Origin of the sequence: Polaromonas aquatica, from assembly GCF_042659145.1 — a bacterium.
Taxonomy (GTDB): domain Bacteria; phylum Pseudomonadota; class Gammaproteobacteria; order Burkholderiales; family Burkholderiaceae_C; genus Polaromonas; species Polaromonas aquatica.
In genome coordinates this window covers 108,889-166,051 of sequence record NZ_JBHSRS010000080.1, presented here as the reverse complement: position 1 = coordinate 166,051, position 57,163 = coordinate 108,889, and the positions used below count along the sequence as shown (strand labels likewise).

General features: G+C 59.6%; 52 protein-coding genes (2 of these 52 running past the window's edge). 31 read left to right on the top strand and 21 right to left on the bottom strand.

Going from position 1 to position 57,163, the window contains the following annotated elements; all coding sequences use genetic code 11:
• Positions 1-774 carry the 5' portion of a hypothetical protein gene (locus ACFQND_RS16760; RefSeq protein WP_371439167.1) on the bottom strand. Its footprint begins 168 nt before the window's first position, so only the first 774 of its 942 coding nucleotides appear in the window; the start codon lies at positions 772-774; its stop codon lies beyond the left edge, outside the window.
• 95 nt (positions 775-869) lie between these two features.
• Between ACFQND_RS16760 and ACFQND_RS16755 the strand changes: the two genes are divergently transcribed.
• From ACFQND_RS16755 to ACFQND_RS16735, 5 genes are all read left to right on the top strand, one after another.
• A complete protein-coding gene (locus tag ACFQND_RS16755) occupies positions 870-1,079 on the top strand; it encodes a DNA-binding protein (RefSeq protein ID WP_371439168.1) in 210 nt (69 codons plus the stop codon).
• A 239-nt stretch (positions 1,080-1,318) separates the two neighbouring features.
• Entirely contained in the window at positions 1,319-2,344 is a 1,026-nt protein-coding gene (locus ACFQND_RS16750; RefSeq protein ID WP_371439169.1) for a hypothetical protein, read from the top strand.
• Positions 2,341-4,644 carry a hypothetical protein gene (locus ACFQND_RS16745; protein ID WP_371439170.1) on the top strand — a complete coding sequence of 768 codons (2,304 nt, stop codon included), beginning with the start codon at positions 2,341-2,343 and terminating at the stop codon, positions 4,642-4,644. The genes ACFQND_RS16750 and ACFQND_RS16745 overlap by 4 nt, the downstream gene beginning before the upstream one ends.
• Complete coding sequence (locus tag ACFQND_RS16740; RefSeq protein WP_371439171.1) at positions 4,631-6,139, top strand: AAA family ATPase; 1,509 nt, start codon at positions 4,631-4,633, stop codon at positions 6,137-6,139. The genes ACFQND_RS16745 and ACFQND_RS16740 overlap by 14 nt, the downstream gene beginning before the upstream one ends.
• A 17-nt stretch (positions 6,140-6,156) precedes the next feature.
• Entirely contained in the window at positions 6,157-7,488 is a 1,332-nt protein-coding gene (locus ACFQND_RS16735) for a TniQ family protein (protein WP_371439172.1), read from the top strand.
• Between the two features lie 52 nt (positions 7,489-7,540).
• On the opposite strand, the gene ACFQND_RS16730 is transcribed toward ACFQND_RS16735, so the two are convergent.
• From ACFQND_RS16730 to ACFQND_RS16720, 3 genes are read right to left on the bottom strand one after another with little or no spacing between them, the layout of a single operon-like run.
• Complete coding sequence (locus ACFQND_RS16730; RefSeq protein WP_371439173.1) at positions 7,541-8,785, bottom strand: TniQ family protein; 1,245 nt, start codon at positions 8,783-8,785, stop codon at positions 7,541-7,543.
• A gap of 20 nt (positions 8,786-8,805) precedes the next feature.
• Entirely contained in the window at positions 8,806-9,513 is a 708-nt protein-coding gene (locus ACFQND_RS16725; RefSeq protein ID WP_371439174.1) for a hypothetical protein, read from the bottom strand.
• Positions 9,514-9,532: 19 nt separating this feature from the next.
• On the bottom strand, positions 9,533-9,946 hold the full coding sequence (locus tag ACFQND_RS16720) for a DUF2384 domain-containing protein (protein WP_371439175.1): 414 nt from the start codon (positions 9,944-9,946) through the stop codon (positions 9,533-9,535).
• Between the two features lie 583 nt (positions 9,947-10,529).
• Between ACFQND_RS16720 and ACFQND_RS16715 the strand changes: the two genes are divergently transcribed.
• Entirely contained in the window at positions 10,530-10,901 is a 372-nt protein-coding gene (locus ACFQND_RS16715; RefSeq protein WP_371439176.1) for a hypothetical protein, read from the top strand.
• Between the two features lie 170 nt (positions 10,902-11,071).
• On the opposite strand, the gene ACFQND_RS16710 is transcribed toward ACFQND_RS16715, so the two are convergent.
• From ACFQND_RS16710 to ACFQND_RS16675, 8 genes are all read right to left on the bottom strand, one after another.
• Positions 11,072-12,172: a hypothetical protein gene (locus ACFQND_RS16710; RefSeq protein WP_371439177.1), complete on the bottom strand. Its 1,101-nt coding sequence runs from the start codon at positions 12,170-12,172 to the stop codon at positions 11,072-11,074.
• A 323-nt stretch (positions 12,173-12,495) separates the two neighbouring features.
• Positions 12,496-13,278 (bottom strand): hypothetical protein, encoded by a 783-nt coding sequence (locus ACFQND_RS16705; RefSeq protein ID WP_371439178.1) that lies wholly within the window; start codon positions 13,276-13,278, stop codon positions 12,496-12,498.
• A 426-nt stretch (positions 13,279-13,704) separates the two neighbouring features.
• On the bottom strand, positions 13,705-14,679 hold the full coding sequence (locus ACFQND_RS16700; protein WP_371439179.1) for a Bug family tripartite tricarboxylate transporter substrate binding protein: 975 nt from the start codon (positions 14,677-14,679) through the stop codon (positions 13,705-13,707).
• Between the two features lie 24 nt (positions 14,680-14,703).
• Positions 14,704-15,792, bottom strand: a complete 1,089-nt coding sequence (locus ACFQND_RS16695) for a CobW family GTP-binding protein (protein ID WP_371439180.1) — start codon at positions 15,790-15,792, stop codon at positions 14,704-14,706.
• A 13-nt stretch (positions 15,793-15,805) separates the two neighbouring features.
• Positions 15,806-16,204, bottom strand: a complete 399-nt coding sequence (locus tag ACFQND_RS16690) for a hypothetical protein (protein WP_377414179.1) — start codon at positions 16,202-16,204, stop codon at positions 15,806-15,808.
• Entirely contained in the window at positions 16,201-17,988 is a 1,788-nt protein-coding gene (locus tag ACFQND_RS16685) for a hydantoinase B/oxoprolinase family protein (RefSeq protein ID WP_371439182.1), read from the bottom strand. Before ACFQND_RS16685 ends, ACFQND_RS16690 begins: the two co-directional genes overlap by 4 nt.
• Positions 17,985-20,078 (bottom strand): hydantoinase/oxoprolinase family protein, encoded by a 2,094-nt coding sequence (locus ACFQND_RS16680; RefSeq protein WP_371439183.1) that lies wholly within the window; start codon positions 20,076-20,078, stop codon positions 17,985-17,987. The genes ACFQND_RS16685 and ACFQND_RS16680 overlap by 4 nt, the downstream gene beginning before the upstream one ends.
• Positions 20,079-20,105: 27 nt before the next feature.
• On the bottom strand, positions 20,106-20,957 hold the full coding sequence (locus tag ACFQND_RS16675) for a fumarylacetoacetate hydrolase family protein (protein ID WP_371439184.1): 852 nt from the start codon (positions 20,955-20,957) through the stop codon (positions 20,106-20,108).
• A 138-nt stretch (positions 20,958-21,095) separates the two neighbouring features.
• On the opposite strand from ACFQND_RS16675, the gene ACFQND_RS16670 reads away from it, so the two are divergent.
• Positions 21,096-22,016, top strand: a complete 921-nt coding sequence (locus tag ACFQND_RS16670; RefSeq protein ID WP_371439185.1) for a LysR family transcriptional regulator — start codon at positions 21,096-21,098, stop codon at positions 22,014-22,016.
• Between the two features lie 96 nt (positions 22,017-22,112).
• Here the strand turns inward: ACFQND_RS16670 and rpe are convergent, their stop codons facing one another.
• Positions 22,113-22,805, bottom strand: a complete 693-nt coding sequence (gene rpe, locus ACFQND_RS16665; RefSeq protein ID WP_371439186.1) for a ribulose-phosphate 3-epimerase — start codon at positions 22,803-22,805, stop codon at positions 22,113-22,115.
• Positions 22,806-22,962: 157 nt separating this feature from the next.
• On the opposite strand from rpe, the gene apaG reads away from it, so the two are divergent.
• The 18 genes from apaG to ACFQND_RS16575 all read left to right on the top strand — a co-directional run bounded on the left by apaG (position 22,963) and on the right by ACFQND_RS16575 (position 41,689).
• The gene (gene apaG, locus ACFQND_RS16660) at positions 22,963-23,358 is read left to right on the top strand and encodes a Co2+/Mg2+ efflux protein ApaG (RefSeq protein WP_371439187.1); all 396 of its coding nucleotides are present in this window, start codon (positions 22,963-22,965) and stop codon (positions 23,356-23,358) included.
• Between the two features lie 19 nt (positions 23,359-23,377).
• Complete coding sequence (locus ACFQND_RS16655) at positions 23,378-25,333, top strand: site-specific recombinase (RefSeq protein WP_371439188.1); 1,956 nt, start codon at positions 23,378-23,380, stop codon at positions 25,331-25,333.
• 226 nt (positions 25,334-25,559) lie between these two features.
• Positions 25,560-26,843 (top strand): cation:proton antiporter, encoded by a 1,284-nt coding sequence (locus ACFQND_RS16650; protein WP_371439189.1) that lies wholly within the window; start codon positions 25,560-25,562, stop codon positions 26,841-26,843.
• A complete protein-coding gene (locus ACFQND_RS16645) occupies positions 26,833-27,972 on the top strand; it encodes a YbdK family carboxylate-amine ligase (protein WP_371439190.1) in 1,140 nt (379 codons plus the stop codon). The genes ACFQND_RS16650 and ACFQND_RS16645 overlap by 11 nt, the downstream gene beginning before the upstream one ends.
• Before the next feature lie 63 nt (positions 27,973-28,035).
• On the top strand, positions 28,036-29,022 hold the full coding sequence (gene thiL / locus ACFQND_RS16640) for a thiamine-phosphate kinase (protein ID WP_371439191.1): 987 nt from the start codon (positions 28,036-28,038) through the stop codon (positions 29,020-29,022).
• Between the two features lie 178 nt (positions 29,023-29,200).
• Positions 29,201-29,974: a ferredoxin--NADP reductase gene (locus ACFQND_RS16635; protein WP_371439192.1), complete on the top strand. Its 774-nt coding sequence runs from the start codon at positions 29,201-29,203 to the stop codon at positions 29,972-29,974.
• A gap of 257 nt (positions 29,975-30,231) precedes the next feature.
• Positions 30,232-31,020: a GntR family transcriptional regulator gene (locus ACFQND_RS16630; RefSeq protein WP_371439193.1), complete on the top strand. Its 789-nt coding sequence runs from the start codon at positions 30,232-30,234 to the stop codon at positions 31,018-31,020.
• Between the two features lie 15 nt (positions 31,021-31,035).
• The gene (locus ACFQND_RS16625) at positions 31,036-32,250 is read left to right on the top strand and encodes an ABC transporter substrate-binding protein (RefSeq protein ID WP_371439194.1); all 1,215 of its coding nucleotides are present in this window, start codon (positions 31,036-31,038) and stop codon (positions 32,248-32,250) included.
• A gap of 7 nt (positions 32,251-32,257) precedes the next feature.
• Complete coding sequence (locus ACFQND_RS16620; protein ID WP_371439195.1) at positions 32,258-33,130, top strand: branched-chain amino acid ABC transporter permease; 873 nt, start codon at positions 32,258-32,260, stop codon at positions 33,128-33,130.
• A 32-nt stretch (positions 33,131-33,162) separates the two neighbouring features.
• Complete coding sequence (locus ACFQND_RS16615; RefSeq protein WP_371439321.1) at positions 33,163-34,143, top strand: branched-chain amino acid ABC transporter permease; 981 nt, start codon at positions 33,163-33,165, stop codon at positions 34,141-34,143.
• A complete protein-coding gene (locus ACFQND_RS16610) occupies positions 34,136-34,900 on the top strand; it encodes an ABC transporter ATP-binding protein (RefSeq protein ID WP_371439196.1) in 765 nt (254 codons plus the stop codon). Before ACFQND_RS16615 ends, ACFQND_RS16610 begins: the two co-directional genes overlap by 8 nt.
• Positions 34,897-35,607, top strand: a complete 711-nt coding sequence (locus ACFQND_RS16605) for an ABC transporter ATP-binding protein (RefSeq protein ID WP_371439197.1) — start codon at positions 34,897-34,899, stop codon at positions 35,605-35,607. The genes ACFQND_RS16610 and ACFQND_RS16605 overlap by 4 nt, the downstream gene beginning before the upstream one ends.
• A gap of 2 nt (positions 35,608-35,609) precedes the next feature.
• On the top strand, positions 35,610-36,557 hold the full coding sequence (locus ACFQND_RS16600; protein ID WP_371439198.1) for a tripartite tricarboxylate transporter substrate binding protein: 948 nt from the start codon (positions 35,610-35,612) through the stop codon (positions 36,555-36,557).
• Between the two features lie 2 nt (positions 36,558-36,559).
• On the top strand, positions 36,560-37,831 hold the full coding sequence (locus ACFQND_RS16595; RefSeq protein WP_371439199.1) for a 3-isopropylmalate dehydratase large subunit: 1,272 nt from the start codon (positions 36,560-36,562) through the stop codon (positions 37,829-37,831).
• Between the two features lie 8 nt (positions 37,832-37,839).
• Positions 37,840-38,382, top strand: coding sequence for a LeuD/DmdB family oxidoreductase small subunit (locus tag ACFQND_RS16590; RefSeq protein ID WP_371439200.1), 543 nt, complete (start codon positions 37,840-37,842; stop codon positions 38,380-38,382).
• Positions 38,372-39,805 (top strand): MmgE/PrpD family protein, encoded by a 1,434-nt coding sequence (locus ACFQND_RS16585; protein ID WP_371439201.1) that lies wholly within the window; start codon positions 38,372-38,374, stop codon positions 39,803-39,805. The genes ACFQND_RS16590 and ACFQND_RS16585 overlap by 11 nt, the downstream gene beginning before the upstream one ends.
• Positions 39,802-40,770 (top strand): tripartite tricarboxylate transporter substrate binding protein, encoded by a 969-nt coding sequence (locus ACFQND_RS16580; protein ID WP_371439202.1) that lies wholly within the window; start codon positions 39,802-39,804, stop codon positions 40,768-40,770. The genes ACFQND_RS16585 and ACFQND_RS16580 overlap by 4 nt, the downstream gene beginning before the upstream one ends.
• 148 nt (positions 40,771-40,918) lie before the next feature.
• Positions 40,919-41,689, top strand: a complete 771-nt coding sequence (locus ACFQND_RS16575; protein WP_377414171.1) for a maleate cis-trans isomerase family protein — start codon at positions 40,919-40,921, stop codon at positions 41,687-41,689.
• Between the two features lie 5 nt (positions 41,690-41,694).
• Here the strand turns inward: ACFQND_RS16575 and ACFQND_RS16570 are convergent, their stop codons facing one another.
• Entirely contained in the window at positions 41,695-42,894 is a 1,200-nt protein-coding gene (locus ACFQND_RS16570; protein WP_371439204.1) for an FAD-dependent oxidoreductase, read from the bottom strand.
• On the opposite strand from ACFQND_RS16570, the gene ACFQND_RS16565 reads away from it, so the two are divergent.
• The 6 genes from ACFQND_RS16565 to ACFQND_RS16540 are packed head-to-tail and all read left to right on the top strand — an operon-like array spanning position 42,893 to position 50,581.
• Positions 42,893-43,882: a Bug family tripartite tricarboxylate transporter substrate binding protein gene (locus ACFQND_RS16565; protein ID WP_371439205.1), complete on the top strand. Its 990-nt coding sequence runs from the start codon at positions 42,893-42,895 to the stop codon at positions 43,880-43,882. The two genes, ACFQND_RS16570 and ACFQND_RS16565, sit on opposite strands and share 2 nt — an antisense overlap.
• A 22-nt stretch (positions 43,883-43,904) precedes the next feature.
• On the top strand, positions 43,905-45,599 hold the full coding sequence (locus ACFQND_RS16560; protein WP_371439206.1) for a hydantoinase B/oxoprolinase family protein: 1,695 nt from the start codon (positions 43,905-43,907) through the stop codon (positions 45,597-45,599).
• Positions 45,596-47,698: a hydantoinase/oxoprolinase family protein gene (locus ACFQND_RS16555; protein ID WP_371439207.1), complete on the top strand. Its 2,103-nt coding sequence runs from the start codon at positions 45,596-45,598 to the stop codon at positions 47,696-47,698. The genes ACFQND_RS16560 and ACFQND_RS16555 overlap by 4 nt, the downstream gene beginning before the upstream one ends.
• Positions 47,695-48,303 (top strand): cysteine hydrolase family protein, encoded by a 609-nt coding sequence (locus ACFQND_RS16550; RefSeq protein ID WP_371439208.1) that lies wholly within the window; start codon positions 47,695-47,697, stop codon positions 48,301-48,303. The genes ACFQND_RS16555 and ACFQND_RS16550 overlap by 4 nt, the downstream gene beginning before the upstream one ends.
• Positions 48,300-49,721, top strand: coding sequence for an FAD-dependent oxidoreductase (locus ACFQND_RS16545; protein WP_371439209.1), 1,422 nt, complete (start codon positions 48,300-48,302; stop codon positions 49,719-49,721). Before ACFQND_RS16550 ends, ACFQND_RS16545 begins: the two co-directional genes overlap by 4 nt.
• Positions 49,718-50,581 (top strand): isocitrate lyase/PEP mutase family protein, encoded by an 864-nt coding sequence (locus tag ACFQND_RS16540; RefSeq protein WP_371439210.1) that lies wholly within the window; start codon positions 49,718-49,720, stop codon positions 50,579-50,581. Before ACFQND_RS16545 ends, ACFQND_RS16540 begins: the two co-directional genes overlap by 4 nt.
• A gap of 29 nt (positions 50,582-50,610) precedes the next feature.
• On the opposite strand, the gene ACFQND_RS16535 is transcribed toward ACFQND_RS16540, so the two are convergent.
• The 7 genes in view from ACFQND_RS16535 to ACFQND_RS16505 are tightly spaced (at most 41 nt apart) and all read right to left on the bottom strand, a layout consistent with a single transcriptional unit that may run on beyond the window.
• The gene (locus ACFQND_RS16535) at positions 50,611-51,396 is read right to left on the bottom strand and encodes an enoyl-CoA hydratase/isomerase family protein (RefSeq protein ID WP_371439211.1); all 786 of its coding nucleotides are present in this window, start codon (positions 51,394-51,396) and stop codon (positions 50,611-50,613) included.
• 31 nt (positions 51,397-51,427) lie between these two features.
• Positions 51,428-52,030 carry a 2-hydroxychromene-2-carboxylate isomerase gene (locus ACFQND_RS16530; protein WP_371439212.1) on the bottom strand — a complete coding sequence of 201 codons (603 nt, stop codon included), beginning with the start codon at positions 52,028-52,030 and terminating at the stop codon, positions 51,428-51,430.
• Between the two features lie 17 nt (positions 52,031-52,047).
• On the bottom strand, positions 52,048-53,031 hold the full coding sequence (locus ACFQND_RS16525) for an NAD(P)H-dependent flavin oxidoreductase (protein ID WP_371439213.1): 984 nt from the start codon (positions 53,029-53,031) through the stop codon (positions 52,048-52,050).
• Positions 53,032-53,050: 19 nt separating this feature from the next.
• Positions 53,051-54,715: an AMP-binding protein gene (locus tag ACFQND_RS16520; RefSeq protein ID WP_371439214.1), complete on the bottom strand. Its 1,665-nt coding sequence runs from the start codon at positions 54,713-54,715 to the stop codon at positions 53,051-53,053.
• 41 nt (positions 54,716-54,756) lie between these two features.
• A complete protein-coding gene (locus ACFQND_RS16515; RefSeq protein ID WP_371439215.1) occupies positions 54,757-56,364 on the bottom strand; it encodes an acyl-CoA carboxylase subunit beta in 1,608 nt (535 codons plus the stop codon).
• Positions 56,361-56,852 carry an acetyl-CoA carboxylase biotin carboxyl carrier protein subunit gene (locus tag ACFQND_RS16510; protein WP_371439216.1) on the bottom strand — a complete coding sequence of 164 codons (492 nt, stop codon included), beginning with the start codon at positions 56,850-56,852 and terminating at the stop codon, positions 56,361-56,363. Before ACFQND_RS16510 ends, ACFQND_RS16515 begins: the two co-directional genes overlap by 4 nt.
• An 8-nt stretch (positions 56,853-56,860) precedes the next feature.
• Positions 56,861-57,163: the final stretch of an acetyl-CoA carboxylase biotin carboxylase subunit gene (locus tag ACFQND_RS16505; RefSeq protein ID WP_371439217.1), read on the bottom strand. 1,170 nt of this gene lie beyond the right edge of the window; 303 of the gene's 1,473 nt are visible here — the last part of the coding sequence; the start codon falls outside the window, past its right edge; it ends in the stop codon at positions 56,861-56,863.

Sequence of the window (57,163 nt, the reverse complement as noted above, 5' to 3'; positions counted from 1 at the left end):
AAGATCCAATAGGGTCAGATTCGAAGGGGTTCGCGGACTATCAATCACCAACTGGGATGCGAGATGCATGGGAGACAGCCGGTACGCATCGCGCGCCCATCCATTGCAGATGATCCAGGTCACCCACCGATCCAGGAATTGAGCGAAGGGTTTCTCCAAGAAATCCAGTTGCGTAAATGACAACCCGAACGGGCTTATGGGATTTTCGCCCGCAATCAGCTTGAGCCGCTGGATATCACCTATGAGGCAAGCCTCCTGCATCCATCCCAACACCAGGCAAAGCATGTCGGGAAAGAAGTGCGCACGGTGCGGCCCTTTCCGCACGGAGACCCATGCCTGGCGCAACGCCTTGATCTCATCAGCCGGCTTCTGATAGTTGCGCCTCATCGCAATGGCAGTTCCGGCAAAAAGTAGACCATCCAATTGGCAATCGGCCTCCACCATGCGCTCGTGAACGGCCGTGAGAGACGACAGAGCTTTCAACAGCTCTGCATAAGGATGAGCCAAGTAGCGATACGTCCCGGGCCAACAGGAATCGATCTGCAAGAAAGGATCGGTTTGCGCGGTATAGGTTTTCTGGATCTCAGATTGGCAAGCCAGGTAGCGCCAGAAGGCCGATGTCCCGCGGGATGATGCCGAATCATCCTTCGACGAGCCAAAGAAGGTGACATCGATGCGGTTTCGGCTCCACCCCGACTCTTTCAAAACCCGGCGAGCCCAGACACCTGGAACGACCTTCTCAGGCTGTGTGGTGGTCGGAATCCCGTTATTCATGGCTTTCCATTTAACGGGAAATCTTAACGCAGGACTTCCCAAGCCTGGCAAAGCGGTTTACGTTTCGAGGTTAGCCGCCGTAGGAAAAAATCCGCATGAACATGCTTTTGGAACGGGAAAACTCGCAGCGCCCCAAGGAGAGCGACGTCAAACGCGACGTGTTTTTTGTCGCCGGTATTTCCATGAAAAGCTGGGCTGAAGCACGAGGCTTCAACCCCGACCTGGTCTACCAGGTCCTCACCGGTCGCCGCAAATGCTTGCGGGGGCAAAGCCACGCCATCGCCAAGGAGCTAGGCATGAAATAAGCACCAAACACGGAAAGAAGTTGAGGCCACCTGCGGGTGGCAATTTGCGTGTGGCTACGGCCACAAAAAACAAAGGGTGGCGGACTGCCAGGTCCTCCACCCTTGGAACTGCCAGGATTGACCTGACGAGTTGAAACTAAGAACCCCAACTCTAGCTGACCATTTCTGGTCGGTCAATCCCTTGTTTGTCAGACATTGTTGTCCCTGCGCGAAAGGCGTGGGGAGGAAGGGATTTGTCCATGAAAACCAATCCGCACAAGCCGAGAAGTTCGATTCTCGATGAACCCCGGGTACTTTCTTCCACGCTCTACCCCTTGGAGGACTTCTGCGCCCGGCCCCACCGCGACCCCCCGCAGACCGGAAAGATGACCATGCAGAAGCTGCTGCGGCTTATCCGCGCCGGCTATGGCCAAGGCCATTTGCATAGATACAAGTCGTGGTTGCGGGTAACGAAGCACGATTACTCCCCGGTGTCCAACGTCGGACATATGCAGTCCAACATAAAGGGCCGCCTTCACCATGTCCGCGCTCTATCGGAGGCGCGTTCAGCAATCCTGCTTTATTGGCTGGGTGCATTGGATCTCCGGGACCAATACCCGGTCTGGCCTTGGCCGCACGATCACCTGTCCTGGGGACTGGATGGACAGCAGCGCCTGCCAAAGCTGCCTGGGCTCATGGAGATCGCGCGTGAGGCAAGTATTGACCACGGCGTCTACCTCGGAACCACATTGCCTTATGTAGCAACTTTGGACCTGGTATCGACTTGGCGCAAAGCAGACGGCGGTTATTACTTCGTCGCTCATGAATGCAAACCCCGCGACCTAGTTTTTGATGCGGATCCACTGAGTCGCACAAAAGAGAGGCTGCAACTTACTCGCCTATACCTCAAGGTGGCCGAGCTTCGGCAGCACCTGGTCCATATCGAGGACTATCCATCTCGGTTCTTCGTAAATCTGGACGCTCTCCGCCCCACTATCACCAAGGAACATCAGGAGAAAATCCGGATCTCGCGTGGCTACGGCTTGCTCATCGAGCACTGCTCTCGCTGGGCGTATGAGCAGCCAGTGAATGCAGTCCTGACAGAGCTCGTCCGTCGCACGGCAGCCAATCTGTTCGAACTGCAGGCGCTAAGCCACTTGGCGCTTTGGCACCAAGACCTGGACCACGACCTGAGGGAGCCGTTGGAACCTTGGGTCCCCCTCCGCCCAGGCGGCCGGGCGTTGAAGGCCAGTCTTCTTCAAGAGTGGTCAGGGGCATCAGCATGATCGTTCCATTTCAACGTCTTGACCTCCTAAACAACACGCCTCACTCCACGGTTTTACTGGAACCGATGCGAGTCCTCGAGTTCGTTGTGGGGAAGGATGAACTTTGGCTCGCCCCCCTCCCCGGGCGGGTAGGAAAGAAGAACACGCGTAAGAAGACCTACACCGGCGGGCCCGTGCGCTATAGCTTGTCGGAGTTTGTGGCGCATGTTTCGGAATCGCGAATAGTAGTTTCCAAGTTTTCATCCAATTCAGCCCACAACATGCCGGATGCAGAAATGCTCACCCGTGCAGGCACGCCCAAGGCGAGGCTAAGTATCGAAAAGCGACTTCGACATCGAGATCGCGACTGGGAGCGCATTGCACCCATCGTTGCAGGTCGTAGTTTCTTGGAGATCATTCATGACCCAGGCCGCGTTACTGCGATTAACCGACGAGCCGAAGAAGTGGGGGCAAGCCGGAGCACGATCTACTACCTACTGCATCGGTACTGGGCGTCGGGCAGTCGAATAAATGGCCTGATGAACAACTATGATCGATGCGGCTGTCCGGGCGTGAGCAAGGCCCAAAGCAGAAAGCTCGGCCGCAAGACGCGCCTCCACAAGGCTGGAGAGGCCGACTCAGAAGGATATCTGCTCGACGACGAAGAGGATAAACGCAAGCTGGCCTGGGGCTACGCGCTCACCCGGCACAATCTCACACCCCATGATGCTTGGCTCGCCGCCTCCAGCGTGCATTGGTCGAAACGCACCATAGATGAAAGCGGGAGGGAATCCGTCGAGCTCCTTCCGCCTTTGCAACGGCCTAGCTACGATCAATTTCTCTACTGGGGAAAATTGCTCAACGGGGAAAAGTCCATCACAGAGATGGTCTTTGGCAAACTGGAGTTCGATAAGAAGACCGGGGCGCGCGGCGGTTCCCTGCAAGACCAGGTCACCGCGGTGGGCCAACTGGGCGTCTTTGATTCAACATCAACAGACACATACTTGACCTCGAGGATGTCTCGCCTTCGGGTATTGCCCCCAATGACACGCCTTGTAGCGCAGGATGTGAGGAGCGAGGTCATCTATGGGTTGTACTGCGGCTGGGAAGCCCCGTCGCCCGCGACAGCGCTACAAGCCATCCTGCACGGAGCGACACCTAAGCCGCTCTGGTGCAAACGCTTTGGTATCGAGATCACAGAGGAGGACTGGCCGCACCAACTGACACGCAACATCCAGGCAGACAACGGTGAGCTCAAGGCATCAGTTCAAACCGAGGCGGAAAGGCAGTTCAATTTCTCCATCACTTATACGCCCATCAATCGCGGCGACAAGAAGGGAGGACTCGAATCTAGCCATCGTGTGGTGCACAAGGAGCTTGACCATAAACTGCCGGGCAGCACGAAAGGAAAACCACGGACACGTGGAGTACCGCACGCCGCTGGTTCCGCCTTATGGAATTACTACGAGTACATGCGGGAGCTCATCGTAGCCATCCTGAAGTACAACAATCAAGAGCGGCTTGAGTTGGCCCCCCTGGAGATGCTCAAGGAAATACCGGCCATCAAGCCCACGAGGCTAAATATCTTCCACTGGCTGCGCCAGCAGGGCATGAGGGCGGACATCCCGGTGGATCTCGATGCGCTACGCGGCTTCACGTTGCCGGATGTTAGGGCGGTCGTCCGCAAGAACGGGGTCTACCTTCTGGGAACCATACTTGGTCACGAACAGGTCTTGCCCAAGATGCGCTACTCAAGCCCCGAGCTGGTGGCGACTGGCCTGATGTCGCGCGTTAAAGCCTCCGGGTCACCGATACGCACCGTGGTCAAAATGGACCGGGGTGCTCCAGAGCACGCTTGGCTGCCAACCCAAGCCGGGATGATTCCGCTGCGGCTGACCGGGAACGACACCCTGTTGTCGCGCCAGATCACCTTGGCAGATTGGCAGGACCACCTGGCTGAGCGCACGCTCGCTCGGGACAAAGACCGTGGGCATACCGACCAAGCCGACTTGGATACTTTGTTGCGCCGCGAAACTACAACAGCAGACGCCAAGGCTGAGCGCCAGGCCGAACTCTCTGGGCTAAGCAAGCCACCAAGTAAAAGTGCCATCAAGCGCAATTTGCGCAAGCACCGTGACGAGGAGATGGTCAGCCTCGGCGCTGAAGCGCTGAGGAACCAACCAGACAAAGGGGGCAGCGTCAGGCCGTTCGACGTCGACGACACAAGACCCTCCTCGGACCAATCGATGCCAGGTCCCTCGGCGGCTGACCTTGCGATGCGTCAACTGAACGATGAGGAGTTTGGCAATGCCAGCGAATAATGAAATGTCACGCCCCGAGCTCCTGCTCGGTCCTAACCCGCTCATCGAGGCGATCCCTCCCTTCGTTCCGTTCAAGGACTTGATGCGGCACTTGAGGCATTACCCGCTAGATCATGCTCCCGATTGGCGGCAGGTACCACCGGATTATCGTGAAGCCTTGTTGGAATGCGCGACGCAGCACTTCGCACCGTACCAGCCGATACTCGAACTGGCTGCCGGAATTCAGCTTCTTCTGCGCAGAGCGCTTTCTATGGGAAATCCGCTGAGAGCGGAGGTGCGCAAGCGCGCGAACCAAGTAGGTGTTGCCAACTCCGTTCACGACTTCAGGCATGTCACTCACGTGGACGGTGGGGGTGGAATGGTGGATGGCATAACCGGCCTCGGTAAAACGAATGCGGTCCAGCGAGCCCTAGCAGTGTTCGCGCCCAACCAGGTGATCGAGCACTTATCCTGTCCGCAAGCAGGCTGGGCGCGCATGATGCAGTGCGTTTACCTCTACATTGATTTTCCCTCGAACGGAACGCGCGGTGCTCTTTTGAAGCGCATCCTCATGGGCCTAGACGAGCAACTGGGAACCAATTACTCGGAACAAAACGCCAGAAAAACCAACCTAGACGCGCTGCTCGTGGTCGCCTCCAAGCTCCTGGTACTTCACAGGGTCGCTCTTCTCGTCATTGACGAAAAACAGGATGCGAGTTTTAACCAGAATCCACTGCAGTACGAGTTCGTCCTGTTCTACCTCAGTCTGATGAATCTCGGAATTTCCGTGCTTCTCATCGGGAATCCACTGGCGTTCACCCACCTTCAAACGTTTTCACAGGTCATGCGCCGTTTTTCCGTCGGCGGAATGACCAGTCTCGAACCGGCGTCCCACCAGGATGAGAAATGGTGGTGCGAGGGGTTTGTTCCCCGAATGCGGAAATTTTGCGTGGTTGAGGGCTGCGCAGTTGACGAGCAACTGCGAGCGCGCCTCGAGTTCGAGGCAAGCGCTGGGACGCCAGGGCTGTTTCAGCGGTATTTTGTGGAGACGCAGCGCGCGGCGCTGCGGCGCGCGGCCCTGCAGCGCGGTACCGATTCCGCAGAAATGACTGTTGAAGACTTCGTTGCGGCGCGGAAGTCCGAACGCTACAAGGAACTTCAGCGTATCGCGACCAGCATACGCTCGGGCTCAGAAGAGTATGACGATATTCCTCAACGCCAGAAAGCGTTCGGGCCAAGCATGCAGAAGGGAGAAATCCCCGAAAGCCCAGCCGGCACCGGTCAGCCGCCCCCTGCAAAGCCAATGAGGGACGTTGTCGGCGGATTGTTGCGCAATTACAAGGCCGCCCAAACCAGGGAGGCGAACTTACTTGCCAAGCGCATCGCGGCGATGCAATCGTATTCAGATGACGACCTACGAATGTTAGGTGTCAGCCATGACCTTGTCGAGGAGGCCCAGAAGATAGGAGATACGGTTCCTGCAGCGAAGAAAAGGAAGAAGGGTGGGGCCGTATGAGTCCCGCGGCGAAGATCATGCAAAAGCCGCAGCTACCGGCAACTCTGCCGGCGATTGAGGATGAGGAGACACTTTACAGTTGGTGTGCTTCTGTTCATGCCTTAGCTAGCGGCACCAATAGTGGAGACACCTCTCATGCATTGTTTGGTAATGGGCATTCATCACGCCAACACGATATACCACGCGGCCTTAGGGCCCTTCAGGGGCATCTCTCTTGCTTCTCCGATAATTGCATAGAACTGCTTCGCATCCATACGGTCGCGGCGTGCTACCTGCCATTTATGGCTCCGAGTGACTTGGAGCTTCTGGCTACCGAGATTTCTGCTGGCGTCAAACCACATTGGCGCAGAAGGCTGCTCAGCGCCTCTCGCTCATTGCCTATCAAGCATCCACTCAGGTTCTGCAGCGCATGTTGTGCGGAAGACACCGCCGCGGCTGGAAGGCCGTTTTGGCATACCCGGCACCAGTTTCCGGCGACCTGGGTCTGCACCCGCCATTCAGAGGCGCTTTGGATTTTTAGCGGACATCCCAGGCGCTGGCTTCTCCCCTCTCCCGGGCAGAAAGGCAGCGCCAGGCTATCAGACCTCAACACGGATGTTGCGGCCACGGCGGCAGCCGTGGGTCAGGCGATCTCTAAGCTGCGGATCATCAACACGGACGCCCTTCGCTCCTGCACGCTAAATCGCCTTCGCGACATCGGCGTCATCCACTCGCTTGGCGGCGCGCGTCATGACCGGCTTGCGTCGTGGTTCTGCAACTCAGCAATGGGGCGAATGTGCGCCGCAGACACCTCTGGCACGTCGGCCCTGGCCGATGGAAATTGGGTTCCTGCACACCTTTGGCGAAAGAAACGCGACCACCCCGCACGCTGGATAGCATTGTGGAGCGCCCTGCAATGGCGCAGCGCGGACGAGGCGTGTTCCGCCCTGATGGAGGCGTGTAGCGACGCCGCGCCGACTGATAAGGGGCAGTATCTCCTGTTTGAGCCGCAGGAACACCCAACCCGAGCGCCCGACCATGTCTACGCAGCCTTCGAGATCTGCGAGAGCTACGAGGCAGTGATGGCACACCTACATGTGAGCCGCGGTGACGTCGTCCGGTGGCTTGAATCTGACCCAGAACTACGTCGGATTTGGAAACAAGGCATTCACAGCAGGCGCCTGCATGTCACCGAACATCGATTGAGAAAATCCATGATTGACTGGTTGGCAAGCAAGCCGAACCTGGAAGGCTTTCTAGAAAGCAACGAGGCTGACCTCCACTGGCTCGCCAGAAACGCACCAAGTGCTCATCAAGCCTTGGTGGGAAATTTGCGTCGACGAGGCGCAGTAGCGAGAACGCTATTTTGAATCTGCCTTTTGCGATCGATCTGGTCGCGTCGTTCGGGTGGAACGGTCAATACTATTGGGACTTTTGCATCTCGATCTGCTTAAAGAGTGCGGCGAGTGGAGCAGCAACACCACGAAGCAATTTTGCAAATTCGTCTCGCCTTTCCCCAGCGTGTGAGATGGCATCCTCGAGTTCCGAGCCAGTCAAGAACCTCTTTAGGGCTTGGCCAGCCTTATTGTTGATGACCTTTTGGATTGAGGGATACCCCCGCTCGGCCATTGCCCTGCAGGTTGCCCTATCAGCTGTTCCGAAGTGGGCAGCAACTGCAGAAGCATTGAAGCCCGCCTCAACATAGATGCGCAACACTTCTGGACTGCTCCAAGACTTGACTCGGCGCCGCGCGCCAAGTGAGATTGCGTCCTTCCCGGCAAACTTCGCAAAATCCTTCAAGGCATCTTCAGGCGATGCATACAAAGCGGCGCTGGCCAGTACGAACGTTTCGGAAGCTACGTGCTTTGGGCTAGGAAGGCAGTTTTGTTCGAGGTCTGAACTTCGTCTCTGCACCAAAAATTTTGGAAAGTGATCGAGCAGCCATTTTTTTGGGGCGCTTGATTGAATCAAATTGTGTAGCGTTTGCGAATTTACGGACGTTGAAAGTTTGAAACCAAGTCTATCGGCTTGAGCACGCATCGCCGCAGCCGCCCCGGCCTTTCCAATCGGCGATTTGGTATTGAGCAGCCCTTCGCAAATGCCCGCATATCGGCGCACAAATTCATTACTAACTATGGTCTCAGAGCGTTGGGAATGCGTCTTAACGATGGAACGATCCCCAAAGTAGTGGGCAGGTTCCTGACTGAACGCTTTAGCTGTTCTTATCGAAATAAGCTCGACATCTGAATGCTTCAGGCAATGTCCAATACCACGGATGAGATGATACCTTCTCCAGTAGCTGAGGCCCAACAAGTCGAGATCCTCTTCAATGCATGCCGGGCAGCATTGAGGATGCGACGCACTGAATTTTCCGGCATGATTTCTAAGTCGGTCCTTGTTCAGATCTTCGCCATACGGCACGCTGATGTTATCCAGTGCAAACGCGCGTGACAGTGGAGTGAGGGTGTGCATCGCTACTATCTCGCTCATTGGGCGCTCACAGGTCTGCGCTACCACGTCAAGCACCGCCATTTTTCTATCGATAGCTTCAAATCTTTGATGCAATTTGTCCATCACCGCTCGTTTAGATTTGCAATCCAAAACTCGACGTACGGTCCCTATATAGCCACCCACAAACTCCTCAGGCTTAATCAAGGGTAAGGTCATCTTCGGTAACTCCACGTTGGTTAGAACCTAGTTCGAGATAGCTCGTCGGCAACTAAATCAAGAAAGGCCGCACATCTTTCTTCGGGTGTCAGCGCCTCGTATTCAGGAAATGAACATCCCAGCAGCATTTCCATGGGAGTGAAGCCGGCAAAAAACTTCTGCGGTGTCCGCAGGAAGCTCCAGAGCCGGGTCATCGAGACACCCGCTTCCCGATATTCCTTGATGATTTGCTTCAGCATTGGCCTATCCAAGTTCTCATTGAGTTGAAACGTTGGGTAGCGTGGGCCATCACCTCTGCCCTGTGCATCGGCTGCGAAAAGTTGGCCGGCCGCCTCTTGCTCACGGATTACTTCGGGCGTGCATTCCATACGCCCAGCCATTTCCTCAAACGTGAGGGTGCCATATTGGTGCTTAAAGCGATCACGGTCTCGATTAGCGGCAGCTGGTTGACCCCGGCCGCCGGTGGTGGTGATCACTTCTCGCGGGATTTGCTCCGTATCCCGTGCAAGCCGCACTCTAAGCCATGCACCTAGGCAGACTTGCAAGCATGTTTCGCACAGATCTACTTCGACTCGATTGCCTTCGCCGAAGACTGAGTCTTGGCCTGCATCGAAACCGACGGATATCATTCCGGCGGAGCTGGTTTTCCCATGTGGCAATTCTTTGCCGCACCGGTCGCACCTGACCCGATGAGCTACGCTTGGTGCCTCAAAATTTTTGAGTTGCATCAGCGCTCCTGGCAGACTGCTAGCCCGCAGCACCGCCATGCAACGAAAGTATCAAGCGGATGACGTCATCCGTACGGTCGGCCGCAACTGCTTGCTCTGCGGTCATCCGGCCGAAGGCCGGAAGTGGCTCTGCTCGAAACCACCTCAACGTCTTCAGCAAGTCATTGCCGGACACGTCATGTGCCGCCTTGATGACGCGAAGATTTTCTCTAAGGTGCATTTGAATACTAGCTGCGCCCGGAGTCTCGGCTATCGCAGCCACAGTTACTCGCGCATTTCGAGCCAGAGTTTCGATGTCCATTCCAAGCAAATCGATATACCGGACAGGCGATAGCATTGGCGCCAACTCCGGACCCTGCAGATCCGCAACGAAATTTACCCATGACTTCTCTGGCAACGCGTCAGCGCTCGATGGTGATGTAGCAATACTCATTCTGGTTCGAAGCCCTTGATTCAAGCGCAGGTGCCTCCGAGCACTGCGGCTTGCCGGAATTTTCACGCGACAAACTGGCAAGCACAAGCGCCGAGAATGACGGGAAAGGCGCGCGCCGATGAAGCGCAGTCGCCTGTTTCAAACATTACTTGGTGGAACTGCAAGGCTTATGAAACGCAGGAAGCCCTTGCCTCACACTACAAGTCCGATGCACCTTGGATCGGCGCGGTGTTACCAGAAAAACGATGTAGGTTTTCTGTTTCAAACTCTATGCCTTCGAGGCCAGCTCAAAGTAATAGAGTTCAAAACAAGGTGTGGGTTAACGGCAACGCGACTTCCGAATGTCGGCATGAGCATCCTAATTTGATCGAAGCGATACCAATAAAGGTAGGGGAGTATTGAACTCTTTTGAAGACTCCGCGCGAACATCTCCTACGGCTCCCGCATACAGAATCTTGACGGCATTTCTATGGGTTTTTAGTTTTTTTGCTGCACCGCTAATAGTCGCTATTGACATAAGATTTTGATTGCCTATTCTGAGGGTCTATGGTCTTTGTGTTCACCAGCAATCGCGGCGGTGCGTATGAAATCCTCTAAGACGACTAGGGAAGGTGCTCCTAACGACGAACCAGAAGTCTTGGTGCCGGAAGACTTCCCTCACGATCCGTTTCCCGCTGTGTTGGCCGGCGCGCAGCCGAAAGTTGTTGCACGTGAGGTCGATGGCCGCTATGTCATTGGCCTGACTGAAGAGGAACGCCGTGGACGGTACCTCATGTGCATAGATCTTGTAGAGCAACTGACAGGCTACACCGAGAGGAAGCGCATTGAACGCCACGATTTGACTTTGACCAGGCTATTGGATGAAGTCGATGTCGGCATCAGGCGTAAGGGATGGGAGCTTGGCCAAGTCGAGTTCGACTGGATCATGGCTAGATTGCGATCACGGTTCCTATGAAGCACAAGGAGTCCAAACGTGACGCTTATGCATACCGACCTAGCGCAAGTTCAGTCGGCATCAACCAGTCCAAGTATTTATCCGCCCTCCCATGGGTCAGACTTCAGCGGAATTCAACAAGTTCAAGCTCCTTCGACTAACCCACTCCCGGCTTCACACAGTGGACGACGCTAAGCGCCGTAGCTCGGTGACTCAAGTTCCTGAACCCACTGCTCCATGAGACGCCGAAAAATCAGCGCCATACCCGGACGTTCCTCTTCATACAAAGCAAATACAAACTCCTTGATATACCGCTCATGACAGTCTTCGAAACCTACAAGGTCTAGCGGAAGATGCTGGCACGCGGCGATATCCTCAATTACCTTCCGACGAGTGACGCCCGCACTTTTCAACAGTTTCGCGCGATTCTCGACAATCCATCGCTTGAATGATCTTTGCCATGCCTGATGCGTCAGGCTAGGAGGCGTGGAGCGTTTGAACAAAAGTAGAGTCGTTTCCTCTGGTGCATGCCAAGACCATTCGGGATGGGCGCTGCAAGTCCAGCCAATGCGGCCAGCCATTACCGCGATTTCGTCCATTCTTAATGGCGCATCTTTGTATGGCATTGATATCACGGCGCTCTGGTACTGCGCAATTTTTCCATTTTTCAGCGGCAAATCTTGATAGAAGCGCCTCTCATGGTCTGTGCCGGGAAACTCGACCCAGCTCCGAGAGGTCGCGTTCACCACGGCGCCCCAATTCGGAAGACAGGCGCCGTGATCTATACCGGCCTTCCAGCGAACCTTGACTGCTTTGTCGCCCCGGTCCTCCAGGCGACCCAGCTCAAACGTGCCGGCGAACATCTCTGCGCAGTTCTTATGGAGGGCAGAGGTTCGCGGCCCAGCTCCGCCAGGATTTCTATTTAATTCGCGAAGTTCACTTAGCCAATCCAAGTATTGTTTTGGAGGCATCGGGGTAGGCGCAGGCTGCTCAAATCGGAAGTCTGCCTGTATTGGGTAGCCAAAACCCGCCAAGCGCTGCCGGAACGGCCCGGGCTCGAAGCTTTTGTGTATGAGAAGCGCTCTCCACGGCCCAGGAAATGGAGGATCTGCAAGAAAGGCCGCGTGGGATTTGTGACCAAGGCCAGCGGCAATTGCCTCAGTCAAATGGGAGGACCTGACGGTCGGAAACCTGGTTTGAAGCAGTTTCTTAAGAGGACGCAGTAAGTTTTCATTCCCTGCGGCAGAGGGGGAGGCATGCGAGACCGCACGCGGGTTTTCAATATTGGCCATGAGGCAATCCAGTCGATGTGCGAGCCAACGATCCTCGATTACGCGCTGGCCCCCGACGGAGTGCGGTGGGTTTGCGAATGTACTTGCGTCTGAACTCCGATTTCACCCGAGGATAGGTGCGGCCGGATGCCTGAGCAAATAATGCCATATATTTTGGCATCCTGCCACCTCAAAGCAGGGAATGGGTCGGCAAATTAGGCCTATCGTCGCGAGGGCCGTCCGCGTTACCGCTAGTGCGAAACCTCTTGCTACCTCCCCCCATCAACAACTGGAGTTCAAGCCAGATGCCTCGGGGCAGGCTGTTACCACTGCCAACTGGCGCATTACCAGGTCAGCTTGCCATTATTTCTCTCGCGAAAGCGGGCAATTCCGATCGCGGATATTCTGGTTCCGGTGCCAGCAGGCCGCCGCTTCAGACCCGCACGATCTGCATAACTCCGCACAGCATGATCAAGATCACCATGCACGAAGCGGTAAAGACCGACCAGATTGTCGTCGACCAATTTCGGCACTGGATGCATGACGACGCGCGCACCGCCTTCCGGTGTGGACACAATCGCCTCGGTACCTGCCGCGGCCAGCAACGCGTACTCCAAGGGACTACTTTCAAATACAACTGCTTTTGCCTTGTAATGGATGATCTGATCGCGCTGCCTGCGTAGGGGGTCGGCCCAAACAGCTGCGTGAGACAGCACGGAGGCGAGCTCGGAGTAGGCGTCGCCCGCAGCTTTTAGCCGCTTGGTCAATTCAAAGAATGAAACCTCACGGTTGCGAGGGTGTCCACCCCCTTGCGGGCTGTTAATTCCCCGCGCGTTCGCCGGAAGAAGCTGGCGGACTACAAAAGCGATGTCATTTAGGACGATGCGAAACCGGATGATGAAATGTTCAAGGTCGGCGTCCAAGAAAGGACGAGCATTCCGATCAGCAATCGGCAGGACGCTCGCTATGCGCTCGTAGCATCCAAACAGACGCACGTCCGACCAGAACAGGGTGCCCAACTCGAAGTGATGAAAGGAGTCGTGCTCCCCGAAGCCGATCTCGTGGAGAGTTTCTCCAAATGGCGAATACAGGGAGTTCGGATCGTCCGGCTGCTTTGGCATTCCCATTGTTCGTGTCTCTTAAATTTGTCGTATCGGCACATATCAAGTTAATGACACTATCAGATCTGGCCTCACGAGTTGAAGATGTTACTGGCGTCGCAACGATTTCTCCATTGCATCATCGCCGCCAGGCACCGGTCTCGTGGTCGTGCTCGTGCTCGTGCTCGTGCTCGTTTCCAACTCTATTCCGTGAGCAGCGAGGCTCACAGCGGCTCAGACCCCTCTGTTTCAAACTATGACTTCGAATTCACCTTAGATCAAGAAGGCGCTCCCCGAAGGGCGTCGTAGTTTTTTTGTTTCAAACTCTATTTCTTCGAACCACGTGGGATTCAAGAAAATAGAGTTCAAAACAAAACGATAGAGTTCGAAACAATTATTTCATCTTAAGCAGAGCGCACTTAATAAAGGTCACAACAGCTGCGTAAGCCGCAATCAATCAACCTTGATATTGGCTTTCTCGATCAACTGCTTGTACTTGGCCGACTCCTGTTTCACGTATGCACCAAACTGGGGGGCCGTTGTATTGGAGAAGATAAAGGCTTGAGCCCCCAGGTTTTGCACAACCTGCGGTGACTGCATGGCCGTATTGATTTCCCTGTTCAGTCGCGTAGTCAAGTCGGCCGGCATGTTGGCCGGCGCCCAAATGCCGTACCACGACACCATCTCAAAGTTAGGCAGTCCTGATTCGGAAACCGTTGGCACATCAGGCAAAGAGGGCAAGCGTTTGGCGCTTGTAACGGCCAAAGCGCGGGCCTTGCCGGACTTGATGTGTTGTAACAGCGAAGGGACGGCGTCAACCATGCCCGTCAAGTGCCCTCCAAGTACGTCAATCATGGCTGGCGCCGTACCCTTGTACGGAATAATCTGCACGTCAACTCCCGCCTCATGGCGGATGGCTTCTTCCGCCAAGTGGCTGGCTGAACCAAGAGCTGCTGTGCCCAAGGTGTACTTCTGCGGTGCCGCTTTTGCGGCTTTGATGAAGTCACCCAGGTTTTTCATGGGCAGACCGGGATAGACCAGCATGACCAGCGGAACTGAACCGAGGTTTGCAATCGGCGTGAAGTCTTTCTCAATGTTAAAAGGCTGGCTCTTGACCAGCAGTGCGGATGCGACGAAAGTGGAAGCCTGCATCAGCAGCGTGTAGCCATCGGCTGGCGATTTGGCCACGACATCACTGCCGATGGCGCCGCTGGCGCCGGAGCGATTCTCAACAACGAAAGGCTGGCCCAATTGTTCAGACAACCTCACGGCCAGCGTACGCGCAACAGCGTCAACGGTGCCGCCCGGCGCGTAAGGCACGATGATCCGGACCGGTTTGGTCGGGTAGGTTTGGCCGAAGGCCACTGGCGCGAGTGCTGAAAGACCCAGCGCCAAAGCGCCAAGCAGGGTTCGTCTTGCTGTTCTCATGGTTGTCTCCTTTTGAAATCTGGTTTAGTTGGTGCTAATGGCGGGGCGGGGCCTGCGGTTTTCAAAAACCTGAAGGGTGGCATCAATGTCTTCACGATCAATGTCACGGGTAATGAACACCAGGCGCGTGCGATGGTCATCATTCGGCCACCGCTCAAGAAATACTGGTTGGTGAAATACATGCTGAACGCCGTGTATCACCACCGGCCTGTCAGGGTGTTGAATAACGTTGACAATGCCCTTGACGCGCAACAAATCGTCACCTCGCAACTTGCTGATCATGTCCAGCCAGGCCGAAAATCCTGCCCATGAAACCGGCTGTTCGCGAATGATCGAATACGCGCTGATGTGATCGTCGTGGCGGTTGCGGTCCACTTCATCGTCTTCGTGATGATGAAGATCGCCGTGCCCATGATGTTCATGGCCGTGATGTGCATGCGGTTCATAGGCCTCAATACGCAGCCAGTCCTGCACCTGAGTGGTTTTCTCTGCAGGATCAAAGGCAGAGCTGCCGAAGAAATCTTCAACATTGACTTCGCCATTTACGGCCGCGATCACAGGCGCAGCCGGATTCAGCGCTGAAATCCGCGTGCGCAGCTCGCCCAGAAGGGGTTCAGCTACAAGATCGGTTTTTGTCAGCAGAATACGATCAGCGACTGCTGCCTGCTTGACCGCTTCCTGATGCTGGTCCAGGGTGGTCATGGCATTGACCGCATCCAGCGTGGTTATGACCTGTTCAAGGCGGTAATGCCCGGTGACAAAGGCATCGCTCATCATGGTGTGCAAAATCGGGGCGGGATCAGCCAGGCCGGTCGTTTCAATAATGACACGGTCAAATGCTCGCCCTGTATTGGCCAGGCGCTGAGCCTCCAATTTCTGAAAGGCCCCGATCAAATCGCCGCGCACGGTGCAGCAAACGCAGCCGTTGGCCAGCAATATCAAGTCCTCATCGGAGCGTTCAAGCAGGTCATGATCCAGTCCGACCTCACCAAATTCATTGACGATGATCGCCGTTTTTTCTAGCTTTGGGTTTTTCAGCAGTTGCGCAAGCACCGTGGTCTTGCCACTGCCGAGAAAGCCGGTGAGCACAGTAACGGGTATGGCCTTGGTCATTGCAGTTGCGGTCCTATCCATGTAGTTTTGCGAAGGAAGACAAGGTACGCCCCAGCCGTTGCAGCAAGCCGGCGCCGACATCTGGCGATGGCTGCACGCGGCCGTCTTCGTCGATCAGCGCCTTTAACAGACTCGACAGGCTCCACAACTTCGTCTCTTCGCTGAAGGCATATGCCTGCAAAAAGGCAATCGTTTCGCCACGCTTGTTGCGCTCCGCCTCGCCAAGCAGGTAATCGGCAATGTCCTGCTCAAAATCCTCCAGCAACAGACTGACGCCACCTGCTCCGCAAGCGCAGCCGGACGCCATGGACACATGCTGGCGGGAGAGGCTTTCCCATTGCTCGTAGAGGCGCCGGGCTTCCACTGCGACCACGCTGCTGGTTACTGGAAGATCCGTCATCAATATGCTCAACGTGCCTGCAGGGCTTTGCGAAGCCTGGCCGTGGCTGCGCCATCCACATCGCCTTCCGATGTGAATGCAACACCGTAAACCCTGTTCGCCACTTCTGCACTAACGTAACCTTCACGTACGTCGTCTGCCACCAGCTTCACATCACGTTCAGTGGCGAGGCCAAAGCCGCCGCCGCCTCCGGACTGCATCTTGTAGGCATCGCCGCGCGCCAGGCGCGCATTGAAAATCTTGGCGTTCGGCATGCTGCTGTCCCATTCGCCTTTCCTGCGGATGGCAATGCCGTTACCGGCCGCTTCGCCGCCGCCTTCCAGGCCCCAAGGCTTGCAATGCACGCGGTCAATGCGTGTGGTGACGGAGAAAGGCGACAGCGCCTGCACCACCATCTCTGCGCCCAGGCCGCCGCGCTGGCGACCGGCTCCGCTGCTGTCTTCCCGAATCGAATAACTTTCAACCAGCACCGGGTACTTGGACTCAAGCTGCTCGGTCGGGCTGTTGTGGGTGTCGCCGTCATTGATGCAGACTGTCACGGACACACCGTCTTCTTTCGATTTCGCACCCCAACCACCGCCCAACGGACCGATGCCGACAATAAACAGGCGCCCATCTTCTGGCGAAATTCCGTGAATGTTTGGAAAAACCAGATCGGCATGATGCGCGGCAATCGAGCGATCGGGAATCGCCAGCGCCAGCGCCTTGAAGATGGTATCGATCACCGTCATCGGAATCGTCATCCACACCCGCATCGGGAAGGGACGCTCTGCGCTGACCACCGTTCCCATGGGCATGATGACCTTCAGCGGTCTGAAGCTGCCGTCGTTGACCGGGTAGTCCGTCGGCGTGGTCAGGCACTTGTAGGCGACCTGCGCGCAGGCAATGCCTGTCGTGAAGCCGGAGTTATAGAAGCCGCGCACCTGACGGCTGACGTCCGACAAATCAATCGTCATTTCGTCATCCTTCACGATGACCTTGACCTTGATCGGGATGCGTTGGCCAATGTCCAGGCCGTCGTCATCCATGAACGACTCGGCCTCATAGGTTCCGTCGGGAATACTCAGTGTGTTGGCGCGCGCCACGGCTTCGGAGTGGTCCATGATCTGCACGATGGAGCCCTGCACCGCGGGCCAGCCGTAGCGCTGCACCAGTTCGCTGAAGCGGCGCTCACCGGTGGTAATGGCCGTGATCTGCGCCCGCAAGTCGCCCATGGCGCGATCCGCCAGGCGCACGTTCATTGCAATGATGTCCACCAGATCCTGGTTCACGACACCGGCTTTTCGGTACTTCACGATGGGGATCTGTATGCCTTCGGAATAGATGTCCGTCGTCACATTTCCCAGGGTGCCGCCAACGTCCAGCCAGTGCGCCATGCAGCAGGTGAAGGCAATCAGTTGGCCCTCATGGAATACCGGCATGGTGAAGGTGAAGTGGTTCAAATGGCTACCCGTGGTGTAGGCATCATTGGTAACCAAAATGTCGCCGGGGTGGATGTTTTCCAGCCCGAAGTGCCGTATCTTGGCCTTCACGGTTTCGGACATGCCGCGAATGAACATGGGCAGGCCTAAACCGATGGAGACCGTGTCGCCCTCAACCGTGAACAGGCCGACGGTGAAATCCAGCGCCTCGTAAATGATCAGGTTGTAAGCTGTGCGCGTGAGGTTGGTCTTCATCTCTTCCGTCACGGCGAAGAGGCCGTTGCGGATGATCTCGACGGTTACGGCGTCGACAGCCGCCGCATTGGCGGCGCTGGCAGCATTTGAGATACGGGTGGTGATTGTGGGTTCTGTCATTTTTCTGCTCCTACGCTTATCTGCAAATTGCCGAATGCATCCACCACCACGGTGTCGCCCGGCTGCACCACAGTGGTCGATGCGTGCTCCTCCACCAGCGCCGGGCCGTTGATACGGTTACCACTGCGCAGAGCGGGACGCTTGTAGACCGGCGTCGATACAAAACCCGAGCCGCGGAAGTACACGGGCTTGTGCGCGCGCAACGCATACGCTGCTGGCTGCTCGCTACCCTCGGCAACGGCCTGGCGCGGTGGCTTGCGCATACGGCCCAGCACGGTCACGCGCAGGCTGACCAGGTCTGCTGGCTCCCTGGGCGCAGAGGTTCCGTAACGGACGGCATGCAGATCATCAAAATGTTTCTTGATGGCCTGCCTGTCCTGGTTTCTGAAGAATTCGGAAGGCAGATCCACAGTCACGGCATGTTCCTGGCCGACATAGCGCATGTCCGCAGCGCGTTCAATGACCACAGCTTCAGGCGTGACGGCAGAGCCGCCAATCGCTTTCATGCCCTCGGCCTCCATGCCCGCATAAATAGCCTCAATATCATCAAACGAAACGTCGTCCAGCTTGCGGAACACCGACCGTACATAGTCGTATCGCAAGTCGCTGAAGAGCATGCCGTAAGCAGAGAAGTAGCCGGGCGCAAACGGGATCAGCACGTTTTTGATGCCAAGTTCGCGTGCAATTGCCGAGGCATGCAGGGGACCTGCACCACCGTATACCACCATGGTGAAACGGCCGGCATCCAGGCCACGCTCGGTCGTCACAGCCTTCACAGCATGCGACATGGCTGTCACTGCAATGCGCAAAATTCCGTCTGCAGCTTGCACCGGATCCATAGCCAGCGGGCCGGCGACCTTGTTTTTCATGGCTCGTTGAGCGGCCGGCAGGTTAAGCGGCATCTCACCACCCAGGAAGTTGTTGGCATCGAGACGGCCGAGCAGCAGATTGGCATCCGTCACGGTCGGCTCTGAACCACCGCGGTCATAACAAGCAGGACCAGGACTAGAGCCTGCGCTTTGCGGGCCGACGCGCAATGAATTGCCGACTTCCAGCCGGGCAATGCTGCCGCCGCCAGTACCGACTTCAAAGATATCCATCATCGGTATCTGGATTGGAAGTGCCTTTTCATAGCCTCCAATCAGCGCGCTGCCCGTCGTGAGTGGTTTGCCTTCGCTGATGACCCCGGCCTTGGCTGTGGTGCCACCCATGTCAAATGCAATCGCATCACCCAACCCCAGTTGCTCGCAGATCGCCTGCGCGCCGATCACGCCGGCGGCCGGCCCGGACTCCAGCATCCGGACACATTCGCGGCGCGCATCGTCCAAAGGGAACAAACCGCCCGTGGACTGGACGGCATAAAAGTCGCCCTTGAAACCCTGCTCGGTCAAATGCGTTTCAAGCTCGCCGAGGTAGGTAGACACACGCGGCCCGACATAGGCGTTGGCGGCAACAGTGGAGACACGCTCAAACTCGCGGTACTCCTGCGAAAGCTCGTGTGATGCCGTGACAAAGATGCCAGGGATCTCCTCCTGAACGATGGCTTTGACGCGCATTTCGTGCGCCGGGTTACGGTAGGAGTGCAACAGCAAAACTGCGACAGCCTCAACGTTTTGCTCTTTCAATTTCCGCGCTAAAACCCGCACAGCATCTTCATCCAGCTCCTTGTAGATGCTTCCATCGGCCAGCAGGCGCTCACTTACCTCATAACGCAGCGAGCGCTTTATGAGTGGCTCGTGCTTCGAGAAAAACAGGTTGTAGGCATCGGGGCGGTTGACACGGCCGATTTCATAAATGTCGCGAAAGCCCTCGGTAATCAACAGCGCCGTGCGTGCGCCGCTACGTTCGAGCAAAGTATTGATTGCAATGGTCGATCCATGCAGAAAGAGGTTGCCGTCTTTCACGCTGGCACCTGCGCCGTCCAGCGTGTTCTGTATTCCCTTGACCAGTTCACCATGTGTGGAGAGCGCCTTGCCAAAGAGCAGTTCACCGCTGCTTTCGTCAAATGCAGCCATGTCAGTGAAGGTGCCGCCTATGTCGACGGCGATGCGGAGCTGCCCGGCGGCGGGCGCTTTTGTTTTGCTTGTCATTGTTTTTCCTAAACTTCGGGAAGTTCTTCAGACTTCGTTTTTCACTACGTTGCGTAGCAGGCCGATGCCGGTGATCTCCACCTCGACCACGTCGCCATCCTTCATGTAAAGCGGCGGCTCGCGTTTGTCGCCCACACCGCCAGGGGTGCCGGTCGCAACCACATCGCCCGGCATTAGCGGGGTGAAGGCCGAGAGGTATTCGATGATGACCGGCAAGGTGAAGATCAGGTCGGACAGAGATGCATGCTGCACAACCTCTCCATTGAGACGTGTCGTTATGGTTTGTGCGCCGAAATCAGGCACCTCGTCAGGCGTGGTCAGGCAGGGGCCGAAAGCACCGGTACCGGGAAAGTTCTTGCCTGGCGTCCACTGATGGGTATGGCGCTGCCAATCACGCACCGAACCGTCGTTGAAGCAGGCATAACCTGCGATATGGTCCAGCGCATTCGCCTGGGTGATGTTGCGGCCACCCTTGCCAATAACAACGGCCAGTTCGCCTTCAAAGTCGAAGCGGTTTGATATGTTGGGCTTGAAAAGCGGCGCATCGTGTGCCACCAGCGTGTCGGCAAAACGGGTGAAGATGGCTGGATATGCGGAATCGGAGCGCTTGGTCTCGATAACGTGGGTTTTGTAATTCAGGCCGACGCAGAAAATCTTTCGGGGGTTGGTGATGACTGGCAGCAGCTTGACGTCTGCAAGCGAATGTGTGGCGGCAGTGGCTGATGCCAGCCTGGCCAGTTCGGGCAAGGCGCCGGCTTCAAGCACGGCACGGATGTCCGGGTAGCGCGGGCCGAGGCTAGCTCCCAGATCAATGATCCTGTCGCCTGCCAGACTGCCGTAGCTGGCTTTACCTCCGGCCTCAAATGTCACCAGTTTCATGTGTTTTCTCTCCGTAGTCTCAGTAATTGGGTGCTGTTCGAAAAGTATAAAATTTAAGCAGGTATTCGAACACCTGACAGTCATGTATCTCAGACATTCCTGTTTTTGCATATCTTTCCTGGAAACCAAGAAAACACAATGAACCACGCCGCGCTCAAACTTTTTATCGACGTATCCGAGCTCGGCAGCCTGACAAAAACGGCCCTGCTATACCGCACGACACAGCCGCACATCAGTCGGCAAATCAGTGAGCTGGAGCGCGAGTGCGGCGGCCGCTTGTTTCAGCGCACCGGGCGGGGCGTGGTGCTAACGGCGCTGGGCGAGCAAATCATGCCGCGCGTGCGCGCCTGGTTGATGGACACCGACCAGTTGCTCAACGACATCAAAAAGGCATCAGGTACGCCCGTGGGTACGGTACGTATCGGCGTACTGCCGTCAACGGCACACCCGCTGGTGAGCACGCTGTATTACCGGTTAAAAGAGAGTTTTCCGCTGGTCAAGCTGGTCGTACGCGAGGGCCAGGGCTCGCAACTGGAAAGCTGGCTGGATAACGGCCTGGTGGACTTGGCCCTGGTTTTTCGCCATGGTGCGCAACCGCGTGAGGGCGAAACATGGTTAATCAAGACTGACACCTACCTGGTAGGCGGCGCCAAGGACAAACTGACCAGCAAGCCGACCGTCGCCTTCAAAAAACTCGACAACCTGCCGTTGGTACAGTTCTGCCGTCCCAATAGCTGGCGAGACCAGCTCGATGAACTTGGGCGCCAAAACGGCATCACCATCAACACCGCGATGGAGGCTGATTCGCTGATCCTGCAGACAGAAATTGTTTCGCGGGGTGGCTGCTTCGCGGTTCTGGGACCTTATGCGATTGCAGATGGCCTGCGTTCGGGCAAGCTGCGGGCCGCACGCATTGTGGAGCCGGACATGACGCGCTACATCGCGCTTGCCCTGTCACGCCACGCGCCATTAACACTGGCCTGCCGCTCCGTCAAACAGCTAGTCCAGGATATCGTGAAGGACTTGGCGGTGGCAGACGGCACCATTCAAGCGACATAAAGGCGAAAAAATCGACCCTGGCGTTGAATGCCGTCGGGAACTGCCCCAGTTATGGAGGGAGCCCCATCGGCGGTACCACCGTTGCCACCGCGCGAATCACTTCGCCAGCTCTAAGCGCATGGCATCAATCACCGATTTGTAGTCCGGCTTGCCAAAAATCGCGCTGCCGGCCACAAAGGTGTCGGCACCCGCAGCTGCCACGCGTGCAATGTTGTCGGTCTTGATGCCGCCATCGACTTCGAGGCGGATATCCTTGCCCGACGCGTCAATGCGTTTGCGCGCCTGTTCGATCTTGCGCAACGCCGAATCAATAAAGCTCTGGCCGCCAAAGCCCGGGTTGACGCTCATGATCAGGATCAGGTCAATGTCGTCAATCACCCAGTCCAGCACATCCATGGGCGAGGCGGGATTGAACACCAGCCCGGCCTTGCAGCCCCTGGCCTTGATGGCCTGCACGCTGCGGTGCACATGGCCAGAGGCTTCGGGATGAAAACTGATGAGGTCGGCGCCGGCATCGGCAAATGCGGCGGCCAGGCTGTCTACCGGCTGCACCATCAGGTGCACGTCAATCGGCACGGCCGTGCCGTCGGCTTTTTTGGCGTGCGGTTTGAGCGCCTGGCAAATCATGGGGCCAAAGGTCAGGTTGGGCACGTAATGGTTGTCCATCACGTCAAAATGGATCCAGTCCGCGCCGGCTGCAATCACAGCCTTGAGTTCATCGCCCAGGCGGGCGAAGTCAGCCGACAGAATGGACGGGGCGATGCGATAAACAGGTTTGTTTGTACTCATGCCCGGATTGTCGCAGCAAGCCGAAGGGGATGCCTGACACACAATCGTCACACACCCGCGGCTACCCGGCTCTCCAGCGGGCGGTTAACATGGAAGGCTGGCTTTTTATTCGCGTCTTCCGCGCGTCACCAGCAGATTTTCCGGGTTACCCCACGCCATGCCGAAATACCAGTTTTCCTGCGAAGTCATCCCGCAGTACATGCCCGAACAATCGTCCCCTGAGGATGCGGTGTACGGCTTCGCCTATACAGTCACTATCACCAACACCGGCGAAGCGACCGCGCAGCTGATCTCGCGCCACTGGGTCATCGTGGACGCCAACGGCCTGAGCGAAGAGGTCAAGGGGCTGGGCGTGGTGGGCAACCAACCGCTGCTCAAGCCCGGCGAATCCTTCCAGTACACCAGCGGCTCGCGCTTGCGCACGGCCAGCGGCACCATGCACGGCAGTTATTTCTGCGTTGCCGAAGACGGCGAGCGCTTCGAGGCGGCCATCCCCATGTTTGTGCTTGAAGCCAGTGACGGCGGCAACGCACCCGGACGCATCCTGCACTGAAAACCCGCAAGACCCGCCAATGAAAGACCTTCGTACCCTGCTCAATACGCTGAACCCCGATGCCGGCCTGGCGGAGCGCCATGTCTGGCTGATCAGGCTGTTTGAGTGGATTCGGGGCGACGAAAGCTCGGTACAGGCTTGCGCCTCCCGCCTGCAGACTTTCATCGCGGCCGTTGAAGCCCAGCCGGAACTGCGGGCCCGCCTGCAGGCCTGGTGGCATACGCTGATCCAGACCGTAGACATCACCACCCTGCTGGCCGATTTCGGTTTTGCGCCGCGCACCGCATTCATGAGCGAGCTGGCCGAGCGCCTGCGCCGGAAAATACTGCCCGGCACCCCCGAGACAACCGACGCCTCCGAGCTGTTTCCCCTGGTTGCGCCGACCCGGTTTGATGCGCAATGGATGAGCGCACTGGAAGAAGCGCAAATCACACAACTGGTGGCGCTGCTGTCCGCCGAGCCCGAGGCAGACACCCTGCACTGGCAGCACAGCCTGATGGACGCACTGACCTATTGCACCGCGCAGATCCGGGCCACCGGGTTTGCGCCGGAACTGCGGCTGCGCATGGACAGGGGTCTCGGCGATGTGCGGGCATTTCATGCCCTGCCCGGCGATATTGAAGATCTGCGCAGCGCGCTGTTTGGCTCACACCGCGACGAGGCCCAGTTGCAGGCCGTGATCGCCCGTTACCGCGACCGGCTCGACGCCTGCCGCACGGCCGTCAACAGTGTGTACGCCCATCTTGAAGAGAACGGCATCTCCATCGGCATGGTGTTTCGCCTGCGCCAGTTGCGCGCCCGCATCATGCGCGTGCGCGAGCTGCTCGACGCCCTGCTGTCTCCCGCGCCCGCCATGATGGCCGTCAAGCTGCTGGTGCGCCGCGTCGTCATCGCGCAGGAAGGCAAAAGCATAGGCGCGCTGATCAGTGCCAACTCCACATTGCTGTCGGCCAAGATGGCAGAGCGCAGCGCCGAGACCGGCGAGCACTACATCACCCGCGATCGCGCCGAATACAAGGAGATGCTGGGCAAGGCCATGGGCGGTGGCGCCGTGACCGCGCTCACCACCCTGCTCAAATTCACGGTGGTGGCCATCGGTTTGTCGGCCTTCTGGAGCGGCTTCTGGGCCAGCGTGGCCTACGCAGGCACCTTCATCATGATCCAGTTGCTGCACTTCACGCTGGCCACCAAACAGCCTGCCATGACCGCGCCGGCCATGGCGGCAAAACTCAAGGACATCAAGTCAGCGGATGCCGTGAATGACTTTGTCGATGAAGTCACGCACCTGGTGCGCTCGCAGGTGGCAGCGGTGTTTGGCAACGTTTTCATGGTGGTGCCAGCCGTGTTGCTGGTGAATGCCGTCGTGCTGCTGCTGCTGGGCCACTCGATGATCAGCCACAAGGACGCCATGCATGTGTTTGAAACACTCACGCTGCTGGGCCCGACCTTGCTGTGGGCGGCCTTTACCGGCGTGATCCTGTTTTCTTCAAGCATGGTGGCGGGCTGGGCCGAGAACTGGTTTGTATTGCACCGCCTCGACTCGGCCATCCGCCACAACCCGCGTTTTACGGCCGTTCTGGGCGCCGGCCGCGCTGCGCGCTGGTCGGCCTTCATGCGCGAAAACATTTCCGGCTTCGCGTCCAATATTTCGCTGGGCTTCATGCTGGGCCTGATTCCGGCCTTCACGGGATTTTTCGGTTTTGAACTGGAGGCCCGCCACGTCACGCTCTCAACCGGGCAACTGGCTGCGGCTGCCGCATCGCTGGGGCTGGAGACACTCAAACTCCCCATTTTCTGGTGGTGCGTCGCGTCCATTCCCTTGATAGGCGCGTTGAATCTCGGTGTGAGTTTTTACTTCGCCTTTAGGCTGGCCCTGCAGGCCCACAACGTCAGCGGTGTGGACCGCGCGCGCATTCGTGCCGTGATCTGGGCCCGCTGGCGCAGCCACCCGCGCAGCTTTTTTGTGCCCGAATAGTCCCGCACGGGCGTATTTTCGGCCTTGTCCTACACCCCGGCCGGCACATCGCCGGTACATTGAGGATTCACCTTGAGCACTGCAATTTGCAGCGCCAACGGTCAGTCGCGCCACCCTCACTCGCACCATGTGGGCGACAAGCGGTGGTCCAACATACGTCACGTGCACGCCCATTGAAACGGCGCAGTCGCGCGGAGGCACAAGTCGATAAAGGAGACACCCCCGCATGAATGAACTCCTGGCCATATGGGCTGAATGGATCAGGCCCTCGGCAGGCCTGGCCACGGTGCAATGGTCCATATTGCTGGCGCTCGCAGCGGCCTGCGGCCACCTGATCCACCGCTACACCGGCCTGCCCAAGGTCGTGGGTTACTCGGTGATAGGCGCGTTTGCCGGGCTGGCCGGGTTCACCGGCGCCGTATGGCCCTTGCAGGGTATAAGCCTGTTTTTGCTGGAGCTGGGTGTTGCCGTCGTGCTGTTTGAGGCCGGCGGACGGATCTCATTGCGCTGGTTCCGTCACAACCCCATGGTGCTCGTGCAAAGCCTGCTGGAGTCGGCACTGACATACGGCGCGGTCTACTGGGCTCTGACCTTCATGGGCATGCGGGATACCGTCGCCCAGCCCCTGGCCCTGCTGGCCATGGCGGCCTCGCCGGCCGTGCTGGCCCGGGTGCTGATGGACACACGTGCATCCGGACCCGTCAGCGAGCGTGCCATGGTGCTTTCAACCCTGAGCACGCTATATGCGCTGACACTGTGCAGTGCCAGCGCAGGAATGATGCGCCGCGGCAGGCATGTGCTGACAGACATTAGCCTGACCGACACCTTTTACCCGGTGCTGGTGGTGCTGGGCCTGTCGTTCGTGGTGGGGGCCATTCTGGCGCTGACCTTGCGCACGGCCCTGCGCGTGATGAGCCCCACCAGCGAGAACACCGCGATTTTGCTGCTCGCCCTGATTGCCGCAGGGGCGGCGCTGGCGGCCAATTTTGGTGGCTCCGCTCCCTTGTCTGCACTGCTGGGCGGCATGCTGCTCAAGCAGCTCAATCCGCGCCCCTGGTCCTGGCCCCGGCAGATGGGCACGGCCTCGGCCATGCTGACCATGCTGATGTTTGTACTGGTTTCCGTTGTCGCCGCGCAGGCCGACTGGCGCGGCCCGGTGGCCGGACTGGTACTGGCGCTGATCGCGGCGCGGGCGCTTGCCAAGATTTTTGGCGTAGCGCTGGGCAATGCCGGCAGCGGTGCAAGCTGGCGGCAGGCGCTGTGGGTAGGCTGCGCCATGTCGCCGATGTCATCGGTAGTGTTGTTGCTGGTGTCTCAGTTTGTCAGTGCAGCGCCAACCCTGGGCCGGCAAATTGCGGGCGTGGCGCTGCCGGCCATTTTGTTGATGGAAGTCCTGGGTGCCGTGCTGGCCACGGTCGCCATCTATCGGGCGGGTGAAAGCTCAAGGCCCTGGCCGCCGGGTTCACGCGCAAGCCTTAAAGAATCGAAAGATCCTGCCAATGAGTCTTGAAACCTTCCAGAAATCCGATGCGCTTTCACTAGGCGTAGAGCTAGAGCTGCAGCTCGTCAACACCCATGACTACGACCTGGCGCCCTATGCGGAAGACATGTTGCGGCTGATGACCAAAACGCCTCTGCCCGGTGCCGTGGTGCCCGAAATGACATCCAGCATGATTGAGGTGTCCACCGGCGTTTGCCGGTCTTCTTCCGAGGTGCTGGGGCAGCTCTCGCAAATCCGCGATGCGCTGGTCAAATGTGCCGACAAGCTCAACATCGCCGTCGTGGGCGGCGGCACACACCCGTTTCAACAATGGCATGAGCGGCGCATCTACGACAAACCGCGTTTTCGTGAACTCTCCGAGCTGTATGGCTACCTGTCCAAGCAGTTCACGATTTTTGGCCAGCATGTGCATGTGGGCTGCCCGGATGCCGACACCGCACTGCTCACGCTGCACCGCATGTCGCGCTATATCCCGCACTTCATCGCGATGTCGGCATCGTCACCCTACGTGCAGGGACAGGACACGGCTTTTGACTCCGCGCGGCTCAATTCGGTGTTTGCCTTTCCGCTGTCGGGACGTGCACCGTTTGCGCTGACCTGGGACGATTTCACCACCTACTATGACAAGATGACGCGCACCGGCGTGGTCAAAAGCATGAAGGATTTTTACTGGGACATCCGGCCCAAGCCTGAATTCGGCACCATTGAAATCCGCGTCTTTGACACGCCCCTGACGGTCGAACGCGCTGCGGCGCTGGCCGGCTTTGTGCAGGCGCTGGCGGCCTGGTTCATGGAAGACCAGCCCTTCATGCCCACGGAGGACGACTACCTGGTCTACACCTACAACCGTTTCCAGGCCTGCCGTTTCGGACTGGACGCGGCCTACGTCGACCCGGGCACAGGCCAGCACATGCCGCTGCGCGAACACATCCAGCTCACCCTGCACCAGGTTCAGCGCCATGCCGCCAGGCTGGGTGCCAGCTCCTTCATCCACATGCTGCAAAGCAGCGTCGAACGCGCTGAAAACGATGCCCGCTGGCTGCGCGAACGCCAGGGCGAGGAAGAACTGCTGGCCGAAGTCATACGCCAGGCCGCGCAACGCTTTCGCGGTGGCATGGCGCACGCGCAGCAGGGTTAATGGACGGCGGAATCGGCCATATTCGTCACGCAAGGTGACCGCAGCCTGTATGCTCACGCCTCTATGAGTGACCGTATGGGCGAATTTGACCTGATTGCACGTTATTTCACCCGCCCCGCGAAGCGCGCGGTGCTTGGCGTGGGCGACGATTGTGCGCTGCTGCAACCTGCACCGGGCATGCAAATGGCCATCTCCAGCGACATGCTGGTGGAAGGCCGGCATTTTTTTGCCGGCGTGACCCCTTTCACGCTGGGCCACAAAGCCCTGGCCGTGAACCTCAGCGACCTGGCCGCTTGCGGTGCCACGCCCACGGCCTTCACGCTGGCGCTGGCACTCCCCCGGGTGGACGAGGCCTGGCTGCAGGGCTTTTCAAGCGGGTTGTGGGCGCTGGCCGATGCACATGGTTGCGAGTTGATAGGCGGGGACACCACTCAGGGCCCACTGAATATCTGCATCACGGTATTTGGCGAAGTACCGCGCGGGCAGGCCCTGCTGCGTTCAGGCGCTCAGGCCGACGATGACATTTATATCAGCGGCACGCCGGGCGATGCAAGGCTGGCGCTGGATGCGCTCAGGGGCACACTTGCGCTGCCTACCGAGCTGCTGGCACAGGCCAGGGCCCGACTGGAGCAGCCCTCGCCGCGCGTGGCGCTCGGCCAGGCCCTGCGCGGCATCGCCACCGCAGCGATTGACATCAGCGACGGCCTGGCAGGCGATCTGGGCCATGTACTGGAAGCATCGGGCGTAGGCGCGCGTATCGATCCTGAAATTGCTACCAATTTAATAGCTGGCTGCGCGCATGCAGCGGCGGCCGCAGGCCTTTTCCCCTATGAAAAGCTGCTGGAATACGTGTTTGCGGGCGGCGATGACTACGAACTGGCCTTTACGGCGCCCCCTGCGGCCAGGCAGGCAGTGGATGCGGCCTCAAGGAAAAGTCAAACGCAAGTCACCCGCATAGGCAGCATTGAAAAGGCGCCCGGGTTGCGGCTGGTCGATGCACAAGGCCGCAGCGTCACGCAAACCTTCCAGTCCTTTGACCACTTTGCCTGAACGCCCTGAATAAGCTTATGCAGAACCAACCAGGCACCAGACGCTAAGATTGACCCACGGAGCCCGAACGCCTGCCCGGCAGGCCTTGAAAAAACGCGTCACGGCGAACCTGCAAACCGTGCGTGGCCCCGGCGGCCTACAACGACACCAGCCCTTTTAATTACTCTCACCGTCTACCATGAGTGCATTCAACGAAGAACGTGTACTTTCCGTCCACCACTGGACCGACAAGCTTTTCACCTTCACCACCACACGCGACACGTCCCTGCGTTTCAGCAACGGGCACTTCACCATGATCGGCCTGCGCGTCAACAACAAACCGCTGTTGCGCGCCTACAGCATCGTCAGCGCCAACTATGAAGAGCACCTGGAGTTCTTGAGCATCAAGGTGCCTGACGGCCCCCTCACCTCGCGCCTGCAGCACATCCAGGTGGGCGACAGCATCATCGTGGGCCGCAAGCCGACCGGCACGCTGCTGATCGACTACCTGTTGCCGGGCAAGCGCCTGTACCTGCTGTCAACCGGCACCGGCCTGGCGCCCTTCATGAGCATCATCCGCGACCCGGCGACCTACGAAGCTTTTGAGCAGGTGGTGCTGGTGCACGGGGTACGGCAGGCCGACGAGCTGGCCTACCACGACCTGGTCACCGACCATTTGCCGCAGCACGAGTTCCTGGGCGAGATGATTTCAAAGCAGTTGCTGTATTACCCCACGGTGACGCGCGAGCCCTACCGCACCATGGGCCGGGTGACGGACCTGATGGCGTCGGGCAAGATGTTTGAAGACCTCAAACTCCCACCGCTCGATGCAGCACATGACCGCGTAATGATTTGCGGCAGCCCGCATATGCTCAAGGACCTGAAGCACATGCTGGAGGGCCGCGGCTTCAAGGAAGGCAACACCTCCAAGCCAGGCGACTTTGTCATTGAACGCGCTTTTGCCGAGCAATAAACAACACCTCATTACCGGGTAGAAACCCGTAGCGCATTCCGGCCAGGCAATCGTCCTGACCCGAAAAAAAGCCCGCAGGCCAGGCATATGGCAGGCGGGCTTTTTTGTTTTCCCGTGGTGCAAATTCACGAAATCTGCAGGCCGTTCTGGTGCATTCGCAATCACACCGCGAACCGTCATGGTGCACCGCAACAGCATATGCACAGAATCAAATGTTCTATTGACAGGACATTACAAGCCGACCTAGCATGCACCCCATGGCTCAGGTGCTACCCCTTCCAAAATACCATCGCATCTACCTCGTGCTGCGCGAGCAGCTGGGGGAGGGGCGCTTTGTCGATGGACTGCCGGGCGAACTTGCATTGATGGCGCAATTCGGTGTGGCACGCGTCACGATACGCCGTGCGCTGGAGCAACTGGCGGCGGAAGGTTTGATTTCGCGTGAACCGGGCCGGGGCACCCGGCCGCTGGACCCTGCAAGCAGCAACACGCCGGAAACATCGGGGCGCCGTGCGCAACTGACGGGACTGCTTGAAAACCTGGTCAGCATGGGACTGAAAACATCCGTCAAGGTGCTTGAAGTCCGCGGCATTTCAGCCTCGGAGTCGGTCGCCAGCGCATTGCAGGTGGCGATTGGCTCCGAAGTGCAAAAGGCGGTACGGGTGCGCAGCACGCGGGAAGGCGCCTTCTCGCACATCACGACCTATGTGCCGCAATCCCTGGCCAGCTCGTTCGGCCGCCGCGAGTTGTCGCGCAAGCCCATATTGCTGCTGCTTGAAGAGTCCGGCGTCAAGGTCGGGCGGGCATACCAGACCATCTCGGCCCGGCTGGCGGATGCCGTCGTGGCGCAGCATCTGGATGTATCGGTAGGCACGGCGCTTCTTGCTGTGCGCCGCCTCATCCATGACGAAAACGACAGACCTGTGCAGTGGCTGCATGGCCTCTACAGGCCGGATCGTTATGAATACCAGATGGAGCTCTCCCGCGTTGGCAGCATTGATGCCAAGGTCTGGGTCAGCAAGGATTTGTCGGCCCGTTTCACTTGAACCAAAGGAGTACCCATGTCCCAGTCCCGAAATTCCCGTCGCCAGTTCATTGCCCAATCCGCTGCTACCGCCTCGGCGCTGGCCTTCCCGCTTATCGCGGGAGCACAGCCTAAAAACATCAAGGTTGGCGTGCTGCACCCCGTGACCGGTGCGCTGGCCTACTCGGGCCAGCAATGCCGCGAAGGCGCGCTGATGGCCATTGAAGACATCAACAAGGCCGGCGGCATCAAGTCTCTGGGCGGTGCAAAAATCGAGGCCTTGCTGGGTGATGCGCAATCATCCCCCCAGGCCGGCACCGCCGAAATCGAGAAGATGAACGAAGCCGGCGTTTGCGCCGTTGTGGGCGCATTCGCATCTGCAATCTGCCTGGCCACCACACAGGCAGCCGCCAAGTACAACCTGCCGCACGTGGTGGACGTTGGCGTGGCCGACCAGATCGTCGAACGCGGCCTGAAAAACACCTTCCGCTTCGGCCCGGGCTACCGCACGAGCGCCTCGGTGGCCATGGCTAACCTGCATGTGCTCAACACCGCCGCAGGCAAGCCCGCCAAAACCGTGATGATCATCCATGAAGAATCCCTCTTCGGAACCGGCACCGCCAACCTGCTGGCAGCCGAGTTGCCGGGTTACGGTTATGAGGTCAAGGAAATCGTCAAGCACGCCAACCCCACGCGTGATTTCAACAACATCGTGCTGCGCATGAAGGCGGTCAATCCCGACATCGTCATTCCAGCCAACTACTACAACGAATACGCCCTGCTGGTACGCACCATGCAGCAGCAAAAAGTCACGCCGAAAGCCATCTTCTCGGTGCTGGGCGGCGCGGCTTCAAGCTACAAGTTTGTCAAGGAATTTCCCGATGCTGCCAACGGCATCATTGACTGCAACCACTGGTTCAACCCCAAGGACCCGCGTTCACTTGCACTGAAAAAACGCGTCGAAGCCAAGGGCCTGTTCTTCAGCTACGAGGTCTTCATGACCTACACCTCGATGCGCCTGCTGGCCGACGCGATTGACCGCGCCAAGTCCATAGACCGCGCCGCCATCATTGACGCACTGAACAAGAGCACCTTCTCGGACCACATCATGCCGTATGGCCCCACAAAGTTCGTAAATGGCCAGAACCAGGGCGCGCAACCGCTGATGACACAGGTCTACAAAAGCGATATCAAGGTCATCATCCCGCGCGAATACCGCGAGATTGACCCGATCTTTCCATTGAAGGCCTGAAGCACACATGCTGGACGCAGGGATACTCTTTTCCTCGGTGCTCAATGGCCTGACGACGGGCGCGGTGTACGCGCTCATCGCTTTGGGCCTGACGCTCATTTACGGCGTGCTGCACATCATCAACTTTGCCCATGGGGCATCGCTGATGGTCGCGCTGTATGCCGTTTACCTGCTCAAGGAGCACTGGGGGATTGACCCCTACCTGGCGCTGCCACTGGTCGTGCCGGGCATGTTTGCCCTGGGTTACGCCCTGCAGCGCCTGGTCATCAACCGGTCCAGCCACGGAAAGGACGAGAACATCCTGCTCGTCACGCTGGGGTTGTCCATCGTGATGGAAAACGCCGCCCTGCTGTTCTTCAAGTCCGACACACGGACCATAGACACGGCTTACACACTGACCACCGTCGCCATCGGCCCGGCCATGATCGCGCTGCCCAAGCTGGTTGCATTCGCCGGTGCCCTGCTGGTTTCAGGCGTGCTGCTGTGGATCGTGGGGAAAACCGACCTGGGCCGGGCGATCCGCGCGGTCGCCAGGGAAAAGCACGGCGCCAAGCTGATGGGCATAGACGTGGACCATGTCTATGCCATGAGTTTTGGCATAGGCCTGGCCTGCCTTGGCGCAGCGGCCTGCTTCCTCTTGCCCGCCTACTACGTGAACCCGCAGGTCGGCGGCGGCTTTGTGCTGGTCGCGTTCACCGTGGTGGTGCTGGGCGGCATGGGCAGCTTCGGCGGCGCGCTTGTGGGCGGCCTGCTCATAGGCGTGGTCGAGTCCCTGGGAGGTTTATTCCTCGGCGAATCGCTGGGGCAGATCGGCATTTTTGTCATATTCATCGCCGTTCTGCTGTTTCGACCGCAAGGCCTGTTTGGGGCCAAGGCATGAAACACAGCACAAGGGCAAGCGTGAAAGGTGGCATGAAAGAACTTGGCGGCATTTTTCTTTTTATCGCCGTGGCGGCCGGTATTCCCCTGGCGACCGATTCGGGTGTCACGCTGAACTTCATGATGATGGCGCTGTACGCCGCGCTGCTGGCACAGGCCTGGAATATCCTGGGCGGTTTTGGCGGGCAGTTTTCATTCGGCCATGCATTGTTTTTTGGTACCGGTGCGTACATACAGGCCATGGCGCAGTTGCATGGCGGGCTCAATGCCTGGCTGGCGCTTGCACTGGCCGTCGCCGGCGCGGCGGGGGTTGGCCTGATGGTAGGCGCATTGTCATTCCGCTACGGGCTCAAAGGTTCGTATTTCGCGCTGGTCACACTTGCCTTTGCCGAAGTGTTTCGCATCCTGGCCTTGTCCGTCCCATTCACCGGCGCCGGAGTTGGATTGATGCTTCCCCTGCGGGAGTCGTTTTCCAATATGCAGTTCGGCTCGCGCAAGGGCTATGTCTACCTCATCCTCGGCTTTGTGGCAGTAGCGCTTCTGACCACATGGTGGCTCAAGCATTCACGCTTTGGCGCCTACCTTCAGGCGGTACGCGACAACGAAGACTCGGCACGCGCTGTCGGTGTCAGTCCGTTTCGCGTCAAGCTCGGCGCCATTGCCCTGTCAGGCGCCCTGATGGGTGCAGGCGGTGCCTTCTACGTGCAGGTGTTCCAGTACATCGATCCCGGTATTTCCTTTGGTCCCACGACATCGGTGGAAGCCCTGGTGGCCGCCATTGTTGGCGGCATAGGCACCTTGTGGGGACCTGTGCTGGGTGCGCTGGTACTGCATGTGCTGGCAGACGTCACACGCAATATGTTTGGCCAGTTGCCGGGCATCAATATGGTGATCTACGGCGTGGTGCTGGTGCTGATCGTGATGTTCCTGCCGCGCGGCATTGCAGGCCTGGGCGCAACAGCCAGGTCAGTCTGGCTTCGGTTCCGGCAAAAAGGTGGAGGCCGGCATGACTGACTCGCTGCTTTCCATCAAGGCATTGTCAAAATCTTTCGGTGGCCTCAAGGCTGTGCAAAACGTCAGCCTTGACGTTCCCGCAGGCAGCCTCACGGCCCTCATCGGCCCGAATGGCGCGGGGAAAACCACGCTGTTTGCGCTGATGTCGGGTTTTTTGACACCCGACAACGGACAGGTGTATTTTGATCGGCAGGACATCACCGGCCGCGCCCCACACCTCAACGCACGCCTGGGCATGACGCGCACCTTCCAGATCGTCCAGCCCTTTGCGCTGCAAACCGTGCGTGAAAATATTGCGGTGGGTGCGCACCTTCACCTCAAGGACAGGCGCAGTGCCTTAAGCCAGGCCGAGCTTGTGGCACATCAGGTGGGCCTGTCGGCACAACTCGACAAGCCGGCCTCCGACCTTACCGTGGCAGGCCGCAAGCGCCTGGAACTGGCGCGCGCCCTGGCGACAAAACCGAGGCTGCTGTTGCTGGACGAAGTACTGGCAGGCCTCAACCCCCAGGAAATTGCAGAAATGATTCCCGTCGTACGCGGCATCGCGCAAAGCGGTGTAACCGTGCTGATGATCGAGCACGTCATGCAGGCCGTCATGAACCTGGCGCAGCATGTCTGGGTGCTGGCCCAGGGGCAACTGATCGCCCAGGGCTCGCCCGCCGAAGTCACCGCAGACACCAGGGTGGTCGAGGCCTATCTCGGGCACGGCACTGCGGCGCGCCTGCGCGCGGCAGCACAGGCAGGAGGGGCAGCATGAGCGCCCTGCTCGAAATACGCGGCTTGCGCGGTGGCTACGGCCAGGTTGAAGTGCTGCGCGGTGTTGACCTGAAAGTCGAGGCCGGCGAAACCGTCGCTTTGCTGGGCAGCAACGGTGCAGGCAAGTCAACCTTGAACAACGTGGTGTGCGGCATCTACCCCGCATGGGCCGGCGCGGTGCACTTCGATGGCAAGGATTTGAGCCGCGCGCACTACCGCGACGTGGTCAAGGCCGGGCTGATCCAGGTGCCCGAGGGCCGCAAGGTCTTCCCCAACCTCACGGTGCTGGAAAACCTCGAACTCGGCTCATTCACGCGTGCCCGGGAGCGCCGCACCACAAACCTCGACAAGGTATTTGCGATATTCCCCCGCCTCAAGGAGCGCCTGCTGCAACTGGCCGGCACCATGAGCGGCGGCGAGCAGCAGATGCTGGCCATAGGCCGGGGGCTGATGGCCGAACCCCGCCTGCTGATTCTCGATGAGCCCTCGCTGGGCTTGTCGCCCCTTCTTGTAGACGAGATGTTCGGGCTGATCCGCAAGTTGCGAGAAGGCGGCCTGGCCGTGCTGCTGGTGGAGCAGAACGTCGGCCAGTCGCTTGAAATAGCCGATCGTGCCTACGTACTTGAAAACGGCAGTGTCCGCTTCTCGGGCCTGCCTGCGGACCTGCTCGGTAGCGATGAGCTGCGCAGGTCTTATCTTGGACTTTGACCATGCAACGCCGTGAACTCCTGTTGTTGTCCGGGGCCTTGCTGGCCCAGGGTACCCACGCGCAGGCCGTGCCTACACGCATCCTGGTCGGGGCACCGGCGGGCGGCTCCACCGATACGCTGGCCCGCGCACTTGCAACAGAACTGGGCCGCATTCTCGGCAAGATTGTCCTTGTCGAAAACCGGCCAGGTGCGGGAGGCAATATTGCAGCAGAGGCTGTTGCCAAGGCAGCGCCGGACGGCAATACCCTGTTGATGAGTTTTACCAGCCACGCCATCAACGCATCGCTGTACCCATCGCTGCCATTCGATCCGGTCAAGGACTTCACGGCATTAACGTGCGTGGCGACCTCACCATCCCTGCTCGTGACCCATCCTTCGGTGCCCGCTAAAGACATACGGGAACTGATTGCTTTGGCCAAGGCCCGGCCGGGAAAACTCAACTTTGCAATTGGGGCTGTGGGCTCGTCATTACATCTGGCTGGCGACCTGTTCAAAATGCAGTCCGGTGCTTACATTGTGAATATTCCTTACCGGGGTACAGCGCCCGCCATCCAGGACGTGATTGCCGGGCAGGTCGAGCTGATGTTTGCGGCCGTCGGCAATGCACAGGCGCAGGTCAAAGCCGGCAGGCTCAAGGCGCTCGGCGTGACAACCACCAGGCGCCTGGCTGCATTTCCTGATGTTCAGGCCATTTCTGAAGTATTGCCGGGTTACGAGTCCAGCGCCTGGTTTGGCCTGTTTGGCCCTGCGCACATGAGCCCCGACCTGGCCAGGCGCATCAGCGACGCAGCCCGGCAGGCCATTGCAACGGCTGAAGTGCGCAAGCGGCTTGATACGGAAGGTGCCGTTCCCGTCGGTAATTCACCCGATGAATTCTCGAAGTTTGTGCAGGCTGAAATCCTGCGTTGGGGCAAGGTCGTGAAGTTCTCTGGAGCCAAACCGGAATGAATATGCCAATACCTGTTGCCCAAACCCTGGCCCAAAAGCTGATCGCGCACGCGGCCGGCCTGTCGTCTGTCACGCCCGGCGATATCGTGACGTGCAAGGTCGACCTGGCGATGTTTCACGACTCGTCCGGCCCGCGCCGGCTCAAGCCCATGCTTGAAGAACTGGGCGCAGAAATCTGGGACAAGTCGCACGTGGTGCTGGTGATGGACCACTACGTGCCGGAGCGCGATGAAGAGTCGCGCAAGATCGTTCGCATCGCACGCGACTGGGCCCGGGAGCAGGAGCTGCCCCATGTGTACGACAGCCAGGGTATCTGCCACGTGGTGGTACCCCAGCATGGCCACATCCGTCCCGGCATGTTCTGCGTCGGGGGCGACTCGCATTCCCCAACCGGCGGGGCATTCGGCGCCTACATGTTTGGCATCGGCAGCACCGAAATGCTGGGTGTCGTGGTAACCGGGGAAATCTGGTTGCGCGTGCCCCACACCATCCGGATGCACTGGGATGGAAAACTGCATCGGGGCGTTTGCGCCAAGGACATGATGCTGCACATGGTGGGCCGCTTCGGCATGAATGGCGGGCAGTACCAGGCCGTGGAATTTTGTGGCCCTGCCGTCAAAGCCCTGTCCATGCAGGAGCGCATGACGCTCTCCAATATGAGCGCAGAACTCGGCGCCCAGGTTGGGCTGATAGCACCCGATGAAACCACCAGGTCGTGGCTGAAAGATGCGGGTGTCGAAGCCGGAGATTTGACGCACTGGCATACCGATGACGCCGCGCCGCACACCCGCCATACATTTGATGCGAGCACGCTTTCGCCATTTGTAGCGGCACCACACAGCCCCGCCAATGCCGATGTGGTGGGCTGCTACCAGGGTACCCGGGTCGACGTGGCCTATATAGGTGCCTGCACCGGCGCAAAGCTGGATGACCTGCGAGCAGCCGCCGAAGTGTTGCATGGCCAGCGCGTGGCAGCCGGCGTGCGGCTGATGGTTGCGCCGGCAAGCCAAAAAGACCAGATCGCTGCGCAACAGGAAGGCATATTGCAGGTGTTACTTGATGCCGGCGCCGAGCTTTTCCCAACCGCTTGCGGTGCCTGTGCGGGTTATGGCGCAACCATCAACGACAACGCCACGGTGATTTCGAGCACGGCCCGAAACTTCAAGGGCCGCATGGGTTCCGCAACAGCGCAGGTCTACCTGGCATCCCCCTACACCGTCGCCGCATCGGCTTTGCGCGGCATGATCACTGACCCCCGCGAGATGCTTGCATGAAGCCCGCAATGCCCGAACCAACACCTTCTCCCGCATCCCGGTCCGTGGCCCGGCATCGCGTCTGGAAGCTTGGGGCGGACATCGACACCGATGTCCTGGCCCCCGGTCACGCCATGAAACACGGCATCGACACCATTGCCCGTTATTGCCTGGAGTCGATTCGCCCGGAATTCGCGAACCAGGCACGGGCCGGCGATGTCATCGTGGCCGGACCCAACTTTGGCATCGGTTCATCCCGGGAACAGGCAGCCGCGGTACTGGTCAGGCTTGGCGTTGCAGCGGTGATAGCGCCCTCGTTCAGCGGCCTGTATTTTCGCAATGCCTTTAATGTCGGGCTACTGCTGTTGACCTGCCCGGAAGCAGCATTGCTGGAGGAAGCCGAAGAGATTACCCTGGCCACCAGCAACGCAAACCGGCCCATCGTAACCTCAAGCGCCGGCAAGCAACTGGCTTGCGAGCCCATCTCCGAGTTCCTGATGGACATGGTGCGCAACGGTGGCCTGATGAATCAGCTAAGGCGGCAGTTTGGCCGGGATACACATGCCAGCTGACTGCCTGTACGCCGAGCCGAAAGCACCCCTCACTTGGGACGCCCATCTCCAGGTCCTGCGTGAGGTCATTGCACTGCACGCAGGCAGGCCGACCCCGCCTGCGGCCTCCTTACAGGCACGCCGCCTGCTGCTGGATACGCTGGGCTGTGCACTCGCAGGCCGCCGGGCGGATGAAGTGCAGCAACTGGAAACTGGATTTTCCAGACTCGAACCAGGTGCTTTTTGTTTCCCCGAAGGCAGGGGGATGGCGATGCACGGTGCAACCCAGGTTTTGGCCATGGCCGCAACCTGGGACGAAGCCTGTGAAGGCCATGCGCTGGCCCACGGCCGGCCAGGCGTGCCGCTGGTCGCCGCCTTGCTGCCACTGGGCTTGCAGCTTGGCGCAAGCCTGGGGGCGTTCACGGACGCGTTCGTTCTGGGCTACGAAGTTGGTGCACGTGCAGGTGCCTGGCTTCGCATTCGGCCAGGCATGCATGTCGATGGCAACTGGCCGGCACTGGGCGTCGCGGCCGGCGTGGCTCGCCTGATGGGGTTGCCCGCGACGGGCATCATGCAGGCGGTCAATATCGTAGCCTGCCAGCTCCCGACCAGCCTTTACCTGCCAGTGGTGGCAGGCCGCACTGCACGCAATACCTATCTTGCGCATAGCGCCCTGCTGGGTTTGCAAGCCGCCTTCGCCAGCGCAGCCGGTGTCGACGCGCCGCACGATGCGCTTGCACACTATGCAGGCGCACATGCAGCCGCTACGCCTCAGCCGCTTCCTGCGCCCGCTGTCATGCTGCTGCTGGATGCCTATTTCAAGCCCTTTGCCGCCGTGCGCCATGTGCATTACGGGGCTGTGGCGGCCCTGCGCATACGAGAGCAACTCCACTCCGGCACCCAGGACATACGCAGCATCGTCCTCACCGTGTATGAGGAAGCCACTGTTTATTGCGGCAACCGCGCGCCGCTGACGCCCATCCAGGCCCAGTTCAGCCTGTCGTTCGGTGTTGCGGCCATGTTGCGCTTCGGAAACATCGACCCGCCCGTCTATGCTACTGCGCATTTCAACGACCCGGAGTTGCGCCGTCTGGAGGCCCTGGTCGTGCTGCAGGTTGACCCGGACCTGACTGCACGCCGGCAACGCGGTGCAACACTGCTGGTGCAGAGCGGAAGTGGCCCCCTGCAGGAGTCTGTTGGCACCATTGCCGGGGACGCCAGTCAGCCGCTGGACCGCGCAGCCCTTTGCGAGAAGTTCCAGCGCTACGCCGCCCACAGCATTTCGACCGGGCGCGCGACCGAGTTCTGCACCGCCTTGCTCGAGTCCCCTCCCGGCATTGAGCTGCGTTCACTGTGGCAGCAACTGCTGCCCAGGCCTTCGCCCGCTGACCCTGCGTCCGCGCCCTTTAAAACACTCCCGGCCTCCACGGCTGCCCATCCATGAAACTGTTACAGCATCTCGCCGCAGGGCTTTTGGTCTGCCTGCCATTGGCCGCCATTGCACAGGCCACAGATTTCCCCAACAAGGCCATCCGGATCGTCGTCCCGTTCCCGCCAGGCGGTGCCACCGATGCGGCTGCGCGCCTCGTAGCTACCAGGATGAGTGAGAAATGGGGCCAGCCTGTTCTTGTAGACAACCGCGCAGGCGCGGGCGGCAACGTGGGTTCCGACATCGTCGCCAAATCGGCGCCGGACGGCTACACGCTGGTGATGGGCGTGACCGGCTCGCACGCAATCAATACCTCGCTTTACAGCAAGATGCCCTACGATCCCGTCGCCGATTTTGTGCCGATCAGCCAGGTCGCGGTGGTGCCGAATGTGGTCGTGGTTCATGCTTCCGTACCCGCCCGCAATCTCGCGGAACTGGTGGCGCTGGCGAAACGGGAGCCCGGAAAGCTCAACTATGCATCGCTTGGCAATGGCACTGCAGCGCACCTTGGCATGGAAATGCTCAAGTCCGCTGCCGATATTGACATTACGCATGTGCCTTACAAAGGCAGTGCACCCGCGGTATCGGACCTGCTGGCCGGCCAGGTGCAGGTCATGATGGACGGTCTGCCGTCCGCCCTTCCACATGTCAAAGCCGGCAAGTTGCGGGCTATCGCCCTGACCAGCCTGCACCGCTCACCAGCGCTGCCGGACCTGCCGACGATTGCCGAAAGCTATCCCGGGTTTTACGCCGATGCCTGGTCCGGCCTTTTTGCCCCCAAGGGAACACCGCAACCGGTTGTCTCCAAACTCTCGACCGAGGTCCAGCGCATACTGCGCCTGCCCGACGTTCGCGAAAAACTGGCTGCGCTGGGCGCTGAACCAGTCGGCTCGACCCAGGCCGAGTTCTCTGCCCACCTCAAGCGGGAGATCGACAAGTGGGCCAAGGTCGTCAAAAGCAGCGGCGCAAAGGTGGACTGACCCATGGACATACGGCCGAGGAAACCCGGACCTGCTGGCGCCATGGCCCCCGTTACCCTGGCGGTACTCAAAGGCCGGCTTGAACCGATCGCATGCGAGCCGGCGCCTGAGTTTTTACTGAAGATGGCGCAGGGTTCGGAGAAAACCGATGCCTGAAGCAGCAGGCATGCCCGAGTATGGCCCCGTTATGGGCATTACCGTGCCCCAGGCCAATACCACGGTAGAACCCGAGATGCAGGCACTGCTCGGGGCAAATCACACATTGCTGACGTCACGCATGACCAGCAGTTCACCCGATTCGCGTCAGCGTCTGGTGGACTATCTTGATGGGATTGACAGGAGCCTCGCGCAGTTTGACGTGGCGCCGCTGCAGGTTGCCGGCTTCGCGTGCACAGGTTCAAGCTATCTTGTCGGCCCCGACGAGGAGGCAACCCGCCTGCAGATGGCCTCCGCCAGGTGCGGTTATCCGGTACTTTCTGCTGCGCAGTCCATCAGGCACGCCCTGGAAGTACTGAATGCACGTCGCATTGCACTGATTGCGCCGTACCCGACCTGGTTGTCGGATGCCGGGAAAACCTACTGGCGAAATTGCGGCCTGACGCTGACGGCCTCTGCAGGTTTACCCAGCGAATTACTCGACACACGCAATATCTACAAGCTGAAAACTGCTGCAGTGCAGGAGGTATTTGACAGGCTGGATATTCATGACTGCGATGCAGTGCTCATGAGCGGCACAGGCATGCCAACCCTGCGCCTGATGTCGCTGCGCGCACTGCCGGTACCCGTTCTTTCATCCAATCTATGCCTGTCCTGGGCCATGCAGTGCCGGGTTCAGCCTGAAACACCAGCCGCGACATTATTGCGGGACATGCTGTCGCCCCAGGCAAACTGGCGCCACCTGTTGGGACAAGGCGCATGAAGACACTACAAAATGCCTTCGGACTGGCGCAGCCCCTCAATCATCGAGGTACGCACCAGGTGCGCCCGCAATGCAGCGGGTTGTTCTGCGATAGCCTGGAGTTTTTGAAGAGCAGCCAATCGCGCAGCCGGGTCGCGTTCACGCATGCGGGCACGGTTGGCGTCGGCCTGCTTGAGTATCTGGTCCAGCGCCACCGGCCGGCGTTGCCGTTCGTAGCGTTTAAGCAGCTCGGCCGGCTCGCCACGCAACACCCGGGAAAGCTTGTCGGCAAGGTTGAGCGCGTCATGGATGCCGCCGTTCATGCCCATGCCGCCCGCCGGGCTGTTGAGGTGCGCGGCATCTCCCGCCAGCCAGATGCGCCCGGCGCCATAGGACGACGCGATGCGCTGGTGCACACGATAGGGCCGGACTTCAAACACCCGATACGGTTCAGGCGATGGCACGATGGCCTGAAGGGCCGCTTCAATGGCATCGGGTTTCAAGGCATCTTCAACCGAACGGCCCTCATCCGGATAGATGGATACACGCCAGCGCCCCGGAACCTTGAGCAGGCTGAAATTGCCCGCACCCGCCTGCCAGCAGTAGGTAACGTTGGACAGGCCCGCAAGATGCTGCTCGAAGGGAAAATCGGTGGTGGCAAGAATGGTGGTTTCGGGATAACTTTCACCCTCAAAACTGACCCCCAGTGCCTTGCGCACAACGCTGCGGGCACCATCGGCACCGATCAGCCAGGCACCGCGCAAGGTCCGACGGCCATCGGCAAACCTGACTTCAGCATTCACCCCGCCACTGTCCTGCGAGACGGTTTCCAGCATTGCATCAAAGTGCACGCTTGCATGCGGATAGTCCGCCAGACGTGCAAGCAAGGCTCGCGAAAGCTTGTACTGTTCGCATTGCAGCCGATAGGGATGGGCCGTCAGGTCAGACAGCACCGACAAATCAAAACGCGCGTGATCGCCCCCCGGATGCATGCGCACCTGCCAATGAGGGCAAACCAGTCCCTGCGCAATCAGGATGGGCGTGATGCCGTAGGCATCCAGCATGTCCAGCGTAGGCGGGTGAAAGGTGGAAGCCCGCAGGTCTTCGGCGATACCGCCGGCGGCTTCCAGCACTTGCACGGCAACACCGGCATCGACCAGCGCAAGGGCAGCCGTCAAGCCAACCGGCCCTGCGCCCACTATCAATACCTGGGAAGAAACAGTCATGAGCAATGAGTCTACACGCAGGACCCTGCTGCGCGCAGCGGCTGCCGGCAGTGCCATGAGCCTGCTCTTTGCCCATAGCGCTTTTGCGCAGGCCTACCCCGCGCGCAGCATCAGGCTTGTCGTTCCGTTCGCCCCCGGGGGCTCGACCGACGTGGTTGCCAGGCTGATAGGCCAGCGCCTGTCAGATGCGCTGAAGGCACCTGTGGTGGTCGAGAACAAGGCCGGGGCGGGCTCGGTGTTGGGGACCGACCTCGTCGCAAAATCCGCCCCCGACGGGTACACGCTGGTGGTCGCGGCCAACCCGGCAATCGCTCCGGGGCCGCTGATGCGGACCGGCATGCCCTATGACCCGATCAGTGACTTTACCCACGTGGTGCTGCTTGGCACTTTCCCCAACGGTTTCGTCGTACGCGCCAACCACCCCGCAAAGACCCTCACCGAATTCATTGCCCTCGCCCACAGCAAGCCGGGCGTGCTGAACTACGCATCTGCCGGCATCGGGAGCGCCGGGTTTCTAACCGGCGAATTGCTCAAACAGGCCACCGGTATTGACATGGTCCATGTACCCTACAAGGGGTCGGGGCCGGCAATCATTGACCTCATGGGAGGGCAGCTCGACGGGTTATTCGAAAGCCTGGTCACGGCTACCGGTTATATCCGCAGCGGCAAGCTCAGGCTTTTGGCTGTTACCGGCGACAAACGCAGCAAAACATTCCCCGACGTCCCGGCCATCAACGAGCTTGTACCGGGCGTGACAGGTGGTGCATGGTTCGGCATTTCCGCCCCGGCCCGCCTGCCTCCAGAAATAGCCCTGCGCCTGCAGCTTGAAATACAGGCCATCGTGAATGCAGCCGACATGCAGGCCCGCCTGAATGAGCTTGGCATGGCGCCACTACCGCTGGCAGGCCCTGACTACCTGGGCTTCATCCAGGGCGAGAACCGCAAATGGGGGCCGGTCATCAAGGCCGGCAATATCAAGGTTGAATGAATGAGAACCAGGAAAGTCAGTCATGTCTGAAACACAAATAGAGTCAATGGACCCCGTCACGCTGGCGGTACTCAAAGGCCGGCTTGAACAAATCGCCGACGAAATGGATGCCACGCTGTACCGTAGCGCATTCAACCCCATCATCGCCGAGGCCCACGATGCCTGCCACGGCCTGTATGACGCCATCTCGGGCGATACGCTGGTGCAGGGCAAATCGGGGCTTCCCATTTTTGTCGGCGTCATGGCTTTCGCGGTGCGTGCTGCCGCCAGTGCAGCCGGGCCGCGCGGCGGCATGAAAGACGGCGATACCTGGCTGTTCAATGACCCATATGAAGGCGGCACGCACGCCAACGATTTCAAGCTGGTACGGCCATTCTTCCGCGACGGAAAACTCTTTTGCTATCTCGCTTCGGCAGCGCACTGGCACGATGTAGGTGGTGCCGTCCCCGGTAACTACAACCCGGCGGCAACCGAGTGCTGGCAGGAGGCGGTGCAGATTCCGCCAGTGCGCATACAGCGGGACGGTGTGCTGGTGGACGACGTACTGGCCATCCTGAAAGCCAACACGCGCCTGCCCGACAGCTTGTGGGGCGATCTCAACGCACAGCTGGCGGCACTCGAGCTTGGCGCCAAACGCCTTGCCGGCCTACTCGACGAATACGGCGATGCCTTGATGCAGCAAGCCATGGGGGAGCTGCGCCAACGCGCATTGCGCCTGATGCGCTCGCATATCTCAGGGCTGCCCGATGGCCTCTACAGTTTTGACGACATGCTCGACAACGATGGCGTGGTCGACAAACCACTCACCATCGCACTTGACATGACCATCAAGGGTGAGCGCCTGACGCTGGATTTTTCCCGCACGGCACCTGCCTGTGCCGGGCCGGTGAATATTTCGCGTGCAACGGCCATTGCGGCCTGCTACGTGGCACTAAAACATCTCTTTCCCGATGTGCCGGCCAATGCGGGCGTGCTCGACGCCGTGGACTTTGTACTGCCCGACGGCCTGGTCATCTCTGCGGCAAGGCCGCGTCCTGTCGGCGGCTACACCGAGACCATACTGCGCATGATTGACGTGATCTTCAGCGCTGCAGCCAAGGCAGACCCCAAACGTGCAGTGGCCCAGGCCTACGGCACCATCAATGCACTGTCACTGGCCGGGCACCGCACCGACGCGGCACGCAAGGGGCAGCGCTGGGTGATGTTCAGCTTTTTTGGCGGCGGCCATGGCGGCCATTCACAGGGCGACGGCCTCAACCACGGCAACGCGCCCATCTCGACCGCGACCATACCGCCGCTGGAAATCCTTGAGGCGGCCTACCCGGTCCGTTTCACGCAATGGGCCTTGCGCGACGGCTCGGGCGGCGACGGCGAACACCGTGGCGGCCTGGGCGCGATTTATGAAATCGAGTTGCTCGAAGAAGACGCCGATGTGTTCGTGTTCGGTGAACGCGGCCGATCTGCCCCCAAGGGCATTGCCGGAGGCGGTGACGGTGCCCTCAATGTCTTCAGCTACGAAAACGCCGGCAAGTGGCATGAGCCGCCCATGGCCTCCAAGATGGTGGGCATCAAGCTCAGCCGCGGCGAGCGGGTGCGGCTTCAGACGCCGGGCGGCGGCGGTTATGGCGACCCGCATCAGCGCAGCAAGAAACAGCATGAAAGCGATGCAGCCATGGGCTACACAACAAAAGCGAAAACAGCAGGAGATGGGGCATGAGCGGAGGAAACCTGGTGAGTACCCTGGTGGTCGGGGTGGATGTAGGCGGTACGTTTACCGACCTGTTTGTGCTGGACGAGGCAAGCGGCCGCGCCAGCATTGTGAAGGTGCCATCCACGCGGGGTGAAGAATCCCGCGGGTTCATGAACGGCATTGCACGCGTGGATACCGAGGCGCGCGCCGCCAAAGGTGCGGAGGCCAAAAAGGCCGGTGAAGGAGACCAGGCCCGCGCCATAGCCACCATCGTCCATGGCACCACCGTGGGCACCAACGCGCTGCTCGAACGCAAGGTGGCGCGCACCGGCATCATCACAACACGCGGTTTTCGTGATGTGCTGGAAATGCGGCGGCGGGACCGCCCACAGACATGGGGTCTGCGCGGCAGCTTCGAACCCATAGTCCCACGCCCGTTCCGGCTGGAAGTCGACGAACGGGTGCTGGCCGACGGCAGCATACACACTCCCGTCAACCTGGAGCAGGTGCGTGAGCAGGCGAAGGCGCTGCTGGCGGCAGGTTGCGAAGCAGTTTGCGTTTTCTTCATCAACACCTATGCCAATCCGGCGAACGAGCAGGCGGCGGTTCAGGCCGTGCGCGAGGTCTGGCCGAATGCCTATGTCACGGCAGCCAGTGAAGTGCTGCCCGAGATTCGTGAATTCGAGCGCTGCTCGACCGCCACACTCAATGCGGCGCTCCAGCCGGTGGTGGGAAGCTACCTCACGCGCCTTGAGGGCGACCTGCGTGCCCAAGGCTTTGGCGGCGAGCTCCTGATTGTCCAGAGCAACGGCGGCGTGATGTCGCGCACCACGGCCTGCGACGTGCCGGTCCGCACCGCACTCTCGGGACCGGCTGCGGGCGTTATCGCCTGCGCGGCCATTGCCCGCGCCGCGGGTTTCCCCAATGCCATCACCGGCGACATGGGCGGCACATCATTTGACGTCTCGCTGGTCGCAAACGGCCAGGCCTCGCTTGCAGCGCAGACATCCATCGATTTCGGCATGGTGGTCCGCTCGCCCATGATCCAGATCGAAACCATAGGCGCCGGCGGCGGCTCGATTGCATCGGTTGATGCCAGCGGCATGTTGCAGGTCGGCCCCGAATCGGCAGGCAGCGTGCCGGGCCCGGCTTGCTACGGGCGCGGCAACACGCGTCCCACGGTCACGGATGCCAATGTGTTGCTGGGGCGCATTGCCGCGGATCGCCCGCTGGGCGGCGGGCTGCTTGCAGCCATGGACGGCGAAAAGGCCCGCGCGGCGGTGGACGAGCACGTGGCGCGCCCCCTGGGGCTGGACGTGATGGCCGCCGCAGAAGCTATCCTGACCGTGGCAAATGCCCGTATGGCAGGCGCCATTCGTGTGGTGTCCATCGAGCGCGGACATGATCCGCGCCAGTTTGCCTACATGCCTTTCGGTGGAGGGGGTGCATTGCATGTATGCGCCATGATGCGCGAGGTTGGCGTCACCACCGGCATCGTGCCGCGTTACCCCGGCGTCACTTCCGCACTGGGCTGCGTGATGGCAGACATGCGCCATGACGCCGTGCAAACACTCAACCGCGCGCTGGGCGACCTGGACATGAACGATGTCCGCCACCGGGTGGAACAGCTCGGGCAACAATGTCAGGCGCGGCTTGATTCGGCAGGTGTGCGTTTCGCGGAAGTCACGCAGCGCATCGAGTTCGACATGCTTTATGCAGGCCAGACCCACACAGTGGCGGTGCAGGTACAAGCCGAACATCTCGACAGGGCCGGACTGACGGCCGCATTTGAAGCCGCTTACCGCAGCGCATTCGGTCGCATCCTTGAAGGCATTCCTGTCCGCGTAATGAACCTGCGCTATGCACGTATAGGCGTACGGCCGAAATTTGACCTTTCGGTGCTGGCACCCGAGGGCACGGGTTCAACCGAACCTCTCGGCACGCAGCGTGTGTACCACGCAGGCCAATGGTGGGATGCGGTGCGTTACGCCCGCCTCTCCCTGCCTGTCCATGCCCAGGTGACGGGCCCGGCCATCCTGGAGCAACCTGATACCACGGTGTGGCTTGAGCCCGGCTTTTCCGCACGTGTCGATACGCTGGGCAACCTTCTCATCAACGCATCATGAACAAGATCAACCCGGCCTCTACGGCCCTGCTCATCATTGACCTGCAGAACGATTTCCTGGCACCCGATGGCGCTTATGCACGAGGTGGCGCGACCAGCCCGCAGGCACTCGCATTGCCGCCCAGGGTGGCACGCGTCGCCAAAGCGCTGAAAGCCTGTGGCGGCATGGTGGCGGCCAGCCAGTTCACCTTGTGGCCTGACGCAAAAGGCGAGCCCCTCATCTCACCGCACCTGCTGGCTCTGCGGCCATTTCTTCGCCGCGGTGACTTTGCCCCAGGCAGTCACGGGCAAGCCTGTGTGAACGAGATTGCGCCGCTGGTGGACGTAAGCGTCTGCAAGGTCGCCTACTCCGCCTTCTTCAACACCCAGCTTGACTGGGTACTGCGGCACGCCGGAATGGACACCGTGGTGGTTTGCGGCATTGTTACCAATGGCGGGGTCGCAAGCACCGTGCGCGATGCCCACATGCGGGAATACCACACGCTGGTGCTTGAGGATGGCTGTGCCGCCTTCAGACAGGAAACACACGATGCATCGATTGCGGACATGCGCACCGTTGCAGACGTGCTGGATTGTGATGCACTGGTAAAGCTGTTGCAGGCATGAGCGCCTACCAGCAAGGCCGGAAAATACGCCAGCCAGGCATCGTTCGCGCATCGTCAATGGCCGCGGATTTCGAGGTGCCGGTGGTCATTGTGGGCGCGGGCGCCTGCGGCCTGATGACTGCCATCGCCCTGCGTGAGTCGGGCATTGACTGCGTGGTGCTGGAGCGCGATGCATCGCCCAGCGGATCCACTGCGCTGTCCTCGGGGTTCATTCCAGCAGCGGGCACCGCCGTCCAGAAGGCCGAAGGCATTGACGACAGCGTGGCCCTGTTCGCCGCTGACATTCTTGCAAAAACCCGGGGCACGGCTGCTGCGCACCTGGTACTTGCATATGCTAGCGCCATCGGGCCTGCACTGGACCTTCTGCAACAAGTGCACGGCATAAGGTTTGAGGTACTGGATGGTTTTCTGTACCCGGGCCATAGCGTGCGGCGCATGCATGCCGTGCATGAGCGTACCGGCTTAGCCCTTATGGCACAGCTTGAACGTGCCGCCGGCAACAGCGGCGCAACACTGCTGACAGAGTCGCTGGTCCGCGAGTTGTGGCTGGATGCAAACGACCAGGTGCTTGGCGTAGGCTACGAGCGGCCGAATGGCACCATCGAGCGGGTAGCCTGCCGCTACATCGTCCTGGCCTGCAACGGCTTTGGCGGCAACCGGGAAATGGTGGCGCAATTGCTGCCTGAAATGCGGGATGCCACCTTTGCAGGCCATGCCGGCAATGACGGCTCGGCCATCACCTGGGGCCAACAGCTTGGGGCACGCCTGGCCGATCTTGGCGGTTACCAGGGGCACGGGTCATGGGCGGTGCCTCAAGGCGCGCTGATCAGCTGGGCGCTCATGATGGATGGCGGCGTACAGATCAACGCTCGCGGCGAGCGCTTTCACGATGAATCCCATGGCTACTCCGAGGCATCGGTACAGGTCCTGGCCCAGCCTGGCGGCATTGCATGGAATGTGTTTGACCAGGCAACGCTGGACCTGGCCCGTACCTTCCCTGATTTCGGGGATGCAGAAAGCGCAGGCGCGCTCAAGTCCTGTCCGGATATGGCTTCGCTTGCAGCCTTGATCGGCTGTGAGACTTCCGTGCTGGAAAAAACACTGGACGATATCGCTCCGGGCATCATCAATGCCCACGGCCGCAGTTTCATGCGGTCGCTGCAAGCCCCCTATTTCGCTGTCAAGGTCACTGGCGCCTTGTTTCACACACAGGGCGGACTGGACGTCGACGGCAATTGCCGCGTGCTGCGCACAGACGGTTCTGCGTTTTCAAACCTGCTGGCGGCAGGTGGCGCGGCGCGCGGCGTGTCGGGCAACGCAGTCTGGGGTTACCTTTCAGGCAACGGTCTTCTCAGCGCCGTTGCCGGCGGGGCTATCGCAGCCGCAACAATCATCAAATCACTGGAGGAGTCCGCATGACTCGCCTGAACCTGAAAAAACGCCTGGCACAACCATCGCCGTTGCTGGCTCCCGGCGTCTATGACGCACTCAGCGCGCTGGTCGCGCAGCAGGCCGGCTTCGAAGCACTGTATCTTTCAGGCGCATCCATCGCCTATACGATGCTTGGCCGCTCCGACGTTGGCCTTACCAGCTACGCAGAAGTGCAGCAGGCGCTCTCCCACATCACGGAGCGGGTCGATACCCCTGTCATCGTTGATGCGGACACTGGTTTTGGCAATGCACTCAATGTCATGCGCACGGTCCAGGGGTTTGAACGCGCTGGAGCGGCCATGATCCAGCTGGAGGATCAGACCTTTCCCAAACGCTGCGGTCATCTCGATGGCAAGTCAGTGATTGCAACGCAGGAAATGGTGGGCAAGCTCAAGGCCGCAGTGGATGCACGGCGGTCCGCGTCAACCCTGATTCTCGCCCGCACGGATGCCGTGGCGACCGAAGGACTGGAAAGCGCGCTTGAGCGTGCCGAGCGCTACCTGGAATGCGGTGTGGATGCCCTGTTTATAGAAGCACTTCGCACGCCGGAGCAAATGGACGCAGCCTGCGGCCGGTTCGCATCACGGGTACCGCTGCTGGCAAACATGGTTGAAGGTGGCAAGACACCCGTACAAAGTGCAAGCCAGCTGGGACAGCGCGGCTTCCGGATTGTCATATTCCCCGGTGGAACCGTGCGGGCCGTGACGCACACGCTACAGGCTTACTACGGCAGCCTTCACCAGAACCAGACCACCGAGCCATGGCAATCACAGATGCTTGATTTCGACGGTCTCAACGAGGTTATCGGCACACCGCAGCTCCTGGAAACGGGAAAAAGATACGAATAAACGCGTTTCAATGGAGTTTTCCCCTGCGCTTATTTCCCCTGAAAAACAGCTGCTCTTTTCTCAACAAATGCACTACATCCTTCATGTGCATCTTCGCTGTCGAACACCAGGCTGATCGTTGCCGCCTCGTGCGCGAGCGCTGCCGTCAGCGGCATGTCTGCACCGTGCAGCATGGAGCTTTTGAGGAACTTGAGAGCAAGCGGTGATTTTTCGGCGATACGATGGGCGAGCTTGAGGGACTCATCCAGCAACTGCGCTCGTGGCACCGACTGGTTGACCAAACCCATCGCGACGGCTTCTTCGGCATTCAAGAAGTCACCGGTAAACATCAGCAGCTTGGCCTGGCACAAGGGGAGCTGGCGCATCAGGCGCTGCGAGCCGCCGCCACCGGGAAAGATGCCGAGCTTGATTTCGGGCAAGCCTATTCTGGCTTCGCTAGCCATCAAACGAATGTCTATGGTCAGCATGAATTCCATGCCGCCGCCCAGCGCCCAGCCGTTGACCGCGGCAATCGTGGGCTTGTTGCACACCTCAAATCGCCTGAACACCCGGTGCAGGGTTTCAGAGAACTCGTTGTAGTGCTGCAGAGCACGCCTGGCATTCAGGTCCTTGATGTTTCCGCCGGCAATAAAGGCCTTGTCGTTGACACCGGTGACAACGATCACACGCACATTGCGGTCGCGCTCCAGGGCGGTCAGCGCATCTTCCATCGCCAGCAGCATGGGTATGTGCAGGGTGTTGAGCTCTTCGGGATTGTTGAAGCGCATGAGGCCGACATGACCTACGGTTTCGGTGGTGACAAGGTTGGGCTTCATGCGTATCTCCTGTTGTGGTGTCGTCGCCGGTTCAGGCCTCTGCGAGTTTTTTAGCGATTTGCGGCAATCTGTCCACTCCGAAGAAGGACTCCTCGTCAATGACAATAAAAGGTGAACCAAAGACTTTCTTCTCAACTGCTGCGGTGATGGCGTTCTGCAGCAGCGCTCTGGCTGCGCCGGTTTTGAGAAGACCCCGAACGCCAGTAGCGCTGCCCAGTCTTCCGGTTTGCCCACAAACCATTTGGGCAATGACGTCAATGTCTGAAATATCGCGGCCATCCCGAAAGTAGCCACGCAGCACATCTTGCGCAAAGGGAACTGCAGCGACCGGCACCTTTTCATTCAACAGGTAGAAAGCGCGTGCGGCGTGCTGTGTCAGCGCCGGGAAGGCTGGCGGGAGACTGTAGTCCACACTCAGAAATGCGGCCGAGCGCGCAAAGTCTGCAGTAATGTACTCAAGCTTGACCGGGTGTTCAAACGGCGGCGGCAGGCCCAGTGAGCGCAAGGCCGCAAAGAGAAGGATAGGCCGCCAGGTGACCGTGCGACCGTGCTCCGCAGCCAGTACATTGATTTTCTCCGACATGAAGTAGCCATAAGGCGACGCGAAATCGAAGTAAAAATCAATGGGCTGCATGGGTTGCGACAGTGGGTTCAAGCCGTCGCCACAGGGTGCCGCACCGCAACGCTGCGACCCAGCTTGCAGGCCGCAACATATTGATCGGCGATGCGCGAGGCCAGCGTTGCCACCGTGGGTAAATCGTGAATGGTGGCAATGCCCTGTCCCGCACTCCACAGGTCCTTCCAGAGTTTTGCCGTGGTGTCTGTAAGGGATGAAATATCCGGCGTCTTGGGCGGCAGCGTTGCAACGTCTATGCCCCATTTTTCAAGCGAAGGCTTGAGAAAATTGGCGTGCACGCCGGACAACCTGTCTGTGTAGACCAGGTCGGACACGGCGCTGTCTATCACCATCTGCTTGAATTCCTGCTGCGCATTCGACTCCTGCGTGGCAATGAAGCGTGTGCCCATATAGACAAGGTCGGCGCCCAGAACTTCAGCTGCGCGTATCTGGCGGCCGTCATTGATACCGCCGCCCAACACCAGGCAACCGTCCCAGAATTCGCGTATCTCGCGAACCAGCGAGAACGCGCTCTGGTTCGAGGCATGACCACCCGCGCCAGCGCCTACACAGATAAGTCCATCCACACCCGCGTCAACAGACTTGCGGGCATGCGCTGCACTGGTCACGTCGCAGAACACCGTTCCGCCATAGGCGTGCACAGCCTCGACCACCTTGCCGGGATGGCCCAGGCAGGTAATGACAAAGGGCACGCGATGTTTGACGACAAGCGCCAGGTCGGGCTCAAAACGGACATTGGTACGGTGAACGATGAGGTTGACACCGTAGGGGGCCACAACGGCGGACGGGTTGGCGGCACCGTGTGCGGCCAGGCCGGTTTCAATGTCTGTCAACCACTGGTCGAACTGCCCAGACGTGCGTGCATTGACATGCGGGAAGGTACCGACAATGCCCGCCTTGCACTGGGCGGTGACCAGCGGCGGAAAGGACACCAAAAACATGGGCGAGCCAATAGCGGGTATGGACAGCGCATTCTCGAAAATTTTGGGTAACGGCATAAGGAACCTGGAAGAAGTTTCAGGCTGCAGAAGCCTGCTGGGTGGCCACCGGCCGGGCGTCGCGTTTTTTGAGGGCACGCAAATCCATCATGCCGGGCAAGGTGCGTGGATCCAGGCCGGGTTCGAATATCTGGTGCTTCTGGATCTTTTGCGTTGCGGTGGTCGGGATGCTGTCGGTCAAATACAGCCAGCCCGGCGCCTTGTAGTACGCGAGATTGGCGTTGCAGTGGTCAAACAACACCCTGGCAACGGCGGCCGGGTCTGCAGGCTTGTTCTTGAGAACCACGCAGGCAAGTACTTCCTCTTCACGCACCTCGTCTTTTACAGCCAGCACGGCGACTTGCGCAACCAACGGATGCGCCTGCAGCAAGGCCTCGACTTCGGCCGCGGCGATGTTTTCACCTGACCGACGGATGATGTTCTTGCGCCGGTCGACAAAACGCAGCAGGCCGGTGGCGTCACGCGTGATGATGTCGCCGGTATGAAACCAGCCGCCGCGCCAGGAGGCCTCTGTTGCGGCGTCATCGTCCAGGTAAGCGCTGAAAAAATGCTTGCGCGGTGTGGCTGCGCTATGGCGCACGATCATTTCACCTTCCTGGCCGACCGGCACATCCACATCGCTGTCATCAACCACCCGCACCTCAACACCCGGCGTGACGCGACCAAAGGCGCGCGTTCCAACCTCGCGTGGCAACTGGTTGTCTACGATGGCGCGAACCATCTCGGTCATGCCCCAGATTTCAAGCAGCGGAAAGCCGAAGCGCTCTTCAAACGCCCTGTGACGTTGCGGTTCGACACCGGCACCTATGGCAAAGCGAACGCAATGATCGCGCTCATGTGGGTGTGGGTCCTGGCTCAGCAACATGGGTACGACCACACCGAGGTAGTGCACCACGGATGCTTTTGACTCGTACACCTCGGTCCACCAGCGCGAGGGCTGGAAACGATCGGTTTGCACCTGGCAGTTGCCCTTAAGCATGGCGCAGTAAAAAGAAAAAATGGAGGCGTTGACGTGAAACAAGGGCAGCGGGTTATAGATGCGCTCGCAGGCTTCACCGAATGTCGCAAGACCACCGCGCGTTGAGTACCAGGCACCGCCAGCCAGCTCATAGCCATGAGACAGGACACAGCCTTTGGGGCGCCCGGTGGTACCCGAGGTGTACAGGATGCTGGCTGCGGTTGCCTGGTCTGGCCTGATGGATTCCGCCTTGCGCGCCGCAGGAGGAAGACCTGCCGCGAAGTTTTCAAACAACACGACCAGTGGCTTGCTGCGACCGGCCTGATCCATGCCCTGGTGCAACTGCGCATCGAGTGAAGCAAGCACCACGACCAGGTCCACGTTGGCATGGTCCAGCACATAGGCCAGCTCACGCGGACGGTGATCGGGATTGAGCGGTACGCAACAAATTCCCAATGCGTTCATGGCCAGCTTGTGCAGCATATGCTCGGGCCGGTTCTCCAGCAACAAGGCTATGCGGTGGCCAACCCCATAGCCTGCGGCGGCATACGCCTGCATCAGCCCCCGCACCGTCTTTGCTGCCTCGCCGTAGGCAATTTCCTCTCCCACCGGGTAGTAGGCGCGGGCGGCGTTGGCCGGCACCGCGAGGAAGGACTTGTCCGCATACTTTTCGGCAGCCCGAAAAAATGTTTCGCCTATGGTTGAGTAGTCATCTACGGCAATCATGAAAGCTCCCGGGGAAATTTCTGGCTCGGAGCGACGGGAGGTTACAGCCTGAGCACGCCGTAGCCCATCTCGCCGAATGGCGCATTCAACGACGACACGATGGCCATGCCCAGCGCATTGCGGGTATCCACCGGGTCCAGGATGCCGTCGTCCCACATCTCGGATGTTGAGTAGTAGGCATCACTTTCGGCTTCAAAGCTGGCCAGCACCGGGTCGCGAATGGCGGCGATTTCTTCGGCGTTGAGCTCATGGCCCTTGCGCTGCAGCTGGCGTATCTTCACGTCTGCCAGGGTATTGGCGGCCTGCTCTGCGCCCATCACGGCGATCTGCGACTGCGGCCACATCCACAGGAAGCGGCCGTCAAAGGCGCGCCCGCACATGCCGTAGTTACCAGCGCCGAAGGAGCCGCCCACAATCACCGTGAACTTGGGCACCGTGCACCCAACCTGCGTCATGATCATTTTGGCGCCGTCCTTGGTAATGCCGCGCTCCTCATATTCACGACCCACCATGTAGCCGGTGATGTTCTGCAAAAATACCAGCGGTGTGCGGTCCCGGTCGCAAAGGCGCATGAAGTGTGCAGCCTTGAGCGAACTGTCATTGAACAACACGCCGTTGTTGGCAAGGATGCCGACCTTGCAACCCCAGATGCGGGCGTAACCGCAGATCATGGTGGTACCGTAGTCGGGCTGGTACTCGTGGAACTGGCTGCCGTCCACCACGCGGGCAATGACTTCGCGCATGTCAAAACCGGTTTTCCAGTCAGTGGGCACTATGCCGTACAGCTCTTTCGGGTCATAAAAAGGTGCTTCGGCTTCGATGCGGTCAATCGCCTGCTTGGGGATAGGCGAGGTGTTGGCAAAGATGTCGCGTGCAATCGCCATGGCATGCGGCTCATCGTCAGCCGCGTAATCGCATGTACCTGAAACAGTGGTGTGCATGGTCGCACCACCGAGCGCTTCTGCAGTAACGACTTCGCCTGTCGCGGCCTTGACCAGTGGCGGCCCGCCAAGGAAAACGCCGCCATTGCCGCGCACAATGACACTGTAGTCGCACAAGGCGGGGATGTAGGCACCACCTGCCGTGCAGTGGCCCAGCACCACGGCAATCTGCGGCACACCCATCTTCGACAGCGTGCACTGGTTGCGAAAGATACGGCCTGCCGCGTGGCGATCAGGGAATAGTTCAGACTGCAGCGGCAAAAAACCGCCAGCGCTGTCGCACAGGTGGATGACGGGCAGGCGGTTCTCTATCGCGATATCGAGCGTGCGGACTATTTTTTTGACCGACAAGGGGTACCATGCGCCGCCCTTGATGCTGGGGTCGTCCGCATGAATGACGACTTCGCGCCCATGGATGATGCCTATGCCCGACACCTGGCCGGCGCCCTGCACCTCACCGTCATATGCCTTGTTCGCCGCCAGGGTGCCGATTTCAAGAAAAGGCGTGCCGGGATCAAGCAGCAGGTCGAGCCGCTCTCGCACCGTGAGTTTTTTCTGCCGGTGCAGGCGTTCAATGTCGCGCTCGGGGCGCTCGAAACGTGCCTTGTGCACCCTGGACTGCAGCGCTTCCACCCGCTGGGTCATCGCCGCATGGTTTTTTTTGTAGGCGGGCGATGCGGTGTCGATTTTGCTGACGATCCGGCTCATACGGTTTCTCCGGCGGGTTGCAGGCGTACCAGCATGTCGTTGCGCTGGAAGGTCTGGCCAACGGCCAGTGGCAGTTCGGCCACTTCGCCGCCAACGCTGGCGGAGATGGTCATTTGCAGCTTCATGCTTTCAATGACCAGCAGGGCATCGCCTTTCTGGACCTGCTGGCCTAGGCTGGCCAGCAGCGAAACCACCACCCCCGGCATGGGTGCATGTGAAGCACCGGCACCACCTGCGGCACCCGATGCTGCTGCGCGCGTCGGGTCAACTTTATTGAGTTTTACCGACCGCCCCCTGAGTTGTACATAAATCGTGTCACCATGAGCCACGGCACGCAGACGCTCGGTGCGGCCGGCCAGCGTGGTGATAAAACTGCCAATGGAGGACCTGCGAACCTGAACGGGCTCGCCGTTTATATACACGGCATCGGTGCGAACCTGCGCCTGGTGCCGTGTATCCGGCGTATCTGAAAATTGAAGTGTGGTCATCTTGACAATCAGTTGCGCCATGCACCCATGGATGCATAGGGTTCGGGAATCCGGGTGGCTGAAATATCGGGTGCGGCGCTGGCAGCAACAGCCAACACGATCTGGCGCTCCGCCTCCGACAACACGGCAGGCACAAGGTTCGCCTTGTGGCGCTCCAGGAAGCCGGTGTCAGTCTCTCCACGTGCGAATGCGGGGTGCTGCAGAACACGCGACAGAAAATCATTGTTGATGGTGACGCCCAGCATAGTGGTTTCAGCGAGCGCACTGCGCATGCGCGAGATCGCCAGCGTGCGGTCTGCACCATGCACCAC

Bases quoted from the DNA above. Each gene is read 5' to 3' on its own strand.
- ACFQND_RS16755 (WP_371439168.1), top strand. From the start codon at position 870: ATGAACATGCTTTTGGAACGGGAAAACTCGCAGCGCCCCAAGGAGAGC.
- ACFQND_RS16750 (WP_371439169.1), top strand. From the start codon at position 1,319: ATGAAAACCAATCCGCACAAGCCGAGAAGTTCGATTCTCGATGAACCC.
- ACFQND_RS16745 (WP_371439170.1), top strand. From the start codon at position 2,341: ATGATCGTTCCATTTCAACGTCTTGACCTCCTAAACAACACGCCTCAC.
- ACFQND_RS16740 (WP_371439171.1), top strand. From the start codon at position 4,631: ATGCCAGCGAATAATGAAATGTCACGCCCCGAGCTCCTGCTCGGTCCT.
- ACFQND_RS16735 (WP_371439172.1), top strand. From the start codon at position 6,157: ATGCAAAAGCCGCAGCTACCGGCAACTCTGCCGGCGATTGAGGATGAG.
- ACFQND_RS16730 (WP_371439173.1), bottom strand. From the start codon at position 8,785: ATGACCTTACCCTTGATTAAGCCTGAGGAGTTTGTGGGTGGCTATATA.
- ACFQND_RS16725 (WP_371439174.1), bottom strand. From the start codon at position 9,513: ATGCAACTCAAAAATTTTGAGGCACCAAGCGTAGCTCATCGGGTCAGG.
- ACFQND_RS16720 (WP_371439175.1), bottom strand. From the start codon at position 9,946: ATGAGTATTGCTACATCACCATCGAGCGCTGACGCGTTGCCAGAGAAG.
- ACFQND_RS16715 (WP_371439176.1), top strand. From the start codon at position 10,530: ATGAAATCCTCTAAGACGACTAGGGAAGGTGCTCCTAACGACGAACCA.
- ACFQND_RS16710 (WP_371439177.1), bottom strand. From the start codon at position 12,172: ATGGCCAATATTGAAAACCCGCGTGCGGTCTCGCATGCCTCCCCCTCT.
- ACFQND_RS16705 (WP_371439178.1), bottom strand. From the start codon at position 13,278: ATGGGAATGCCAAAGCAGCCGGACGATCCGAACTCCCTGTATTCGCCA.
- ACFQND_RS16700 (WP_371439179.1), bottom strand. From the start codon at position 14,679: ATGAGAACAGCAAGACGAACCCTGCTTGGCGCTTTGGCGCTGGGTCTT.
- ACFQND_RS16695 (WP_371439180.1), bottom strand. From the start codon at position 15,792: ATGACCAAGGCCATACCCGTTACTGTGCTCACCGGCTTTCTCGGCAGT.
- ACFQND_RS16685 (WP_371439182.1), bottom strand. From the start codon at position 17,988: ATGACAGAACCCACAATCACCACCCGTATCTCAAATGCTGCCAGCGCC.
- ACFQND_RS16680 (WP_371439183.1), bottom strand. From the start codon at position 20,078: ATGACAAGCAAAACAAAAGCGCCCGCCGCCGGGCAGCTCCGCATCGCC.
- ACFQND_RS16675 (WP_371439184.1), bottom strand. From the start codon at position 20,957: ATGAAACTGGTGACATTTGAGGCCGGAGGTAAAGCCAGCTACGGCAGT.
- ACFQND_RS16670 (WP_371439185.1), top strand. From the start codon at position 21,096: ATGAACCACGCCGCGCTCAAACTTTTTATCGACGTATCCGAGCTCGGC.
- rpe (WP_371439186.1), bottom strand. From the start codon at position 22,805: ATGAGTACAAACAAACCTGTTTATCGCATCGCCCCGTCCATTCTGTCG.
- apaG (WP_371439187.1), top strand. From the start codon at position 22,963: ATGCCGAAATACCAGTTTTCCTGCGAAGTCATCCCGCAGTACATGCCC.
- ACFQND_RS16655 (WP_371439188.1), top strand. From the start codon at position 23,378: ATGAAAGACCTTCGTACCCTGCTCAATACGCTGAACCCCGATGCCGGC.
- ACFQND_RS16650 (WP_371439189.1), top strand. From the start codon at position 25,560: ATGAATGAACTCCTGGCCATATGGGCTGAATGGATCAGGCCCTCGGCA.
- ACFQND_RS16645 (WP_371439190.1), top strand. From the start codon at position 26,833: ATGAGTCTTGAAACCTTCCAGAAATCCGATGCGCTTTCACTAGGCGTA.
- thiL (WP_371439191.1), top strand. From the start codon at position 28,036: ATGAGTGACCGTATGGGCGAATTTGACCTGATTGCACGTTATTTCACC.
- ACFQND_RS16635 (WP_371439192.1), top strand. From the start codon at position 29,201: ATGAGTGCATTCAACGAAGAACGTGTACTTTCCGTCCACCACTGGACC.
- ACFQND_RS16630 (WP_371439193.1), top strand. From the start codon at position 30,232: ATGGCTCAGGTGCTACCCCTTCCAAAATACCATCGCATCTACCTCGTG.
- ACFQND_RS16625 (WP_371439194.1), top strand. From the start codon at position 31,036: ATGTCCCAGTCCCGAAATTCCCGTCGCCAGTTCATTGCCCAATCCGCT.
- ACFQND_RS16620 (WP_371439195.1), top strand. From the start codon at position 32,258: ATGCTGGACGCAGGGATACTCTTTTCCTCGGTGCTCAATGGCCTGACG.
- ACFQND_RS16615 (WP_371439321.1), top strand. From the start codon at position 33,163: ATGAAAGAACTTGGCGGCATTTTTCTTTTTATCGCCGTGGCGGCCGGT.
- ACFQND_RS16610 (WP_371439196.1), top strand. From the start codon at position 34,136: ATGACTGACTCGCTGCTTTCCATCAAGGCATTGTCAAAATCTTTCGGT.
- ACFQND_RS16605 (WP_371439197.1), top strand. From the start codon at position 34,897: ATGAGCGCCCTGCTCGAAATACGCGGCTTGCGCGGTGGCTACGGCCAG.
- ACFQND_RS16600 (WP_371439198.1), top strand. From the start codon at position 35,610: ATGCAACGCCGTGAACTCCTGTTGTTGTCCGGGGCCTTGCTGGCCCAG.
- ACFQND_RS16595 (WP_371439199.1), top strand. From the start codon at position 36,560: ATGCCAATACCTGTTGCCCAAACCCTGGCCCAAAAGCTGATCGCGCAC.
- ACFQND_RS16590 (WP_371439200.1), top strand. From the start codon at position 37,840: ATGCCCGAACCAACACCTTCTCCCGCATCCCGGTCCGTGGCCCGGCAT.
- ACFQND_RS16585 (WP_371439201.1), top strand. From the start codon at position 38,372: ATGCCAGCTGACTGCCTGTACGCCGAGCCGAAAGCACCCCTCACTTGG.
- ACFQND_RS16580 (WP_371439202.1), top strand. From the start codon at position 39,802: ATGAAACTGTTACAGCATCTCGCCGCAGGGCTTTTGGTCTGCCTGCCA.
- ACFQND_RS16575 (WP_377414171.1), top strand. From the start codon at position 40,919: ATGCCTGAAGCAGCAGGCATGCCCGAGTATGGCCCCGTTATGGGCATT.
- ACFQND_RS16565 (WP_371439205.1), top strand. From the start codon at position 42,893: ATGAGCAATGAGTCTACACGCAGGACCCTGCTGCGCGCAGCGGCTGCC.
- ACFQND_RS16570 (WP_371439204.1), bottom strand. From the start codon at position 42,894: ATGACTGTTTCTTCCCAGGTATTGATAGTGGGCGCAGGGCCGGTTGGC.
- ACFQND_RS16560 (WP_371439206.1), top strand. From the start codon at position 43,905: ATGTCTGAAACACAAATAGAGTCAATGGACCCCGTCACGCTGGCGGTA.
- ACFQND_RS16555 (WP_371439207.1), top strand. From the start codon at position 45,596: ATGAGCGGAGGAAACCTGGTGAGTACCCTGGTGGTCGGGGTGGATGTA.
- ACFQND_RS16550 (WP_371439208.1), top strand. From the start codon at position 47,695: ATGAACAAGATCAACCCGGCCTCTACGGCCCTGCTCATCATTGACCTG.
- ACFQND_RS16545 (WP_371439209.1), top strand. From the start codon at position 48,300: ATGAGCGCCTACCAGCAAGGCCGGAAAATACGCCAGCCAGGCATCGTT.
- ACFQND_RS16540 (WP_371439210.1), top strand. From the start codon at position 49,718: ATGACTCGCCTGAACCTGAAAAAACGCCTGGCACAACCATCGCCGTTG.
- ACFQND_RS16535 (WP_371439211.1), bottom strand. From the start codon at position 51,396: ATGAAGCCCAACCTTGTCACCACCGAAACCGTAGGTCATGTCGGCCTC.
- ACFQND_RS16530 (WP_371439212.1), bottom strand. From the start codon at position 52,030: ATGCAGCCCATTGATTTTTACTTCGATTTCGCGTCGCCTTATGGCTAC.
- ACFQND_RS16525 (WP_371439213.1), bottom strand. From the start codon at position 53,031: ATGCCGTTACCCAAAATTTTCGAGAATGCGCTGTCCATACCCGCTATT.
- ACFQND_RS16520 (WP_371439214.1), bottom strand. From the start codon at position 54,715: ATGATTGCCGTAGATGACTACTCAACCATAGGCGAAACATTTTTTCGG.
- ACFQND_RS16515 (WP_371439215.1), bottom strand. From the start codon at position 56,364: ATGAGCCGGATCGTCAGCAAAATCGACACCGCATCGCCCGCCTACAAA.
- ACFQND_RS16510 (WP_371439216.1), bottom strand. From the start codon at position 56,852: ATGACCACACTTCAATTTTCAGATACGCCGGATACACGGCACCAGGCG.